Genomic DNA, 43,046 nt, shown 5'->3' with positions numbered 1-43,046 from the left:
AAGTCCGGGGCGTAATCGCCCGCATACCTGACAGGGACCCGGGACGCGGAAGCCATCAGGGCCAGCGGCCGAAATGCCGCGCGAACAGGCCGGACACACGACCGCTTCTGAATGGGTGAATTAGAGCCATTTCCCGCTTGCTATGCAGGAGCCATCCACACAGGACCTTGATGGCACCGTGCAGCATGGTCTGGAATACCAAGGTCGGCATTGCGGGACAGAGCGATCATTGGACGAAATGGAGGGATACGAGCATAGCCGTCGAAAGGACGAGTGCGATCAAGGCGCCGGCAAGCGCGGGGTCGGGGACAAAAAACGCAGTATAAAATATTGATGCGCAGTCCAAGCTGGCAAGCCACAGGGCAAAGCATGAGACGAACGCGCATAGGCTGAACACGACCAATTCGAAGCGAGCGATGCGACGTCGCGCTCTAAAGGCTCTAAATGTTAGGGGCACTATGAACAGGACGAATGCAATCAGCATCGCATCATCGCCCGAACCGGAACTCATAAGCTGCTTGCAAAAGAACGGCCCATTCGAGCTACGCCCAGCTAAGCCTGGCGAGAAGCTGTCGTATCCGAATCCGACAACAACCATCACGATGAGCGAGGCTACATAGGCATAGGAAATTGCACGACGTGTCATAAAGCAAATTGTTAGCCGATACTGCGATGGCGATACAGGGCTCGAAGCGGCGCCGCGGCGTGCTGGACGCCCAGGTGAGTGGGTCTGCCCGGCAGAGACGGCTCTCTCCGGACATTGGCCGAGTCGGCTATCGCTGCGTTGCAGCTTCCCCAAAGCGATCATCCGCAACATCGGGCAGCATGATGTGACACGCCGAGGTCCGTAGTGCGGACGAAGCGGACGTTCCAAAAGGTCGAAAGACATATCCCGACACTTCACTTTTCCTCGCACGTCACTGACAAAAGGGGGAATAGACGGTTCTCAAGGGCAGATTCAGTAATGGTCGTTTGTTTAATGCTCGATGTTGACGGTGTCCTCGTTGATGGCCGCCCGAGCGATGGGCTGCGTTGGGATCACGATCTGCGGCAGGACATGGCAATTCCGACCGATGCTCTTGCCGAAGAGTTCTTCAAGACTGAATGGAACGACATAGTAATTGGTAAGAAGGCGTTGCTGCCAACACTAGCCAATGCGTTGAAACGGATCGCTCCTGCAGTCCAAGTGGAGGACTTGATAACCTATTGGTTTGAAATGGATTCACGGATTGTTGAACCCGTTCTCGCCGACATTCGTGCGGCAAGGCGAGACGGCATCCCTGTCTATTTGGCAACGAACCAAGAGCATCTGAGAGCTGCCTACCTGATGACGTCCATGGGCCTATCTGATGAAGTGGACGGAATCATTTACTCAGCGAAAGCTGGAAGTAAGAAGCCGCAACCCGAGTTCTTCCGTTTCGCGGGGGAGTTCACCGGTCGCCAGCCGCACGAGCTGCTTTTGGTCGATGACACAATTCCGAATATCAGAGCTGCTCAGTCGGAAGGGTGGAACGCAGTTCACTGGGACGGAACAGAAGACCTACATACCATTTTGCGCCGCAGCATTGAGCACTAAGGGCTCCGAACCGGACCTTCGCCGCACGCTGTTCGAACGGCAGCTTCGCCTTGCCCTATGCGATCCGGGTCAGGGCCATAGCAGGAGGGTCGGGCCTGCCCGCCGCCTGATCTGGCCCGCTTCGGGTCAGTCGCCGTCGCTTCGAACGAACAGCCGGCGCCCCATGACCAGCCAGATCGCCGCGACGACGGCTGTCAGGCACAGGATCGCGACCGGCCCGAACTGGACAATCAGCGGCATCGAGATCGCGGTGAAGATCCCGCCCCCCATGATCGGTTCGAACACCAGCTGCTTGTAGCCGAAGCGTTCCAGCCCGCCGGACCGGTTCTTGGCATCCGCCATCTGGAACAGCAGCAGGCCGGTGACGGTCATGCCCATGCACTGACCCAAATCGGCGATGCCGCGTTCGAACCAGGGCCCCGGCAGCATCCGCGGCGCCAGCATCAGGAAGGCCCCCACGTTCCAGGCGATCCCCGCCCCCACCATCAGGGCGAAGGGGCCGAAATTGTCGGCAATCACGCTCAGCGACAGGGTCGCCAGGGCCGAGACGATGGTAAAGTCCAGCGCCACGCCGGCGATGCGGTTCACCAGTTCACGGTCGATCAGGTGGTCCTTGCCCATCCGCGTCATCGCGAACTGGACGACGGCGCCCCCGATCATCGCCAGCGGAAACAGTGGCACATAGGACAGAAGCTTCAGCCCCCCTGCCCCCCAGGTCGCCTGTTCGAAGGCCACCATAAGCTCCAGCAGGATCCGCCCGATCACGATCGAGGCCGCGACCAGCCCCAGGTGAAAGGACAAGGGATCGATGACGGCGTCGGGCCTTTCGTCCTCTTCCTCCGGCTCGGCGGCGGTCAGCCCGCCCGCCCGCGTGACGTCCATCATGTCCAGCGTTTCCGCCATGTCGCCGCCGCCCGGCGCCGGCGTCGCCGCCACCGGCTGACGGACCCGCGCGCTGAGCAGGATGCCGCGCAGCCGTGCCCAGTGGATCAGGATCACGCCCGAAAGGATCGCGGCCACCAGACCGACGGATGCCAGGCCAAGGGCCAGGTCCAGTCCCTCTTCGAACCCGAGTTCGGTGAAAACCGGGGCCAGACCGGCCGCGGTGCCATGCCCGCCTTCGAACCCGATCTCGATCAGCGCGCCCGCCAGGGGCGACATCCCGAAGAGCGGCCCGAGGACCAGCAGCGCCAGCGTCAGACCCACCACGTACTGCCCCCAGGCCACGGTCTGGCCATAGCAGATCAGCGGACCGGCCTGGTGCCAGATCTTTCGGGGCCCGGGGATCGACTTGCCCAGGAACAGGCAGGCGAAGACGATGTTGATCAGAAGCGACGGCAGCGACCGCCAGACCTCTCGCACGCCCGCGCCCCAGACGCCGTCGGCCAGCGCCGATTGCGGGTCCCAGGCGGACACGGCCGCGCCCAGCACGTCCGGTCCCAGCACCAGCGCCACGACCCCGGCCACGACGGATCCCGGCAGCAGCAGCCGTCCCAGCACACGCCAGCGGTGCCGAAGCGTCAGCCCGCCCACCAGCAGCAGCGCGATCAGCGAGGCCGCCAGGAAGATCGTGTCGATCTGGGACAGGTCGGGAACGGTCAGGGCAGGCAGGGTCATGGCAGGCGCCTCGGCGGTCAACTCGGTCCGGGTCTAGCACAGCGGCAACCGGGCTGCAGGCGATACCTTGCCGGGATTCCCACGGCCGTTGTGGCCATGGCGCCCCCCCGCAACGCGCCCTTGCGCCGGCCCCGCCCCCTGTCTTGACCCCGGATCGGTTCCGGTGCGATGTCGCCCGCGGATGGACACAGACTATCGGGGACCTTCATGTCGCGTATCGTTCTTTCGGCCGCCGTTCTGGCCTGCCTTTCACTGTCCGGCTGCATCAGCTTCGGCGGGTCGGACGACACTACCGTGCAGGATGTCGCCGTCGGCCAGCAGCTGACCGACCTGGATGCCGCCTACAAGCAGGGCCTGCTGACCCAGCGAGAATACGACAGAAAGCGCAAGCAGATCCTGAAACAGTAGGCCGAAACGCAAGCAGCGGCGCCCGATGGGCACCGCTGCATCACGTTCGCGAAGAAGCGCGGGATTACTTCAGGATAGACCGGCCGGCATATTCGGCGATGTCGCCCAGGGCTTCCTCGATCCGGATCAGCTGGTTGTACTTGGCCAGCCGGTCCGACCGCGCCAGCGACCCGGTCTTGATCTGACCGCAGTTCGTGGCGACCGCCAGGTCGGCAATCGTCGAATCCTCGGTCTCGCCCGAACGGTGCGACATGACGTTGGTATAACGTGCGCGGTGGGCCATATCGACGGCCTTCAGCGTTTCGGTCAGCGACCCGATCTGGTTCACCTTCACCAGCATCGAATTCGCGACGCCCTTCTTGATGCCTTCCGCCAGGCGTTCCGGGTTGGTCACGAACAGGTCGTCGCCCACCAACTGCACCCTGCCGCCCAATGCGTCGGTCAGCAGTTTCCAGCCGTCCCAGTCATCCTCGGCACAGCCATCCTCGATCGAGATGATCGGATAGGCATCGCACAGCTTCGACAGGTATTCGACGTTTTCGGCCGAAGTCAGCGAAAGGCCTTCGCCCTTCATCTCGTACTTGCCATCCTTGAAGTATTCGGTCGAGGCGCAGTCGAGTGCCAGATAGATGTCCTCGCCCGGCTTGTAGCCCGCCTTCTCGATCGACTTCAGGATGAAATCCAGTGCGTCCTTGGTCGATGCCAGTTCCGGGGCAAAGCCGCCTTCGTCGCCCAGGCCCGTGGACATGCCGGCCGACGACAGTTCCTTTTTCAGGGTGTGAAAGACTTCGGAGCCCATGCGCACGGCGTCGGCGATGTTTTCCGCCGCCACCGGCATGATCATGAATTCCTGAATGTCGATCGGGTTGTCTGCGTGCTCACCGCCGTTGATGATGTTCATCATCGGCACCGGCAGAACCCGGGCCGAGGTGCCGCCGACATAGCGATAGAGCGGCTGCGAGGTGTAGTCGGCCGCGGCGCGGGCGGCGGCCAGCGACACGCCCAGGATCGCGTTCGCGCCCAGCCGCCCCTTGTTCGGGGTGCCGTCCAGTTCGATCATGGTGGTGTCGATTGCAACCTGCTCGGTCACGTCGAAGCCAACCAGTTCCTCGGCAATCTCGCCGTTGACGGCGGCGACGGCGTCCAGCACGCCCTTGCCCATGTAGCGGGACTTGTCACCGTCACGCTTTTCGACCGCCTCGTAGGCCCCGGTCGATGCGCCCGAAGGAACGGCCGCGCGGCCCATCGTGCCGTCTTCCAGCGTGATGTCCACCTCGACCGTGGGGTTACCGCGGCTGTCGAGGATCTCGCGCGCGTGAATGTCGATAATCGTGCTCATGTAAATGGCCCCATGCAAGTGTCGCACGCGTCTTAGCGTTCCGAAATGGGTCGGGAAAGAGACACTTACGCCACTGGGACATGTTTGCGCTCGCAGGCGCGCCGGGCACGGCGACGGACCACCCGTTCGCGCCAGACCGTGTAGATTCCGGAGGCAACGATCAGCGCCGCGCCGAAAAGCGTGGCCTCGTCGGGACGTTCGGCGAAGACCGCGACGCCGATGATCAGCGCGAAGAGCATCCGGGAATAGCGGAAGCCCGTGACGAAGGACACCTCTCCCAGGCGCATCGCCATGACGATCATGTAGTAGGCCAGGTAGGCCGAGGCGAGCATGCCGATGGCCGGCAGCACGTGGATGCCCTGCGGCGCGACGTAAGGTTCCCCGCCCACCAGCGCCACCGCGATGGCGGCCGGGATCAGCGACGGAAAGGCCAGCATCGACAGTTGATAGGAGGACGTCCTGGCCGTGATGACCCGGGTCACCAGGTCGCGCCCGGCCATGAAGACCACGCCCACGACGGCAAAGAGCGCGTTGGCATCAAAGCCTTCCAACCCCGGGCGCAGCACGATCAGGACGCCCAGAAGTCCCGCGATAATCGCGCTCCACCGCCGCCAGCCGACCTGTTCCTTCAGGAAGATCGCGGCCCCCATGGTGACCAGCAGCGGCGTCGCCTGGATGATCGCCGAGACCAGCACCAGCGAAGCACGGGTGATGGCGATGATCATGCACATCGTGGCCAGCATCTCGCAGGCACAGCGCAGCAGCACCTTGGGATCCAGGAAATCCCGGCTGAACAGCGGCTGGCGGTTCAGGACGACGAAGATCGCGAAGACCGGACCGCCCACGACGCCCAGCGTGCCGATGATCATCCAGGCAGGAAGGTCGACTGCCAGAAGCTTGATGAACATGTCCTCGATTGCGAAGCCAAGCATCGACAGCGTCATCAGTACCGCGCCGCGCAGGTTGTCCATCTTGGCAGTCCTTCCGGGAGCCGGGGCAAGCCCGGAACAGATCAAGAGAGTTTACGTAAGTGCCATCGTACGATTTGCGTGCGTCTGCAAGCTTTACAGCGCGGGGTTGTACCGGGGCTTACTGGGCAAGCCCTTGCAAATGCGGACATATACCGGCCCGTCATGCCGCTGGGGAATAGCTGCATTTCCCGGGCGTCATTGCCCGGCGGGCGGTGCGATGCTAATCAGACCCGGATGGACCGCTCTCCCTCCGCACCTGCCGAAACCGCCCCCCGGGGTCCTGCCTCCGTCGCGCTGCAAACGGCGATGACGCTGGCGCTTGGCGGTGTCGGCGCCCTGGGCGCGATCTGGCTGGGACTGCCGGCGGCGACGCTGATCGGGCCTTCCCTTCTGGTTACCGCGGTGGCGCTGGCCGGCGTGCGGGTCGGGATCGCCGATATCGTGCGCGACATCTGTTTCCTGTTCATCGGCCTGTCGGTCGGCGCGGGTTTCGTCCCCGAGGCCGGTGCCGCCATTCTGCGCTGGCCGCTGGCCTTTCTGGCGCTGGGGGTGACGCTGGGCCTGACCATCGCCGTGGGCGGCTGGGTGCTGCGCCGCTTCTTCGGCTTCGACCGCACCAGCGGCGTTCTGGCGGCCGCGCCCGGGCACCTGTCCTTTGTCCTGTCGATAAGCATGGAATCCGGCGGCGATGTCGGCCGCGTAGTGATCGTCCAGTCGATGCGGCTGCTGACACTGACGCTGGTCGTGCCCTTCCTGGCGGTGGCCATGGGCTATGAGGTGCCACCCGTCGCGGTGATCGCCACTGCGCCGATGGCACTGTGGGTCCTGGGCCTTCTGGCCATGGCCGGGCTGGCCCTGGGCTGGGTCTTCGGAAAGCTGAAATTTCCCGCGCCGCTGGTCCTTGGCGCGATGGGTGCCTCGGCCGTCAGCCATGTCGTCGACCTGACACCGGGCGGCGTGCCGCAATGGATCCTGATGCCCGCCTATGTCGTCATGGGCACCCTGATCGGCACCCGCTTCGCGATGATGAGCTGGCGGCTCTTCCGCCAAAGCGCGGTGGCCGGGCTGGTCACGACCCTGGTCGGCGCCGTCTTCGCAGGGCTGGGCGCGATCCCCGTCGCCTGGGCGCTGGAAATGGAACTGCCCCATGTCCTCGTCTCCTTTTCGCCCGGGGGGCTGGAAACGATGATCGCACTGGGCGCCATCATGGGTGTGAACGCGGCCTTCCTGACCGCCTGTCACGTGGTGCGGCTGGTGATCCTGTCGGCGATGATCCCGTTCGCCGTCAGCCGCGCCGGCCGGCACCGGCCTGCTGAAACGCCAGACCCCGCGCACGTCTGACCGCCGCTGATCACGGCAAAGTCGGGACCTGCCTGCAAAAGGCTGCGGTGGCGGGACAGGCAGGATCAACCGTGATCCCACCCGGCCGCGAACGACGCCCGGAACCCGGGTCTTTTTTCAGGACTTCTTGCGGGTCGGAACGCCGTAAAGTTCCAGCCGGTGACCGCGCAGTTCATATCCCAGCTTGGCCGCGATCTTTTCCTGCAACTCCTCGATCTCGGGATCGACAAACTCGATCACCTCGCCCGAGTTCATGTCGATCAGGTGGTCGTGATGATCGCGGTCGGCGTCTTCGTACCGCGCCCGACCGTCGCCGAATTCCAGCCGGTCGAGAATCCCCGCCTCCTCGAACAGCTTCACCGTCCGGTAGACGGTCGCGATCGAGATACCGGCATCCAGCGCGCTGGCCCGGCCATAAAGTTCTTCGACATCCGGGTGGTCGTCGCTGTCCTGGAGGACCTGGGCGATGGTCCGGCGCTGGCCGGTCATCCTCAGGCCCTTGGCCTCGCATCGGGAAATGATCGTCTCGGGCATGGTCCAACAATGCGGTTGAAGGTGCAGGGTTGTGTAGCCCATCGCGCCGGCCCCGAAAACCCTGCATCGGACCTTCCGCCATCGTCTGCCGAAAGCCCCTGCCCGCCCGGCTGTCCCGCGTAACATGCGCATCGTCCGGCCGCTGCCATGTCGTGTCCCCGGGCCCGTGGGATCGCCAGCGCGACCTCTTTGCCTGCCGGCCTCGCCCAACCCGTCACCGGCGCGTCAGTGCCGGGACGTTCCGGGACCCGGCGCTCCGCTTCCGCTTGACAGTTCAGCAACCTGCTCATCCTTTGGGCGGATGGAAGAAAGACGGCCCATAGACCTGACCGGTGCCACGGCCCTGATCGGGTTCGCAGTCCTGATGGGACTGAACCAGATCCTGATCAAGGTCACCAATGGCGGCTTCGGCCCCGTCTTCCAGGCGGGGCTTCGGTCGGCCATTGCCTTCGTCGTCGTCCTGTCGTGGATGCGCCTGCGCGGCCTGCCGGTCATGCTGGCCCCCGCTGCCAGGCCCTGGGGCGTCCTGATCGGCGTCTTCTTCGCGGTGGAATTCATCACGCTCTTCATCGCCCTGGACCTGACCACCGTCTCGCGCGCGTCGATCCTGTTCTATTCGATGCCGGTCTGGACCTCGCTTGGCGCGCATTTCTTCCTGAAGGGGGAACGGCTGACGCCCCTGCGCCTGCTGGGCCTGGCGCTGGCCATGAGCGGCGTGGCGCTGGCGCTGTCGGACCAGTCCAGCCCCGGCGGCAGCCTGTCCGGCGACCTGCTCGCCATGGTCGCGGCGCTGTGCTGGGCCGGAATCACGCTGACCGTGCGGATGACGCCGCTGGCCAAGGAACGCCCCGAAAACCAGCTGATCGTCCAGGTCGCCGTTGCCGGCACGCTTCAGCTGCTGGCCGCGCCCTTCTTCGGCCCGTTGCTGCGCGATCCGCAACTGCTCCACGTCGGCACCCTGCTGATCCAGGGCGTCTTTGTGATCGGCATCGCCTTCCTGGTCTGGTTCCGGCTTCTGGCCACCTACACCGCGTCGGGTGTCGCGTCGTTCAGCTTCCTGTCACCGGTCGTGGCCGCGATCCTGGGCTGGGCCATCCTGGGCGAAGAAGTCAGCCTCTTCGTCTGGATCGCGCTGGCCCTGGTGGCCCTGGGCATCGTCCTGATCAACCGCAAATGAAGGCTCAGGTCCCGCAGAAGGTGGCTTGGACCCGTTCGTCCACCGCGGGCGGGCGCCGCAGGTCTTCATAGGCCGGATCGTCATCGAAAGGCCGCGCCAGTGCCGCGTTCAGCCGCTCGAACGGACCATAGTCGCCCGCGACCGCCGCCTGGATCATCTGCTCCACGCGGTGATTGCGCGGGATCACCACCGGGTTCGCCGCCCGCATCACAGCCCTGGGATCCGCCTCGCGCGACAGTCGCGCCCGCCACAGCTCTGCCCAGGCATCGAAGGCATGGGGGTCCAGAAACTGGTCCCGCGCCGCGCCGTCGGAGAGCGCCCGGAACGTGTTGGTGAAATCCGCCTGCCCTTCCTCCATCAGCCCCATCAGGTCGACGGCCAGCCGGACGTCGCCCTCCTCCGGCTCGGCGATGCCGATCTTGGCGCAATAGGCCCGCGCCCATTCCTTGCGGAACAGATCGCCCATGCCATTGACGATCTCCGTCGCCTCTTCCACCGCGGCTTCCGGGTCCGGAAGCTGCGCGATCAGCGCCGTGGCCAGTTGCGCCATGTTCCAGACCGCGATGTCGGGTTGCCGGTTGAACCGATACCGCCCGCCCCGGTCGATCGAGGACAGGACCGTGTCGGCCCGGTAGGTATCCATGAAGGCGCAAGGCCCGTAATCGATGGTCTCACCCGCGATGGAGCTGTTGTCGGTGTTCATCACGCCGTGAATGAAGCCCACGGACAGCCACTGCACGATCAGCCGCGTCTGCGCATCGCAGACCGCCTTCAGCAGGCCCATCGGCCCTTGGGCACCCGGATAGTGCCGGTCGATGGCGTATTGCGTCAGCTGCTTCAGGCTGGCCGTATCATCGCGCGCGGCAAAGATCTGGAAGGTCCCCACCCGCAGGTGGCTGGTGGCCACGCGCGCCAGGACTGCCCCCGGCAGCACGGTTTCCCGCACGACCTTGTCCCCGGTCTCGACCGCCGCCAGTGCCCGCGTGGTGGGGATCCCCAGCGCATGCATGGCCTCGGACACGACATATTCCCGCAGGACCGGCCCCAGCCAGGCGCGCCCGTCGCCCATCCGCGAATAGGGTGTGGGACCAGATCCCTTCAACTGCAGGTCGCGTCGGATCCCGTCGGTGCCGACGGTCTCGCCCAGCAGGACGGCACGGCCGTCCCCCAGCTGCGGGTTGAACGTTCCGAACTGATGCCCGGCATAGGCTTGCGCCAAGGGCGCCGCGCCATCCGGCACCCGGTTCCCGGCAAAGACCTGGGCCATTTCCCCGACCTCGCCCGGGGCGATGCTCATGATCCGGGCCAGCGGTTCGTTGAAGGCCACCAGCCGCGGCGCGCTGACCGGCGTGGGCGCTTGCGCGGTAAAGAAGGCACCCGACAGGCGGGCATAGGAATTGTCGAAGGGGATATGCAGGCTCATGTCCGGAACATGGGGTCTCTGGCCCCGATTCGCCATGGTCTTGAACTGCGCTCCGGTCTAGGCTTGCAACCATGACGGCAGACGAGATCATCGAGCGGCTGAAGCTGCAGCCCCATCCCGAAGGCGGCCATTTCCGCGAGACATGGCGCGCCACGAACGAGGGCCGGGCCACCGGCACCTGCATCTATTTCCTGCTCAAGGCAGGCGAGACCAGCCACTGGCACAAGGTCGATTCGACCGAGGTCTGGCTCTGGCATGCGGGATCGCCCCTGGTCCTGTCGATCGCGGAAACCGAGGCCGGCCCGGCGCGCGACCATCTCCTGACGCCCGACCTGGACGCAGGCGCGCCGCAGATCGTCATCCCAGAAAACCACTGGCAGTCGGCGCGGCCCACGGGCGATTTCACGCTGGTCAGCTGTGCTGTGTCCCCCGGTTTCGATTTCGCGGGCTTCGTTCTGGCCGAACCGGGCTTCGACATCCCCCGCGCCTGACACAAAGCTGGAACGGCGACGGGGGCCCTGCCCCCGGCCCGTGCCTGTGGCCCGGCCTCCCCCGAGGATATTTGAAGACCAAAGAAGTCAGGGGCGACGGAGGGAGCCTGCCTGGCCGGCGCCGGCCCCCACCCACCCAGCTCCTGCTTCGGAGATGCGGTCATTGCGGGATTTGCGCCCTGATCGAAGGTTGGCGCAGGCTGACCCGGTTTCTGACCGGGAGGAATGACCGAGGAAGTACCCTGCAGGACTGGATGTCTCGTTGTCGACGACGGCAGTCGTGCATTGTCGGTCCGACGGGCAGATCGTGTCCGAAGCGACGGTGGAGAACCATTCGGGCATGATCGCCGATGCTCTGGCGCCCTTTCGGGATGGCCTGGAGATCGTGGGCCTGGATGCAGGCCGATGTCGGAACCGCTGGCCCGCGGCCTGCTGGCCGCAGGGTTTTCCCTGACACGGACGGAGACGCGCCGGGTCGCCCCCGCCCGTGCGGCCCAGATGGACAAGACCCGCCGCAACGATGCGGGCGGGATCGTCAGGCTCCTGCGGCTGTGCCGGTTCCGTCCGGTCCACCTCGAGAGCCATGAAGCGCGCCAGAGGCGCCTGGTCGATGTCGGCTCGCAAGTCCCAGCAGGGGCACCTGGTCGATGTCGGAAACAGCTTGCGCGGGGCCCGGCTCGCGCGGCTTTGGTCTGCGACCCGGGCGGGTCCTGCGCAGGCGCGCGGGACGCAGAGATCCGGGACCTGATCTAGGGGCATCATCTACGGGCATCCTGGCCTTGAGATTGCCCTGTCCCCGCGGATCGCAGGGCGCGAGAGTCTGCGCCCCGCCGTCGAGGAACCGACCGCCCGGGTTCGGGAAGAAGTGTCGAACGATCCGGTGTGCCAAAGGCCATGGACGGCGCCGGGGGCCATTCCTGCTTGGCCCCGTCGTGGCGCCGACCTCTGTGGCAACGATCGACGATCCGGCGCGGTTCCGGTCCCCGAAGCAGGTGGGCGCCTGCGCAGGCCTCACGCCGCGCCGCTGCCGGTCCGGCGAAAGGGACCGGGCGGGGACGCTCACCAGATGCGGCGCCCCTGCCCTGCGGGTGGCACTGTTCGAGGCGGCGAATGCGATGCGGGTCCAGGTCGAGACGCCGGTTCCCGCCGCAGTGCTGAGCGTGTCAGGTGCGGGTTGGACGGCTGAAGGGCATAGAGGCAGTCAACAAGCGGCAGCAGCGTGTGGCACCGAAACGCGACGATGGCCGCCTCCTCAGCCTCCGTGAGGACCGTCGAACGTCGCTCCTTTGCGCCGGTCTTGAGATCATCGACCGTCTGCCGTTTACGCCACTTCGCAACCGTCTTGGGATTGATCCCGAGCTCCCGGCTCAACGCCGCGAGCGAAACTTGCGATCGCTGTATTGCTGCTCTGAAGGCGTACGCGGTCGTGGCGCTTCCGTGACGAACTTGTCCCATAGGGCATCCTCCCATTCCGAAGAAAAGAACACACCATCAAACCGTGGGATCAAACACCTGGAGCCAGGGCGGAGGCCGCAACAAGCAGCCTGGCGCTTTCTGGTTGCTCGGAGAAGCCCGCTTCGGAGACAGGCCCCGCCCGCCCCGATCATACCGCAACGCATCCCGGGACGGCGACGCCCTGTCCCGAACGGAAGCGGGGCCCCCGTCCGGACGTCGAGCGCCTCGGAGACGGGCTTTGAGCCATCTCTGTGGCGAACCAGAGGAAGCTTCCGGCTGTCAATAATAACCTTCCGAAAAAAAACGCTTCAATCTCGCCGCAAACAATCCCCCAATGACAGAAGAAGCCGCCTGCGCGTACGAACCGACGGACGGGCGACGGGCCGCGGTCAAGGTCAATTCCCGAGGGGCCCCGCAACGCGGAGAGACGGCTGTTGTCCTTGCCCGAACGGGGACGGACTGGCAGGCAGGGCGCCCGCGAGGACGGGATCGAAGCTGCTGCTTTGGTGAGCTCCGAAGCGTCTTTGACCTCCGGACGCCTTCACTGGCCCTTGCCAGCGACAGCGCCCGGATCCAGTGTCGCGCCATGAATCACACCCAATTCCTCAGGCAGTTGCCGCCGGAAGACAAGGCCGCGCTGACCGAACGGTCGGACCGGGCCGGCCTGCGTCACCTGGGGCCCTATCTGCTGTGCCTAGCCGGCAGTTCCGCCGGCATCGCACTGGCCGTGCCGCTGTGGCCGGTTCTGGTTCCGGTCCAAGGGGTGCTGCTGGTTTTCCTCTTCACGCTCTCGCACGAATGCACCCACCAAACGCCGTTCCGGACGGCCTGGCTGAACGACCTGTTCGGACACGCCATCGCGCCGATCCTGCTGCTGCCCTTCATCTGGTTCCGCTATTTCCACCTGGCGCATCACCGGTTCACGAATGACCCGGAGCGCGATCCGGAACTGGCCGGGGGCGGGAAGCCGGACACGGTCGTCGAATGGCTGCTCTATGTCTCCGGCTGGCGGCTCTGGGTCAGTTCGGCCTCGACGATCTGGAGCAATGCGTGGGGCAAGCTCGACGCCCCCTACCTGCCGCCTCGACGCCATGCCGCGATCCGGCGCGAGGCACGGATCCTGCTGGCGGTCTATGCCGCGGCCCTGGTCAGCCTGTTCTTCACGCCGGTGCTGTTCTGGCTCTGGATCCTGCCGGTACTGGTGGGGCAGCCGGTTTTGCGGCTCTACCTGTTGGCCGAGCACGGGCTTTGCCCCGCAGTCGCCAACATGTTCGAGAACACGCGAACCACCTTCACCGGACGCGTCGTCCGGGCTCTGGCATGGAACATGCCCTATCATTGCGAACATCACGCCTTTCCGAACGTACCCTTCCACAAGCTGCCGGACCTGCACCGGCTGACACGGCCGCACCTGGTGTCGACCGCGCCCGGCTATCGCAGCTTCACCCTGCGGTACGTGCGCTCGCTTCGCCGGGGCGGCTGAGGGTTCCGCCCGCAACCGGCGCGCGCACCCCCGTCGTAGACGGGCAGGACGTCGGCAGGCCGCGAGCCACACGGACGGCAAGATGGGCGAAGGCCTGGGCTTCCAGCATGTCGCCATCCAGTCCCGCATCCTCGACCGGCACGACCGGACATCCCAGCGCCTGCTGCAGCATGTCCATCAGCAGCGGATTTTTGCGGCCGCCGCCGGTGGCCAGCACCCGGGCCACGGGGCGCGGAAAATGGGCGATGCCGGCTGCCACGCCGGCCGCGCAGAGCGCAGTCAAGGTGGCGGCGGCATCGGCGTCCGACAGGTCGTCCACCAGCGCCGCCACACCGTTGAAGTCGTTGCGGTCAAGCGATTTGGGCGGCCGGCGGTCGAAATAGGGGCTGGCGAGGAAGGCATCGACGACGCCCTGCGCGACGCGGCCCTGCCCGGCCAGCGCGCCGCCTTCGTCCATCTCCAGCCCCAGCCGCGACTGCATCAGGTCGTTGACCGGCGCATTCGCCGGGCCGGTGTCGAAGGCCAGAAGGGCGCCCCTGTCCTCTGGACGGTCGTGGGACGGATCGACAAAGGTCAGGTTGCCGACGCCGCCGAGGTTCAAAAAGGCCACCGGGTCCACGGCCCCGATCCACTTGGCGCAGGCGAAGTGAAAGAACGGGGCGAGCGGCGCGCCTTCGCCGCCCTGCGTCACGTCTGCCGTGCGGAAATCCCAGACCACCGGTACACCCAAGGCATCGGCCAGCGCCTGCCCGTTGCCCACCTGCAGCGTGCCTTGGGCCCGCGGCGCATGGGCCAGGGTCTGGCCGTGAAAGCCCACGATATCGACATCCGGAACGGTGCGGAGCACCCCGGCATGAACCATGTCGACGACATGGGCCGCCGCCCCGACCTCGGGACCGGACCACAGGCCAAGACCTGCGCGCAGCACGGCGCGCTCGCCCGGGGTATAGGGCCGATAGGCCACCGGTCCGAAGCCGTGGATCCGATGTCCGTCCGTCTCGACCACAGCCGCATCGACCCCGTCCAGCGACGTCCCCGACATCGCCCCCAGCGCCCGCACGACGCCCGTTCCAGTGATCCCAGTCATTCCTGCCTCCTTCCGGGCCCGCCTGCTCTTTTATTCGGGCCTCGCGCGTCCTATAGACTGCGCTTCGTATCAATGCCGAGGCAAGCCATGACCTACCACCCGAAATCGGACTTCATCGCCGTGATGATGGAACGCGGTTTTCTGGCGGACTGCACCGACTATCAGGGGCTTGACGATGCCCTGATCGCCGGCGTGGTGCCGGGCTATATCGGCTATGATGCGACTGCCAAGTCGCTGCATGTCGGGCACCTGATGAACATCATGATGCTGCGCTGGTTGCAGAAGACCGGCCACAAGCCGATCACGCTGATGGGCGGCGGCACGACCAAGGTGGGCGATCCGTCCTTTCGGGCGGACGAACGCCCGCTGCTGACGGCCGAAGCGATCGACGCCAATATCGACGGCATGAACAAGGTCTTCGCGCGTTACCTGTCCTATGGCGACGGCGCGTCCGACGCGATCATGCTGAACAATGCCGAATGGCTGGACGGGCTGAACTACCTCGAATTCCTGAGGGACATCGGGCGGCATTTCAGCGTCAACCGGATGCTGTCGTTTGAGTCTGTGAAGTCCCGGCTGGACCGCGAACAGTCGCTGTCCTTCCTGGAATTCAACTACATGATCCTGCAGGCTTATGATTTCCTGGAGCTGAACCGCCGGTACGGCTGCCTTCTGCAGATGGGCGGATCTGACCAGTGGGGCAACATCGTCAACGGGATCGACCTGACCCGCCGCGTGCTCGACAACGAGATCTATGGCCTGACCACGCCGCTGTTGACCACATCCGACGGCCGCAAGATGGGCAAGTCGGCCAGCGGTGCTGTGTGGCTGAACTCGGAAATGCTGTCGCCCTATGAGTTCTGGCAGTTCTGGCGGAACACGACGGACGCGGATGTCGGCCGGTTCCTGAAGATCTTCACGGATCTGCCGGTCGAGGAATGCGACCGGCTGGCGGCGCTGGCCGGGTCCGAGATCAACGAGGGCAAGATCATCCTGGCCAACGAGGCAACGGCGCTGCTGCACGGGTCCGAAGCCGCGGCAACCGCCGAATCCACGGCGCGCGAGGTCTTCGAAAAAGGCGGCGTGGGCGACGACCTTCCGACGCTTGTCCTGACGGCCGATGAGGTGGCGGGCGACGGCATGTCCATCGTCCAGATCCTGGTCCGATCGGGGCTGGCCAAGTCCGGCAAGGAAGCCAAGCGCCTGATCGCCGAAAACGGCGCCCGCCTGGACGATGCGCCGCTGACCGATGCCGGACTGATGATCGACGCCGGCGCGCTGGCCTCGCCCATCAAGCTGTCGGCCGGCAAGAAACGTCACGCGCTGGTGCAGCTGACCCCGTGACACGTGGCGGTGCGTGCAAAGCACGCACCCTACCACGATGATCGGCCGGGACGCTCGATGCGGGCCCTGCGCCCACATTTGTCCACCGTCACTACCTCCATCCGAATGGACCACAGAGCCGCATCCGTAGGGTGCGTGCTCCGCACGCACCCTCGGCAGCCCCCAGGGCTCGACCGGCGACTACCCGGCCTCTGCCCGCGGGCCGAAGCCCGCCCGCTATTCCGGCCAGCGGCGATCGGCGGGGACGTTCGGTGCAGGCCATGCGCCCACATTCGTCACCGTCACCACCTCCATCCGACCGAACCACAGAGCCGCATCCATAGGGTTCGTGCTCCGCACGCACCATCGGCAGCCCCCAAGGCTCGACCGGCGACTCCCCGGCCTCTGCCCGCGGGCCGAAGCCGGTCGGCAGCTTCGGTCAGCGGTGCGTGCAAAGCACCCACCCTACGGTCCCGCGACGCCCGGGCTTCGCCCCACGATGCAGATGACGGCCTGCACCCAATCGTCCCGACTGGCTTTTCGATCGGACGGGACCGCGTTCGGGGATGCTCGCTGCCTCATTCCGCCGTTCCGGCAGCCGGCAACCATGGAATGGCCGGGATCCGGAAAAAGCTGTCCGGGTCCGGGCTGGCGCGATGGCGGGCCGGGATCCATCTTTCCCTCATGCAAGAGCGACAGCGGACCCCAGAACCCAGGTCCCCGCCCCCTGCAGGAACGGTACGGAACGGAAAGGATCCGGGACATGAAGAAAGCCTATGTCAGACTGCTGCTCTGGGCACTGTCCTCGCCGGTGGATGAATCTGCCGAAGACGACGCCGCGGCGAAGCCCGCGCTGCGCGGCCATACCCGATCCCCGGGCTGACCGCTCCAACTGCCCCGTCCCGGCCCGAAGTTGCCGCTCGCGTGTCCACGGACGGGACGGATCCTGAACGGATCCACAAGACTGCCTCAACGACCCCTCACCTTCCCGTCGGACAAAGTCCGGCGGGATTTTTTCTTGGAAAGGCCAGGAACCGGCGGCGGCCGACACGGCCGAACGCCTGTCGGGAAAGCCGGGACGTTCCGCAGGTCGGCGCCTCCTCCGCGAAGCGGCCAGTGGACGTTATCTGTGAGATATCCCGCCCCTGAACCCGCCCCACGGCCCTGACGGACCGCCGCGCGCCGCAGGCCGGGACGGCGCACCGGACGGCATTTGCGGGAACCGCAGATCCATCGGCCACTCGCTCCCGATCCGCAGACGCGGCCTCAGCCGTCCAGCAGCGCCCTTGCCGCGGCGCGGGCCTCGTCCGAAATGCGGTCGCCCGAAAGCATCCGGGCAATCTCGTCCACGCGGGCGGGCGCATCGAGCGATACCACCGACGACAGGGTCTGTTCGTCGACGACCCGTTTTTCCACCCGCCAATGATGGCCGCCCAGGGCCGCCACCTGCGGCGAATGGGTCACGACCAGAACCTGACCGCCTTCGGCCAGCGTCTTCAGGCGGCGCCCCACGGCATCGGCCGTGGCCCCGCCGACCCCGCGGTCGATCTCGTCGAAGATCAGGGTGCGCTGGCTGTCCTCGCCCGTCAGGCAGACCTTCAGCGCCAGAAGAAACCGGCTGAGTTCCCCGCCCGAGGCGATCTTGTCCAGCGGCCCCGCCGGGGCGCCCGGATTCGTGGCCACCGTGAAGGCCACCGCGTCCCGGCCGGACGGACCGGGTTCGGCCGGTTCCATCCGCGTCTCGAACACCGCGCGGTCCATCTTCAACGGCGCCAGCTCCGCCATGACGGCCGCGTCCAGACCGCCCGCGGCCTGGGCCCTCAGGGCGCTGAGCGCACTGGCCGCCGCATCATAGGCCTGGTCGGCGGCCTTCGCCTCGGCCTCCAGCCGCGACAGGTCGGCATCGCCCGCGTCAAGGGCCGCAATCCGGGACCGCAGCGTGTCGGCAAAGCTGCCCAACGCGTCGGGCGCCACGCCATGTTTCCGGGCCATGGCACGGATGGCGAAAAGGCGCTCCTCGGTTTCTTCCAGCTCGCTCGGATCGAAGTTCAGCGCTTCCAGGCAGCGTTCGACGCCGTCCTGCGCCTCGCCCAGTTCGATCATCGTCCGGCCAAGGGCCGCGATCGGCATTTCCAGCGCCTCGCCCGCGGCCTCGGACGCGCCCTCCAGCCAGCGCATCGCGTCGCCCAGCATCCCCTCGACCCCGTCGCCGGACAGCAGCGCATGGGCGCGGGCGACATCATCCCGGATGCGCTCGGCCGCCTGCATGGTGCGGCGGCGGGCGTCCAGCGCCGCATCCTCGCCTTCCTGCGGGTCCAGCTTGTCCAGTTCGGCCACGGCGTGGCGCAGGAAGTCCTCTTCCTGCCGCGCGGCTTCCAGGCCCGCCTTGGCGTCCTCGACCGCAGTCACGGCCGCCTGACGCACCCGCCAGGCGGTGCGGACTGCATCGCGCGCGGGCCCTGCCCCGGCAAACGTGTCCAGCAGATCGCGATGGCCGCGGGGGTTCAGCAGGCCGCGGTCGTCGTGCTGACCATGAAGTTCGACCAGCGTATCCGACAGGTCGCGCAAGACCTGGCCGGAACAGCGGCGGTCGTTCACCCAGGCGGTCTTTCGGCCGTCGGGGGCGTTGATGCGGCGCAGGATCAACTCGTCGCCTGCAGGGATGCCCGCCTCGGCCAGGACGGCCAGTGCGGGGTGATCTTCGGACAGATCGAAGACCGCGGTCACCTCGCCCTGTTCGGCGCCCTGGCGGACCAGTTCGGCCCGGCCGCGCCAGCCCAAGACGAATCCCAGGGCGTCCAGCAGGATCGACTTGCCCGCCCCCGTCTCGCCCGTCAGCACGTTCAGACCCGGCCGGAACTGCAGTTCCAGCCGGTCGATGATCAGCATGTCCCGGATGTCGAGCGCGCGCAGCATGAACGTTTCTCTCAAGGAACCGGAGCGTCCCGGGATTCCCTACACGCTCCGGCGGATCAGAGCCACTTGCCTTGGATGGACTGGCGATAAATCTGGGACAGCCAGTTGTCGCCGCTGCTTTTCATCTTCAGCCCACGGGACGTCAGCAGCTTGTAGCTGTCTTCGTACCACTGCGTGGACTGGTAGTTGTAACCCAGGATCGCACCGGCCGTCTGCGCTTCGTCCACCAGGCCCAGCGACAGGTAGGCCTCGACCAGGCGGTGTAGCGCCTCAGGCGTCTGCGACGTGGTCTGGAAGTCCTCGACCACCACGCGGAAGCGGTTGATGGCAGACGTATAGTGATGGCGACGCAGGTAGTAGCGCCCGATCTCCATCTCCTTGCCCGCAAGGTGATCGAAAGCCAGGTCGAATTTCAGAATGGCCGAGGTTGCGTATTCGCTGTCGGGATAGACCTCGATCACGCGGCGCAGAGACTGCAGCGCCTGGAAGGTCAGCCCCTGGTCGCGCCCGACCTCGTCGATCTGATCGTAATAGGACAGCGCCAACAAGTACTGGGCATAGGCCGCGTCCTCGTCCGTCGGGTAGAAGTCGATGTAACGCTGCGCGGCAGCGCGGCTGTCGTCATAGTCCTTGCCCTGGTGGTAGGCATAGGCCTGCATGATCAACGCTCGCTTGGCGAGGTTGGAATAGGGATAAAGGCGTTCGACTTCCGAGAAGTACCAGGCGGCATCGTCGTTCCGCTTGCGCTCCATCTCGTACTCGCCGCGCTCAAAGATCTGCTCGGCCGTATAGCCTTCCAGATTCTGGTCGCGGTTGGCCGCCGGATCCAGCCCGTTGCAGGCGCCGAGAATCGCCAGAAGAGAGATGCACGCCAGACCGCGCATCAAACCGCTCAGCAACCCGCGCGATCCTGTGCCTGTCATGCCTGCATTTCCCCGATCTTCGCTGCCAGCGGGCCCAGTGCCGCAGCACCGGTCACTTTCCGGACCTTTAACGCCCGCCCACGTCGTCTAGCACAGTCCTAAAGGGAGCAAAACGCTTTATCCACCCGACCTTGCGCCGTCGGCAATCGCGCGACGGCATCGTCCCAGGAAACAGGCAGGAACGTGTCGCGGGGTGCCAAAGACCGCAGCCGGGCGACCTCAGGCCGCCTGGCGCGTGTCGTGGGGCAGTTCGGCGCGGGTCAGGCCCGCGCCGGGCTGCGCCGCCGCGGTCATCGGGTCGCAGTCCACGATCCGATAGGCGCCCGGTGTTGCGAAAAGCTGACGCAGCAGCGTGTTGGTGACCGCATGGCCCGCACGCCAGCCGACGTAACGGCCCAGGATCGGACCGCCGGCCAGCGACAGGTCGCCCAGGGCATCCAGCATCTTGTGGCGCACCGGCTCGTCCCGGTGGCGCAGGCCGCCCGGGGTCAGGACCTTCGGGCCGTCGACGACGACCGAGTTTTCCATCGTGCCGCCCAGGGCCAGGCCCTGCGCGTGCATCGTATCGATGTCCGAGGCGCGACAGAACGTCCGGGAATCCGACAGCTCGCGGCTGAAGGCACCGTTGCGCAGATCCAGGACCCGGCTTTGCTGGCCGATGGCCTCGTCCGGGAAGTCGATGTGGAATTCCATCACCAGCCGTTTGCCAAACCCGTCGGTCGGCGTCTTCTCGGGCAGAAGGGCGGCACGGGCAGACCCGACTTCGACCTGAACCGGGCGCAGGATCTCGATCGCGCGCACCGGCGCGTCCAGACGACGCAGACCGGCGGCGACGATGCCCCGCAGGAAAGGCGCGGCCGAACCGTCCATGATCGGCATCTCGGGGCCGTCGATCTCGATCAGTGCATTGTGGACCCCTGCCCCGGCCAGCGCGGCCATGACATGTTCCACAGTGCCGACGAAGACACCGGCCTCGTTCACCAGCTTCGTGTTCAGCGGGCCGCGTTCGACGGCATCCCAGCTGGCCGGGATCATCGCCGCCGCGCCGGACACGTCCGTCCGCCGCAGCCAGATGCCATGGCCTGCCGGTGCCGGGCGCAGCACCAACCGAACGGGCGCGCCGCTGTGAAGGCCAACACCCGAGAAGCTCACCGATTTTCCAAGCGTCTGTTGCAAGGCAACCCCGTCAATCTGCGTCCGGACATTAGCGGACTTGTTGAAAGCAGAGGTAATAAGACTGCCGCGAACCCTCAATTCAAAGTTTGCAACGGTGTGAAACACGCGAAACAAGTTCATGGGCGGGAACCCGCGCAGTGGATAAATATTGTTTAAAATCAAAGGAAAAGCCGCCCTTTTGGGGCGGCTTTGACATGACGTCACTTTGGACCGATCACATCTTTTCTGAACTGTTTCAGTTCGCCTGGCGGCGCAGGAAGGCTGGGATCTCGATCCGGTCCTGTTCTTCCTCGGCCTCGGCTGACACGCCGCGCGTCGGTTCGACACGATGCATCGGTGCGGCGGCACGGGCCACCTGCTGGGCCGGCTGTTCCTGGCCGTCGCCGCCATGTCCGGTCATCCGGTTGATCAGCGAATTCAGCCCGAACCGGCGCTGTTCGGCGGCCGGCTGCGGGGCGGCACGCTGTTCACGGGCCGGCGTCGGAGTGGCATATTGCTGCGGCCGCTGCGCGGGCGCCACGTTGTGGACCGGCTGCGGCGCGGGGCGCGGCGCGGGTTTGGGTGCCACGGTCGGCGCGACATAGGCGTCGACTTCCTCTTCCATCATGTCGTGCTGCGAACGGAAGGCCGGCATTTCGGTGCGATGGGCGGCAGCCTCGCGATAGTCGTCCAGTTCCGCAGCCGGGCGCTCGTAGGCGTCGTGCTGGTGATAGCCTTCGGACCCGTCCTCGGCCGCGGTCTCATAGCTTTCGTACTCGGCCTGGGTCTCGGCGACCTCGGCATAGACCGGCTCGGGCTCCGGGGTCGGGGCCGGCGCGGGGCGCGAGGATTCCGGGGTCAGCGGCGCGGCCATGGACCGACGCGGATGCGACTGTTCGGACGCACCGTCCGAGGCGTCGATGCCGGTGGCCACGACGCTGACGCGCATCGCACCCTTCATGTCGCTGTCGAGCGTCGAGCCCACGATGATGTTCGCCTCGGGGTCCACTTCCTCGCGGATGCGGTTCGCGGCTTCGTCCAATTCGAACAGGGTCAGGTCCGGACCGCCGGTGATGTTGATCAGGACACCCTTCGCCCCACGCAGCGAGATTTCGTCCAGCAGCGGGTTGGCGATGGCCTTCTCGGCCGCCTGGATGGCGCGGTCTTCGCCTTCGGCTTCGCCGGTGCCCATCATCGCCTTGCCCATCTCGTCCATGACGGCGCGGACATCGGCAAAGTCGAGGTTGATCAGGCCCGGGCGGACCATCAGGTCGGTCACGCCCTTGACGCCCTGGTACAGCACGTCATCGGCCATGGAAAACGCTTCGGTGAAGGTCGTCTTCTCGTTGGCCAGGCGGAACAGGTTCTGGTTCGGAATGATGATCAGCGTGTCGACGACCTGCTGCAGCGCGTCAACGCCGTCTTCGGCCTGACGCATGCGCTTGGCGCCTTCGAACTGGAAGGGCTTGGTCACGACACCGACGGTCAGAACGCCCAGTTCACGCGCGGCCTGCGCAATGATCGGCGCGGCGCCGGTTCCGGTGCCGCCGCCCATGCCCGCAGTGATGAAACACATATGCGCGCCGGCCAGGTGGTCGACGATCTGTTCGATGCTTTCCTCGGCCGCCGCGGCGCCGACGGTCGCGCGGGCCCCTGCCCCCAGACCTTCGGTGACCTTCACGCCCAGCTGGATACGGGCGGGAGCCTTGGTTTGCTGCAGAGCCTGCGCGTCGGTGTTCGCAACCACGAAGTCGACACCGTCCAACTGCTTTTCGATCATGTTGTTTACGGCATTGCCGCCCGCACCGCCGACACCGAAAACGGTGATCCGCGGCTTCAGTTCAGTCTGCTCGGGCATCGAAAGGTTCAGTGTCATCGGTGCTTCCGCCTGTTCTGCCGCCCCGTTTTCGAACGGGTTTTTTGTGTCCAACCTGAATGTAACCCTACCGCCACACAAGCCTGACGTCACTAGAAAAAACGTGATTCCGCGCAAAATATGGACCGATTCCAGCGAGTTTTCGCCGGATTTGGAACGGGAAACCAGATATTGGGTTTACCAGTTCTCTCGGAACCATCGCACCGCGCGCTTCAGGGATTTTCCGCCCGTCCGGTCCAGAGGCATCTCGAAATCCCACCATTCGTCCTGGGGGTGCGCCGCAAACAGGCTGAGGCCCACCGCGCCGGAAAAACCGGGACCCGTGGCGGCCTGCGGCAAGCCATGGACGCGCAAGGGGCGGCCCAGGCGGACCTGCTGGCCCAGGATGCGGCTGGCCAGCCCGTCAAGACCCGGGATCTGGCTGCCGCCCCCCGTCAGGACAATCTGCTGGCTGGGCAGGTGGTCAAAGCCCGCGGCATCCAGCCGGGCGCGGACCTCTTCCAGGATCTCCTCGACCCGGGGACGCATGATGCCGATCAGTTCGGCGCGGCTGACGGTGCGGCGGTCGTGTTCCCAGTCGCCCGTCTCGCCCCCGATCTCGATCATGTCGCGGTCGTCCATGCCGGTGGCATGCACCCCGCCATAAAAGGTCTTGATCCGTTCAGCGTTGTTCATGGGCACGCCCAGGCCCATCGAGATGTCGCTGGTCACATGATCGCCGCCCATCCGTAGGGTGTCGGCATAGATCATGTGCTTCTTCATGAAGATCGAGATGGACGACGACCCGCCCCCCAGGTCGATGCAGGCGGCGCCCAGTTCCTGTTCGTCTTCCACCAGCGTCGAAATGCCCGAGGCATAGGCGGACGAGGCGATGCCCGCCAATTCCAGGTCGCAGCGGCGGATGCAGTGGACCAGGTTCTGGACGGCCGCGGAATCAACTGTCAGCATGTGCATGTCGACCGCAAGCACCTGCCCCATCTGGCCACGCGGGTCGTTCAACCCCGACCGGTTGTCCAAGGCAAAGTTCACCGGCTGGGCGTGCAGAACCTCGCGCATGTCGCCGTAATCCGGCACCTCGCAGGCGGCCAGCACGCGGGCGATTTCCGGTTCGGTCACGATCTGATCCTGCAGGTCGATCTGCGCATCCAGCCCATAGGACCGCGGCCGCGCGCCGGAAAAACAGGCGATCACGTGATCGACGCGGATATCGGCCATCTTCTGGGCGGCCTGCACGGCGGTGCGGATCGCACGTTCCGTTTCCTGCATGGCCGTAATTTCGCCGAACTGGACACCGCGGGACCTTGTGGTCGCCACGCCCACGACGCGAAAGCCCGACTGACCCGCCATGGCGCCGATCTCGGATTCCGAAGACGTTCGCGCCGTCCCGTCGAAGCGCAGCACAAGGCAGGCGATCTTCGAGGTTCCGACATCGAGGATCGCGATCACGCCGCGCTGAAGCGCCTGACGCCGCATCTGTCGCATGGCCCGCTGGGATTGGTAGAGATCGGTCATCATGGCGTTACGGCTTCGTTCCGTTGAGGGTTCTGATCCTTTGAAGTTCTCCGACCGCGGCTTCGGCCATCCGGATGGTCGGACGTTCGCCAAGCCGCATGTCGACGACGGTGACATCCCGGGCCAGAAGGTCCCGGGCACTGTCGAGCGCCAGCACGCGTTCCAGCGCCGGCACGAAATCGCGTTCGGGCAGCATGATCCGCTGACCGCGGTCCAGCACCATGTCCCAGCGCCGCTCGCCCACCCGGACCAGACCGCGCAGGCGGTCGTCCAGCGGATGGGCCGCGGCGATCAGGGCCATCGCCTCGGGCACAACGCGGTCGGCACCTGCCCCGGCGATCAGCGGCAGTTCGGGATGTTCGCTGCGCAGGGCCACCGTCAGCGTCGCGGCGCCGGTCTTGTCGATCAGTTTCAGCCCGTCTTCGGACCGCCAAACGGCAACTGGCACGCGTTCCTTGACCTCGACCTGCAGGACGCCGCCGGCACGGATCCGGACGCCCGCGAATTCGACCGAGGGCATCGCCTCGATCTGCTGGCGCAGCGTGTCGATATTCAGGTCGAAGGAACTGACCGGCAGGTTCAGCGCCAGCTCGTCGCGGATCGCACGGTCGAGGCCGGGGCTGGCCCCGTCCACCGCCAGAAGACCCACGCGGAATTCGGGGCGCTCCGACACGACGGCCCGCGCGTCCATCACCGCGTCATAGACGCGGTTGCGCCGCACCTCGTCGGACAGGATCGTGAAGGCCGTACCGCCGACGATGGCCAGCGGCAGGCCGACCCGCAGGGTCAGCCGGATCGACGGCGTCAGCCACCAGCGCTGCAGGCGGTACTTCATCCGCGACGGCGCGGGATCCGCCTTCAGCTTGGGTTCCGGACGCCCTAGCGGTCGCATGAGGCATCCTCCACCAGCCAGCGGCAGAGCTTGCCGAAGCTGATCCCCATCGCCGCCGCCTGTTCCGGTGCCAGCGAGGTGGGCGTCATGCCCGGCTGGGTATTGGTTTCCAGAAGGACCAGCCCGTCGACGCCCTTCGCCTCGTCCCAGCGGAAATCGGTCCGGCTGATGCCGCGGCAGCCCAGTGCGCGGTGTGCCTTCAACGCGTAGTCCAGACACAGCGCCTCGATCTCGGCCGGGATGTTCGCCGGAATCTCGTGGCGCGATCCGCCGGGCGCATATTTGGCGTGATAGTCGTACCAGCCCGTCGTGATGATGTCCGTCACCGCCAGCGCCCGGTCGCCCATCACCGTTGTCGTCAGTTCACGGCCCGGCACGAAGGCCTCGACCATCACGGTTCCTGGCATCTCGGGCCCCATCTCGGGCGGACGGTTGGCGGCCTCCTGCACGATATAGACACCGACCGACGATCCTTCGTTGTAGGGCTTCACGACATAGGGCGGCGCCATCAGGTGGGCCTTTGCCACCTCAGCCTTGGGTGCAAGGATCGAATCCACGGCCGGCAGGCCGTGATCCTGATAGACCGTCTTGGTCCGCTGCTTGTCCATCGCCAGGGCCGAGGACAGGACACCCGAATGCGTGTAGGGGATCTTCAGCCACTCCAGGACGCCCTGGACACACCCGTCTTCGCCCCAGCGACCGTGCAGCGCATTGAAGACGACACAAGGCATTTCGGACTGAAGGCATGCGGCAAGGTCGGGGCCGGCATCAAGCTCGACCACCTCAAACCCTTCATCCCTCAGCGCGGCGACGCATTCGCGTCCGGAGGACAGGGACACTTCGCGTTCCGCGGAAGGCCCACCCAACAGTACCACAACCTTGGGATCTGTCCTGCCCGACCGATCCACGTGCTGCCTCGTTCTTGTGCCGGACCTTTGATGCGGTCCGTGTTCTTTGCCGTCCGTCCGCACGCGCCCGTTGCCTTCGGGAAATGCGCGCGAAACTGGTCCTTCTCAGGCCTGCAAGTTCTTCAGATCTTTGCCGGATCCGGTTCGAATGTGGGAACGTGCTGCCTGCCAGGGGCCGGTTCGCCGACCCTCATGATTTCCCACTCTAGCGTGAGGCCCGTTGCTTCGTAAACCTTTTTCCGCACGTGTTCGCCCAGCGTTTCAAGATCTTCCGCCGATGCCCCGCCGGTGTTGATCATGAAGTTGGAATGCTTCTCGCTCATCTGCGCGCCGCCGATGGCAAAACCGCGCAGGCCCGCATCGTCGATCACCTTCCAGGCCTTCAGGTCGTGCGTGTCGTCGGCGCGGCCGGTGGACGAAAATCCTGCCGGATTGCGAAAGGTCGACCCGGCCGTGCGGTCCTTCACCGGCTGCGAGCGGTCGCGCGCCGCCAGTTGGTCGTCCATGCGTTTTTGCAGTTCGGCCGGATCGCCCTCGGGGCCTTCGAACACGGCCTCGACCAGCACCGCGCCTTCGGGCAGGTCGCTTTGCCGGTAGCCGAAGGTCAGGTCATCAGGCGTCAGGGTCACGATCTCCCCGCTCCGCAGCACGACCCGGGCTTCGACCAGGACGTCGGCCGTGTAGGTCCCGTAGCAGCCGGCATTCATCTTTACCGCGCCGCCGATGGATCCCGGAATGGTCCGCAGGAAGGTCAGGTCCACCCCGGCCTCTGCCGCCTTCCGCGCCACATGCGCGTCCAGCGCCGCGGCGCCGGCGGTAACGCGCTGGCCGTCGACCGAGATCCCGTTGAACCCGCGCCCCAGCCGAATGACAACGGCCCGAAGACCGCCATCCCGCACGATCAGGTTCGATCCCACGCCCATCGGGAAGACCGGCACACCGGCCGGCAGGGCCTTCAGGAATTCGGAGAGGTCTTCAACATCCGCCGGCTGGAACAGCACGTCGGCCGGTCCGCCGACGCGCAGCCAGGTCAGCCCCGCCATCTCGCGCCCCAGCGTCAGGGTGCCGCGCACCTCCGGCAGATCGGTGATATCGCTCATGTGCCCCTCGCCCGTCGGTTCATGGGATCGGGTAGCGGGGAGCGAACGGTGAGGCAAGTCCCCGGACAAAGGTTACGGTGCGTGGGAACCACGCACCCTACGGATGCCGGGCAGGCGGGCTTTACCCCGCCGCCTTCCCCCACCGTACCCACCGAGCCCAAGGATCGCGCCTGACCCCGAGGGTGGGCGCAGCAGCGCCTGGACCGGCCCTTGTTCAGGGCCTGAAGCGTTGAACGTGTCATCAAATCGCGCCCGCCCTGGGGGGGGGGGGCGGGCGGGGTCGGTTAGTCTTCCGTTGGCGGAAGGCGCTTCATCGCACGTACGGTATTGATGACCTGCTTCGCCTTGCTGCCAGCGACAACCACCCCTGCCGCCGATGCGCCAGCCGCAAACGACTGTCCAGCCAGCGAAAACAGATACCCGGTCGTAAAGACCAGACCAACCTGAAGAACTCCGACGCCAGCGCTCCAGGCCCCTTCGGCCACGCTATCGACCTTCTCTCTTGGAAGCTGCTTGAAACGGTCGGCGTAAAGACGAAGTAGACCAACGGCCTGTTCAGCCTGCGCCTCGGTGGCGGCACCTTCGACCGGAACCGCCTGGCGTAGCCTGTCCAGCGCATCGTACATGGTCAGATAAACCATCATCTGACGCCTGACTTCCTGCGCTTCGATCTCGTCTGCCACGTTCTTCGAACGCAACCTCTCCAGTTCCAGCACGACCAGTTCCTGAAGCGCATCTATGGTTGGAGGAAGCTCCCGCCGATTAACCTCCAGTGCGCGTTTGACGGTTTCCCGGAGTCCAGCATCAGCACGCGGCAGCCGTGCCAGCGCTTCGTCGATGTCTTCAGGTTCGTCCTGCTGACGTGAGTGCTCTTCAACGACCTTGGCAATCGCCTCCGCCAGCCTTTCCCCTTCCGCGTCCCAGATCTCCGGATCGATCAGCGCGATGTCGTGGAGAAGCGGCCAGTTGCAGCGGCCGGCGACGAGGCTGTCGTACCAGTCCAGGCAGAAATTCAGGACCGGATCGGCTGCCGCAGAAGCCGATTGACGGTCGCGAACAGCCTTCCATGCATCAGAGTTCTCCTGCGGAGTTCCGTCGGCCTGCGGCCACAGCAGTTCGCCGCGAAGCTCCCGTCCGGATTGGAGGACACCGGCATCGCTCCGAACAAAATGCCAAGCGGAAGCGGCGTTGACGCGGGCGGCGGCGTTGGCGCGGGCGGCAGCGTTGGCGGCGCGGGCGGCGTTGGCGGCGGCGGCGCGGGCGGCGGCCGCGCGGGCGGCGGCGTTGGCGGCGTTGGCGGCGGCGGCGTAGGCGGCGCGGGCGGCGCGGGCGGCGGCGGCGCGGGCGGCGTTGGCGGCGGCGTTGGCGGCGGCGCGGGCGGCGTTGCTGATCTCGGGGGTCGGATACACCGCCGCGACCCCCGAGATCAGACTTGCACGCACAAACGGCACAATTGTTAAATCACGGTTTCGCGCAATGTCAGACGTTTGCACCCAATTCCAGAGGATCGGAAGAACCCGCGCGGAGGCACGCGATGCGATCCAGGCCCCGGCCTGTTGACGGGACATGCCACCCGGCCCGTCGGTTTCGGGCCAGGCGTTCAACCACGCCTCAAGCGTGCCTTGATCAAATGCGTCAGGTACTTCGGGAAGTTCCACCATGGCGGGCAGATTTGCCGAAGAAATCGCCTTCGGCAAGCGGTCCCGTCACAACAGGCTCAACTCAGGCACCGTCCACGCCACCGCGTAGGGTGGGGTTTACCCCGCCGCCCCGCTCAGGCGCACTTCTTCATCAGCAGTTCGGGCAGAGCATGCGCCCAGTTGGTGATGCTGCCGGCGCCAAGGCAGACGACCAGGTCCCCCGGGCGGGCCTGTTCGCGGACCAGGCGGACCAGGTCTTCCTCGTCCATGATCGCGCGGGCGTGGCGATGGCCGTGACGGATCAGGCCGTGGACCAGCGCGTCGCGGTCGGCGCCTTCGATGGGCGCTTCACCAGCCGCGTAGACATCGGTGATGCCCACGACGTCGGCCTCGTTGAAGCAGGAACAGAAATCGTCGAAGAGGTTCGACAGCCGCGAATAGCGGTGCGGCTGGTGGACGGCGATCACGCGGCCTTCGGTCGACTGGCGCGCGGCCTTCAGCACCGCCGCGATTTCCACCGGGTGGTGGCCGTAATCGTCGATGATCGTCACGCCGTCGATGGTGCCGACCTTGGTGAAGCGGCGGTTCACGCCCTTGAAGTTCGCCAGCGCGTCCCGGATTTCGGAAATCTTCATACCCAGGTGACGGGCCACGGCCACGGCGGACAGGGCGTTCGACACATTGTGTTCGCCTGGCATCGGCAGGGTGCAGCCCTCGATCACCATGTCCTCGTTCTGAAGCAGCACGTCGAAATGGGCGACCCCGGCTTCATAGCGCAGGTTCACCGCGCGGACGTCGGCCTGGGCGTTGTAGCCATAGGTCGTGACCTTGCGGTCGGTCACCTTGCCCACCAGTGCCTGTACCTCCGGGTGATCGGTGCAGCAGACCGCCACGCCGTAGAAGGGAATGTTCGACACGAAGTCCAGAAAGCCCTGGCGCAGCGCCTCGATCGATCCCCAATGCTCCATGTGCTCGGGGTCGATGTTGGTGACGATGGCGACCGTCGCGGGAAGACGGTTGAAGGAGCCGTCGCTTTCGTCGGCCTCGACCACCATCCATTCGCCTTGCCCCATCCGGGCGTTGGAGCCGTAGGCGTGGATGATCCCGCCGTTGACGACCGTAGGGTCATAGCCGCCGGCGTCCAGCAGGGTGGCAACCATGGTCGTGGTCGTGGTCTTGCCATGGGTGCCGGCGATGGCGACGTTCGATTTCAGCCGCATCAGTTCGGCCAGCATGTCGGCCCGGCGGACGACCGGCAGGCCGCGCAGGCGCGCCTCGTCCAGTTCGGGATTGCCCGGCTTGATCGCGGAAGAGATCACGACGACCGAGGCTCCTTCCAGGTTCCCCGCCTTCTGACCGATGAAGATGTCCGCCCCGAAACTTTCCAGCCGTTCCGTGATCTTGGACGGGCGCAGGTCGGACCCCTGCACGCGATAACCCAGGTTCAGGAGCACTTCGGCGATGCCCGACATGCCGATCCCGCCGATCCCGACGAAGTGGATGGCACCGACATCGGTGGGAAGTTTGGTTGCGGGGTTCATCTGCTATTCCTCCACGGCGTCTTGCGGGCCGCTTGCCTGAGTGTTGAAGGCCAGGTCTTCTACCAAGTTTGCCAGCGTCTCGGCCGCGTCGGGGCGGCCGACGGCGACGGCCGCGCGGGCCATGTATTCCGCCTGTTCGGGCTGCGACAGGATCGTGGCGATGTGCGTTGCCAGCGTTTCCTCGTCAAGCATGTTTTCGGGGATCAGGATCGCCGCATCGGCCTGAACCAGCCCACGGGCATTGGCAGTCTGGTGATCGCCGGCCGCGGCTGCGAAGGGCACCAGGATCGACGGACGGCCGATCACGGTCAGGTCGGCCACCGTCGACGCACCCGCACGCGCGATGACCAGCTGCGCCTCGGCCATGCGTTCGGGAATGTCGTTGAAAAAAGTCGATACGGTGGCCTTCACGCCCATCTCGTCATAGGCGTCGGTGACTCGGTCCACGTCCTCGGGCCGGGCCTGGTGGGATACGCGCAAACGATGGCGCAGGCGGTCCGGCAGGTCGCCGATGGCCGCGGGGACCACGTCGGACAGGATCCGCGCGCCCTGGCTGCCGCCGATCATCAGGATCGACATCGGGTAATCGCCGGGCGGGATGTAAGGGGCCCGCGCGCGGGACAGAACCGCGCCGCGCACCGGGTTGCCGACATGGACGCCATTGGCACCCTTGGGCAGGTCGGTCGGCCAGACGCCGCAGGCCACCCTGGCCACGCGGGGGGCCAGCACCGTGTTGGTCTTGCCCAGAATGCCGTTCTGTTCGTGGATCATCCGCGGGCGCCGCATCAGGATCGCAGCCCCCAACGCCGGGATCGACGGGTAGCCGCCAAAGCCCACCACCACGTCGGGCTTGTCCGCCAGCATCTGGAACATCGCGCCCAGGACGCCCCCCACCACCTGGAAGGGCACCAGCGCCTTGGCCAGGATCCCGCCCCGGGCGAAGGTGCCGCTGGACACCTCGCGGATGCGGACCTGAGCCGGGAAGCCCTGAGTGTAGCGGGCGCCACGGGCATCAGTCGACAGCGTCACGCGCCAGCCGCGGGCCAGCATGACCTCTGCCAGGGCCTGCGCCGGGAACATGTGGCCACCGGTTCCGCCGGCCGCGATCAGCAGGTGACCGCTCATCGGCGGTGACCCCGCAGAATATCGCCGATCTGGCCCTGCGCGCGCGACCGGGTAAAGGCCAGCAGCATCCCCATGGCGATGCCCCCCGCGATCAGGGACGACCCGCCATAGCTGACGAAGGGCAGCGTCATGCCCTTGGCGGGCAGCAGGCGAGCGGCCACGCCCATGTTGATCATCGCCTGCACGCCGAAGGTGCAGGCCAGGCCCGCCCCGGCCAGCCGGATGAACGGATCGCGTTCCCGCATCAGCCGCCCCAGCGAGCGCAGGACGATCATCATGTAAAGCGCGATTACGACAAGGACCAGGACCAGCCCGTATTCCTCGGCCGCAACGGCGATGATGAAGTCGGTATGGGCATCGGGCAGCGACCATTTCACCTGCCCCTCGCCCACGCCCACGCCGAAAAGCCCACCGGAACGGATCGCGTTGGCGGCAAAGCCCAGCTGGGTGGTGGGGTCAAGTTCCGTCGCCAGGAAGCCGTCGATGCGGCGGGCAACGTGGGCCGACTGGGTATAGGCGAAGGCGCCGCCCAGAACGGTGATGCCGGCCATGGCGACCAGCAACAGCATCGGCGCGCCCGCGATGAAGTACATCACGGCCCAGCCGAACAGGATCAGCGAGGCCTGGCCGAAGTCGGGCTGGGCCACCAGCATGCCCACGATGGCCGCGCACAGGATGAAGGACCAGGTCTTGCCCGGGGGGCCACCGACCTGCTGCGCGGCGGCCAGCAGCCAGGCGGCAACGACCACGAAGCCGGGTTTCAGGAATTCCGACGGCTGGACCGACCCGAAGCCTATCGAATACCAGCGGATCGCGCCCTTGCCGAAGTCGGTGCCCAGGAAGGGCAACGCCACCAGCGCAAGGAAGGAAATCAGGAAGCCCAGCGCGCCCACACGGCGGACCATGTCGGGCGACAGCATCGACACTGCCAGCATCACCACCATGGCCGCGCTGCCGAACATCGCCTGCCGCTGGACATAGTAGAACGGGTCAAGCCCGTTGCGTTCGGCCAGCGGGACCGATGCGGCAAGGCCCAGCAGAAGCCCGACGCCGAAAAGAAGGAAGATGCAGACCAAAGTCCACTTGTCGAGCGTTCGCCACCACTTCGGCAGGACGGCTTCGCCCGTCTCGCGTGGGACCGCGCCATAGACCATGTCCGTCATGGATGTTCACCGCTCGTTCCGCCGGACGCGTCAGTCGGGGTGCCTATGTCCCGCCCGCTGTTCCAGCTGCTGCCTCTGTTCTGCCCCTTTTGCGGGGTCTCGAAGCGGAGTGTACGGAAAATCGGCCAATCAGGCCAGTCAATTTGCAGCCATTGGCCGGGCCTTGCCGTCACGATGGGCCGGGGCCGAGGGGCCCGCGGGCCCCTAGCCGATGAAGCGGGCGACCTCGGCCATGAAATCGGCGCCGCGTTGTTCGAAATTGTCGTACTGGTCGAAGCTGGCGGCGGCCGGGGCCAGCAGGACGGTATCGCCCGGTTCGGCCTCGGCCACAGCGGCCGCGACGGCTTCGGCCATGGTCGTGCAGATCTGTGCCTCGACATCCAGCTGCAGGGCGAAGCCGGCCGCATCGCGCCCGATGACATAGGCCTTGGCCACCGCACCCGTGGCCCCTTTCAGCGCGCCCAGCCCGCCCTCCTTCTCCAGCCCGCCGCAGATCCAGCGGATCCGCGGGAAGGCGGCCAGGGCCTTCAGCGCGCTGTCGACATTGGTGGCCTTGCTGTCGTTGACGAAGCGGATACCGCCCCGTTCGCCCACGAACTGGCTGCGGTGCGGCAGGCCGGGATAGGTCCGCAGGCCCTGTTCGATCATCCTGGGCGCCAGCCCCAGCGCGCGCGCCGCGGCATAGGCGGCACAGGCGTTCTGGTGATTATGCGCGCCCGGCAGGCCCGCGATGTCGCGCAGGTCGATGCTGGCCTGCTGCTTGCCCTTGCGGGTTTCCGACAGGAAGCCCTTGCGCGCCATGACGTTCCAGCCCGGCCCCGCCAGCTTCTGTCCGGACGAGACACGGATCACCCGGTCATCGGCCGGCCCCTCGCCCATCTGATCGGCAAGATAGCGCCCTTCCATCTCGTCCACGCCGATCACGGCGCGGTCCGGGCCGCCTTCGGCGAACAGCCGTCGCTTGGCCGCGAAGTATCCGCCGATGCCGGCGTGCCGGTCCAGGTGGTCGGGAGACAGGTTGGTGAAGACGGCGATGTCGGGCGTCAGCGCGCGCGCCAGGTCGGTCTGGTAGGACGACAGCTCCAGCACCACGGCCGCGCCTTCGCCCGGCGGGTCGATCGACAGGACGCCCCGGCCGATATTGCCGGCCAGCTGCACCGGGCGGCCCGCGACCTCCAGGATATGATGGATCAGCGCCGCGGTCGTCGACTTGCCGTTGGATCCGGTCACCGCGATCACCCGAGGCGGGACGTCCAGCCGGTTCCACGCATCCGTCGCCAGCGACCGGAAGAACAGGCCGATATCGTTGTCGACCGGCACGCCGATGGCATAGGCCGCGGCAATCGCCGGATGCGGCTGGGGATAGAGATGCGGAATGCCGGGCGACACGACCAGCATCGACAGCGTTTCCATGACGTCGTCGCGGGTCAGGTCGGCGACCTCGTGCCCGGCCTCCTCCGCCTTCTGGCGAGAGGCCTGGTTGTCATCCCACAGGACCGGCGTGGCGCCGCCTGCGGCCAGCGCCTCGGCCGCTGCCAGACCCGACCGTCCCAGACCCAGCACGCCCACGCGGGCGCCCGTGACCCCCTGAACCGGGATCATGCGCCGATCTCCGCCCGGGCCATCAGAAGCAGCAGCGCCTCTTCTGCCAGTGCCTCGGGCACGAAGACATGATCGTGATGATAGGCCGCCACGACATTACAGGGAATGCCCGCATCGGCCAGTGTTTCGGCCACGGCCGCCGTCAGCCCCACCCCGTCCAGCGCCGAGAACACCCGCAACGTGATCCGCCGCAAGGGCAGCGGGCCAACAAGGTCCAGCCGTTCGGCATCGGCCTGCGACAGGACACCGGTCAGGCCCTCGTCCTCGACGAAGATGCCCAGGGCGGCGGCGCGGACCTGCTGGGCCAGCTCCGGCGCCTCGGCCTCGATCAGAGAGCAGAAGTGCCAGGTCTCCGGGTCAAGCTCGGGCTGCATGCCCGAGATCATCTGGGCCGTGTCTTTCACGATCATGGGTCAGCGTACCTTCAGCGTGGCCAGCCCGATCATGGCGAGGATCAGGGAGATGATCCAGAAGCGGATCACGATGGTGGGTTCTGCCCAGCCCTTTTTTTCGTAATGGTGATGGATAGGTGCCATCAGGAACACCCGCTTGCCCGTGCGCTTGAAATAGGCGACCTGGATGATCACGCTCAGCGCCTCGACCACGAAGAGACCGCCGACGATGCCCAGCACCAGTTCGTGCTTGGTCACCACCGCGATGGCCCCCAGTGCCCCCCCCAGCGCAAGCGACCCGGTGTCGCCCATGAAGACGGCGGCGGGCGGCGCGTTGTACCACAGAAAGCCCAGCCCCGCACCGAAGAGTGCAAGGGCAAAGACCAGCATCTCGCCCGCGCCGGGGACATAGTGGACCTCGAGATATTCGGTAAAGTCGACGCGGCCCACGGCATAGGCGATGGCACCCAGCGTCATGGTCGCGATCATCACCGGCATGATCGCCAGGCCGTCCAGCCCGTCGGTCAGGTTCACGGCATTGGCCGCGCCCACGATCACGAACATGGCGACGGGGATGTAGAAATAGCCCAGATGCAGCAGCAGATTCTTGAAGACCGGGACCGCCAGGTCGAACCGCAGCCCTTCGGGATGAAAGGAAATCGCCCAGACCGAGGCGATCAGCGCGATCCCGAAGCCCAGGGCCAGCCGCAACTTGCCGGGAACGCCCTTGGTGTTCTGCTTCGACACCTTGGCATAGTCGTCCCAGAAGCCGATGGCGCCATAGGACAGCATCACGAACAGCACCAGCCACACGAACGGATTGTCGAGCCGCGCCCATAGCAGCGTCGATGTCGTCAGCGCCCCCACGATCAGCAGGCCGCCCATGGTGGGCGTGCCGGCCTTGCTGAAGTGCCCTTCGGGGCCGTCGTCCCGGATCGGCTGTCCCTTGCCCTGCTTGCGGCGCAGCACGTTGATCAGCGGCCGGCCGAAGATGAAGGCGAACAGCATCGACGTCAGGAAGGCGCCGCCCGCCCGGAAGGTGATGTACCGGAACAGGTTGAAGACGTCGCCGCCATCCGAAAGATAAGTCAGCCAGTAAAGCATGCGTGCGTCCTTATTCCTGCACGTGTTGCCCGACCGGCCATCATTCCGCCGGTCCGAGCTTACGGATACCGTTTACAACTACGGCAAGCCGGGTCCCCAGCGAGCCTTTTACCAAAACCGTATCGCCGGCCCGCAGGTCGGCTTTCAGAAGCGGCACCATGTCCGCGCTGGTCGCGGCCCACAGGCCGCGGCGCGCATCTGGCAGCGCCTTGTGAAGATGGGCCATTTCGGGCCCCACGCAGTGGATTCGATGGATCGCGTCCATGGCCGGAAGATCCGCCAGCCCGGCATGAAGCGCGGTGGTGGTGGGGCCCAGTTCCAGCATGTCGCCCAGGATGGCCACGCGGCGCCCCTTCCCGCCCGCGGTGGCGGCCAGTACATCAAGCGCCGCCGCCATCGAGACCGGGTTGGCGTTGTAGCTGTCGTCGATCAGATGCAGGATCCCGTCCTTCAGCCGGATATCCTCGCGCGCGCCGCGGCCCGTGACGGCGGACCATTGCGCCAGAGCGGCCGCCGCCTGCGCCCGATTGGCGCCCAAGGCCTCGGCCGCGGCCAGCGCACCCAGACCGTTCAGGGCGAAATGGCGGCCGGGCACCGACAGGTCGAAGACGAAGTCCTCTCCCCTGGCACGGGCTGCGACCCGGGTTCCGTCTGGCGCGACGGTGATCCCGGTCGCCTGATAGGCATCCGTCGCCCCGTCGACCGAAGCGCCGAAGGGCACGACGCGGGCCGCATGGTCCGGCGCGGTGGCGGCCAGCACGGCCGCCGTGTCGATATCGGCATTGATGATCGCGGTGCCGCCCGGTTCCAGCCCCTCGAAGATCGCGGCCTTCTCGCGCGCGATGTCTTCCAGACTGTCGAAGGCTTCCAGATGGGCGGGGGCGACGGTCGTGACCATGGCGACATGCGGGCGGGTCATCCTGGCCAGCGGCGCGATCTCGCCCGGATGGTTCATGCCGATCTCGATCACGGCATACCGGGTATCGACCGGCATCCGCGCCAGAGTCAGCGGCACGCCCCAATGGTTGTTGTAACTGGCGACCGAGGCATGGGTGGCGCCCTGCGGCGCCAGCATCGTGGCCAGCATCTCCTTGGTCGAGGTCTTGCCGACACTTCCCGTGACGGCCACGACCCGCGCACCGGTCCGGGCGCGGCCGGCCTGGCCCAAAGCCTCTAGCGCGCCCTGCACGTCGTCGACCAGCAGAAGCGGCGCATCGTCTGCCACGCCGTCCGGAATGCGGCTGACCATCGCGGCCCCTGCCCCGGCCCCCAGCGCGGCAGCCACGAAATCATGGCCATCGCGGGCGGCGGTCAGGGCGATGAACAGGTCACCCGGCCGGATGGTCCGCGTGTCGATGGACAGGCCCGAAACGGTCCAGTCACCCCTAGCCTCGCCCCCCGTGGCCGTTGCGGCTTCGGCCGCGGTCCACAGAACACTCATACCGGTCGTCCTTCCAGCGCGGCGACGGCAATGCTCGCCTGCTCCACATCGTCGAAGGGCAGCACGTCGGACCCGACGATCTGGCCCGTTTCATGGCCCTTGCCCGCGATCAGCAGGGCGTCGCCGGGGCCGAGCGACGCGACGCCGCGCAGGATCGCTTCGGCCCGGTCGCCGATTTCCTCGGCCCCCGGCGCCGCGGCCAGTACGGCGGCACGGATCGCGGCGGGGTCTTCGGTCCGCGGATTGTCGTCGGTGACGATCACGTGGTTGGCATGCTGCACGGCCGCGGCGCCCATCATCGGGCGCTTCGCGGTATCCCGGTCGCCGCCGGCCCCCACGATGCAGACGATCCGGCCCAGCACATGCGGGCGCAGCGCCAGCAGCGCCGTGGCGACGGCATCGGGCGTATGGGCGAAGTCGACGAAGACCGTGGCGCCATTCGACCGCCGCGCGGCCAACTGCATCCGGCCGCGGACCGACGACAGTTCCGGCAGCGCCTTGAACACCGCCTCCGGCTCGGACCCGGAGGCAATGGCCAGGCCCGCCGCGACCAACGCGTTCTGGGCCTGGAAGCCGCCCAGCAGGTCCAGCCGGACCTGCCGCGGCATGCCACCATAGGCAAAGCGCACGTCCTGGCCCGTGGCGTCGTAGCGCTGTGCCAGAAGGTTCAGATCGCCCAGGCCCCGGCCCACGGTGATCACGCTTTGCCCACGCCCGGCGGCGATGGCGCGCATTTCCGGTCCGCGCGGATCATCGAGGTTGATCACCGCCGCCCCGTCTTCGGGCACCACCCGGCGGAACAGACCCGCCTTAGCCGCGAAATAGGCATCGAACCCATGGTGATAGTCCATGTGGTCCTGGGTCAGGTTTGTGAAGGCCCCGGCCGCAAGGTGCACGCCGTCCAGCCGCCGCTGTTCCAGACCGTGGCTGGACGCCTCCATCGCCGCATGGGTCACGCCGGCCCCGGCCGCCGCAGCCAGCATCCGGTGCAGCGTGATGGGCTCCGGCGTCGTGTGCTTCAGCGGCGCGGTCCAGGCGCCTTCGATCCCCGTGGTGCCGACGTTGATCGCGGCATGGCCCAGATGGGTCCAGATCTGGCGGACGAAGGTCGCGACGGACGTCTTGCCGTTGGTGCCGGTCACCGCGACCATGGTCGCGGGCTGCGCCCCGAACCACAGCGCCGCGGTCATCGCCAGCACCTGGCGCGGATCTTCGGCCACGACGACGGCGGCGTCGGACCCGGCAAGCGCCCCGGCCACCATCTCGGCGCCGGCCATGTCGGTCAGGATCGCGGCCGCGCCCTCTTCCAACGCCATCGGCACGAAGCGGGCGCCGTGGACCTGGGTTCCCGGCACGGCGGCGAACAGGTGTCCCGGCTTGACCTCGCGGCTGTCCACGGACAGGCCGGTGATCTGCGGATCGCGGCCGTCGCGGGCAGTCAGCCCCAACTGGCCCAGAGTTCTGGCCGACGTCATGCAGGCGCCCCGCTGTACAAGTGGTTAGTTCGCGGTCAGGCTTATACCAGCCATCTGTCCCGGTTCAACGTCCGGTCTTAGCCCAAGCAGCGGAGCAACGCGCACGATCACCTCGGCCGCCACCGGCACTGCGGTCCAGCCGGCCTCGCGCCGCTGTTCCAGGCCCACCGTCTCGGTCGGTTCATCCAGCGACACGACCAGAACGTATTTCGGATCGTTTACCGGGAACATAGACGCGAAGGTCGCCACGACCTTGTCCTCATAGTAACCGCCGGTGGGCTTGGGCTTGTCGGCGGTGCCGGTCTTGCCCGCAACCGCATAGCCCGGAACGTCGCCGAAGCGCCGCGCGGTGCCGTCCGTCACGACGTGGCGCAGCATCATCCGCGCGTCAGCCGCGGCCCTGTCGGAAATCACCCGCGGCCCGTGTTGCGGACCGGTCTTGCGCAGCAGCGTCGGGCTGACGGCATAGCCGCCATTGGCGATGGTCGCATAGGCTGTGGCCAGGTGCAGGGGGCTGGTCGAAATGCCGTGCCCGTAGGAAATGGTCATGGTCGACAGTTCCGACCAGTTCTGGGGATAAAGCGGCCGCACACCGCTGGCCTCGGCAATCTCGAACGGGGTCGGCTCCAGCAGGCCCAGCCCTTCCAGGAATTCCTTCTGACGGGCTCCGCCGATCATCTGGGCCACACGCGCCGTGCCGACGTTCGACGATTTGGTGATGATCTTGTCCACCGTCATGGTCGCGCCATAGCGGTGCGAGTCGTTGATGGCGAAGCGGCCGAACCGGATCGGGCCGCGGGTGTCGACCTCGGTCTCGGGCGTGACCAGACCCATGTCGATGGCCTGCGACATGGTGAAGATCTTGAAGGTCGACCCCAGTTCATAGACTCCCTGCACCACACGATTGAACAGTGGGCTGTCCTCGGCCGGACGGGTCGGGTCCAGCTGCGGACGGTCGTTCGGATCGAAATCCGGCAGCGAGGCCGCGGCCACCACCTCGCCCGTGTGGACATCCATCAGGACGGCGGCGGCGCCCTTGGCGTGCATCAGGCGCTGACCGGCGTCCAGCACGCGTTCCAGAACGGCCTGGATCGTCAGGTCGACCGACAGGACCAGCGGCGCATCGGCATTGCCCGGATCGCGCAGATAGTCGTCGAAGTTCTTTTCCACCCCAGCCACGCCCACGACTTCGGCCGCGTTCACGCCCTGCTTGCCGAAGGACGCGCCGCCCAACAGGTGCGCAGCAATGGGGCCGTTGGGATAAAGGCGCATCTCGCGCCGGCCGAACAACAGACCTGGATCGCCGATGTCATGCACGGCCTGGCGCTGCTCGGGGCTGATCCGGGGTTTGATCCAGACGAATTTCCGCTTGCCGGTCAGAACCTTGGTCAACTTTTCCCGGTCGAGATCCGGGAAGATCTTCAGCAGCTCCTCGATCGCTTCGCTGGCGTTCACCAGTTGCTGGGGATGAGCATAGAGCGAATAGGTTTCCAGGTTGGTCGCCAGCACCCGCCCCTTGCGGTCCAGGATGTCCGCCCGCTGCATCGCGATCCGCGCGCTTGCGGCAGAGGCGACGGGCTCCTCGGCCTCGGTCATGGCCAGGACGCCCATCCGGGCGCCGACGGTGACGAAGGCGCAGAAGAAGAAGACGCCCAGAACGACCAGCCTACCTTCGGCGCGGACCCGCTGGCGGTCGCGTTCATCGGCCTGCCGCTGACGCAGGTTCTCGCGCTGGATATCGTCGGGGTTCTCGCCCCGTTCGCGGGCCGGCAGGATCCGGGCAAGCGGGCGCAGCGGCGTGCGGGTCATTGGCTGACCTCCGTCATCGGCGCTGCCCCCATGGCCGTGCCATTGACCTTGATCACGCCGGTGCCATCGGTCGACATCTCCATCTCGCCCGGGATCAGCAGACCCGGTTCGGGGGGATAGGTGATCTCGTCGATGCGGCCGAACTGGGTGGGCGACAGCGGCAGAAGGCCCAGCCGCGGAAAGTTCGTCTCGGCCAGGTCGGCCAGCCGGTCGGGGCGGTTCAGATACGCCCATTCGGCACGCAGCACGTTCAGCCGGGCCCGGGCCGCGGCGATGTCGTTCTGCAGGTTCCGGGTTTCCGACAGCACTTCCTGAGTGGCGTAATTTTCACGGTAGGCCCAGAAGGCCAGACCAAAGACCGCCAGCGCGGTCAGGACGTAGAAGACACCCTTCATCTGCGACGTTCCTTCAGTTGCGGCATGCCGATCAGGTCGGCCGGAATGGTTTCCGCCGGCGCATCCGTGCGCATGGCCACCCGCAGCCGGGCCGAGCGCGCCCGCGGATTGATGGCCAGCTCCTCCTGGTCCGGCGGGATGGCCTTGCCCTGCAGGGTGAAGGCCGGCGCCTGCTCTTCCGTTTCCGGCGCATAGCGGTTGGCCCGCCCCGTCTGCCCGGCACGGTGCTGCAGGAAGCGCTTCACCATCCGGTCCTCGATGGAATGAAAACTGACCACGGCCAGCTTGCCACCCGGCGCCAGCGCCCGTTCGGCCGCCATCAGACCGTTATACAGCTCGTCATATTCGCCGTTCACCGCGATCCGCAGCGCCTGGAAGCTGCGCGTCGCCGGGTGCGACTGGCCCGGCCGCGCGCGCGGCAGGCAGCTTTCGACCAGCGCCGACAGTTCGGCCGTCGTCTCGACCGGCTTTTCGGCCCGGGCCTTCACAAGGGTCTTGGCGATCCTGCGGCTCGCCCGTTCCTCACCGTATATATAGAGTATGTCCGCCAGCTCGGTTTCGGACGCGGTGTTGACCAGATCCGCGGCACTGGGCCCGTCCTGCGACATCCGCATGTCCAGCGGCCCGTCGCGCATGAAGGAAAAGCCGCGTTCGGCCAGGTCCAGCTGCATTGAAGACACGCCCAGGTCCAGCACGATGCCGTCCAGATCCTGCCCGTATTCGTCCATCTTCGAAAAGACGCCCTGCTGTTGTACCAGCCGGTCGCCGTATTCCCCGGCCCACCCGGCCGCCATTTCAAAGGCCAGCGGGTCGCGGTCCACTGCGATCACCCGGTCGGCACCGGCACGCAGCAATCCGCGGGTATAGCCCCCTGCCCCGAAAGTCCCGTCCAGCCACGTCCCCGACACCGGCGCCACGGCAGCCAGAAGGGGGCGCAGAAGCACCGGAACATGTGGGGCAGCGGCAGCGGCCATGGCTTACACCTCGACCGAGTTGAGCAGCTCCAGCGGATCGAAATCGTCGGGCTGTTCGTCCATCCAGTCCTCGATGCTGACGGCCTCGGCGCCTTCGAAGACGTCCGGGCTCCAGATCTTGAAGTGGTCGCCGCCCGAGATGAAGTAGGCCATATCGGTCAGCTTCGCCTTTTCGCGCAGCTTGGCCGACAGCACCAGGCGGCCGGAATCGTCGACCGCGATGACCGCGCTCTTGCCGTGGAAGATGTATTCCATGACGCGCTTGGCCTGGCCGGCCGGCATCTTTGCGATCTTTTCCTCGATCTCGCGCATCGCCTCGACCGTATAACAGTCAAGGCAATCCTTCTTGGAATTGCCGTAGACGATGACGACATTCGGGCTGGCCCCGCTGACGCCGGCGGCCTTGGCGTCGCGGTATTCCGGATCGCCTTCCTCAAGCACACGGCGAAAATGGGCCGGGATCGACACCCGCCCCTTGCTGTCAACCTTGTGACTGCTTTCGCCTCTGAACCTGAGCTTGCCGCTCACTGCCTGACCCCTTGCCCGTGAAGGTTGTGCCTGCCTCGCGCCCCAGGGATTTTCAGTGCCCTGAAACGCGAAAACGGCGGGTTGATCCGCTGCCAACGATCAACCCACCGCCCTCGTCCCGCTTTGCGGGCTTATTCCGACAGCGCGCGCTGTTATTGGGGGGATGTCTGCTCGCCCGCGCGCCGGATAGTTTTTTGTCTTAAGAGCGTTCGCCTGTATGAAACCTGTGTTTTCTTTTGTTTTGGGTCTTTTGGGACTTGGGCTGTCCCTCTGGACCCGCGCTCCTTCGATGCACAATTAATGCCATGGGAATTTATGCCTAACAACCCCTCTGTATGGGAAATCATAGC

35 protein-coding genes and 2 pseudogenes are annotated in these 43,046 nt (G+C 66.3%); 9 read left to right on the top strand and 28 right to left on the bottom strand.

The annotated features are described in order from the left end of the window. The first annotated feature begins 979 nt into the window (after positions 1–979). Positions 980–1,576, top strand: coding sequence for an HAD family hydrolase (locus tag FQK05_RS13595; protein ID WP_199252661.1), 597 nt, complete (start codon positions 980–982; stop codon positions 1,574–1,576). A gap of 126 nt (positions 1,577–1,702) precedes the next feature. Here the strand turns inward: FQK05_RS13595 and FQK05_RS13590 are convergent, their stop codons facing one another. Then, the gene (locus FQK05_RS13590) at positions 1,703–3,193 is read right to left on the bottom strand and encodes a sodium/glutamate symporter (protein WP_158967563.1); all 1,491 of its coding nucleotides are present in this window, start codon (positions 3,191–3,193) and stop codon (positions 1,703–1,705) included. Between the two features lie 207 nt (positions 3,194–3,400). Here FQK05_RS13590 and FQK05_RS13585 point away from each other — a divergent pair, with 207 nt between their 5' ends. Continuing rightward, positions 3,401–3,601 carry an SHOCT domain-containing protein gene (locus tag FQK05_RS13585; protein ID WP_158967561.1) on the top strand — a complete coding sequence of 67 codons (201 nt, stop codon included), beginning with the start codon at positions 3,401–3,403 and terminating at the stop codon, positions 3,599–3,601. Positions 3,602–3,665: 64 nt separating this feature from the next. Here FQK05_RS13585 and eno read toward each other — a convergent pair whose 3' ends face one another. Together eno and FQK05_RS13575 are read right to left on the bottom strand one after the other, a co-directional pair. Next, on the bottom strand, positions 3,666–4,940 hold the full coding sequence (eno, locus tag FQK05_RS13580) for a phosphopyruvate hydratase (RefSeq protein WP_158967559.1): 1,275 nt from the start codon (positions 4,938–4,940) through the stop codon (positions 3,666–3,668). Positions 4,941–5,005: 65 nt separating this feature from the next. Further along, the gene (locus FQK05_RS13575) at positions 5,006–5,911 is read right to left on the bottom strand and encodes a DMT family transporter (RefSeq protein WP_158967557.1); all 906 of its coding nucleotides are present in this window, start codon (positions 5,909–5,911) and stop codon (positions 5,006–5,008) included. A 162-nt stretch (positions 5,912–6,073) separates the two neighbouring features. Here FQK05_RS13575 and FQK05_RS13570 point away from each other — a divergent pair, with 162 nt between their 5' ends. Continuing rightward, complete coding sequence (locus FQK05_RS13570) at positions 6,074–7,252, top strand: AbrB family transcriptional regulator (RefSeq protein WP_325063880.1); 1,179 nt, start codon at positions 6,074–6,076, stop codon at positions 7,250–7,252. A 117-nt stretch (positions 7,253–7,369) separates the two neighbouring features. Here the strand turns inward: FQK05_RS13570 and FQK05_RS13565 are convergent, their stop codons facing one another. Next, complete coding sequence (locus tag FQK05_RS13565; protein WP_158967703.1) at positions 7,370–7,786, bottom strand: Fur family transcriptional regulator; 417 nt, start codon at positions 7,784–7,786, stop codon at positions 7,370–7,372. A gap of 301 nt (positions 7,787–8,087) precedes the next feature. Here FQK05_RS13565 and FQK05_RS13560 point away from each other — a divergent pair, with 301 nt between their 5' ends. Next, complete coding sequence (locus FQK05_RS13560; RefSeq protein WP_158967554.1) at positions 8,088–8,963, top strand: DMT family transporter; 876 nt, start codon at positions 8,088–8,090, stop codon at positions 8,961–8,963. 4 nt (positions 8,964–8,967) lie between these two features. Here FQK05_RS13560 and FQK05_RS13555 read toward each other — a convergent pair whose 3' ends face one another. Then, the gene (locus FQK05_RS13555; RefSeq protein WP_158967552.1) at positions 8,968–10,386 is read right to left on the bottom strand and encodes a protein adenylyltransferase SelO; all 1,419 of its coding nucleotides are present in this window, start codon (positions 10,384–10,386) and stop codon (positions 8,968–8,970) included. 71 nt (positions 10,387–10,457) lie between these two features. On the opposite strand from FQK05_RS13555, the gene FQK05_RS13550 reads away from it, so the two are divergent. The 3 genes and pseudogenes from FQK05_RS13550 to FQK05_RS26545 form a co-directional block, all read left to right on the top strand. After that, complete coding sequence (locus FQK05_RS13550; RefSeq protein ID WP_158967550.1) at positions 10,458–10,877, top strand: cupin domain-containing protein; 420 nt, start codon at positions 10,458–10,460, stop codon at positions 10,875–10,877. 262 nt (positions 10,878–11,139) lie between these two features. Beyond that, positions 11,140–11,331, top strand: a complete 192-nt coding sequence (locus FQK05_RS13545; protein ID WP_158967549.1) for a hypothetical protein — start codon at positions 11,140–11,142, stop codon at positions 11,329–11,331. Positions 11,332–11,524: 193 nt separating this feature from the next. Next, a pseudogene (locus FQK05_RS26545) lies at positions 11,525–11,995 on the top strand (transposase); the annotation flags it as partial. A gap of 25 nt (positions 11,996–12,020) precedes the next feature. On the opposite strand, the pseudogene FQK05_RS26105 reads toward FQK05_RS26545, so the two are convergent. Continuing rightward, positions 12,021–12,332: pseudogene (locus FQK05_RS26105) on the bottom strand (IS481 family transposase); the annotation flags it as partial. Positions 12,333–12,918: 586 nt separating this feature from the next. Between FQK05_RS26105 and FQK05_RS13530 the strand changes: the two are divergent. Continuing rightward, positions 12,919–13,815 carry a fatty acid desaturase gene (locus FQK05_RS13530; protein WP_158967547.1) on the top strand — a complete coding sequence of 299 codons (897 nt, stop codon included), beginning with the start codon at positions 12,919–12,921 and terminating at the stop codon, positions 13,813–13,815. Here the strand turns inward: FQK05_RS13530 and FQK05_RS13525 are convergent. Beyond that, entirely contained in the window at positions 13,775–14,902 is a 1,128-nt protein-coding gene (locus FQK05_RS13525; protein WP_158967545.1) for an anhydro-N-acetylmuramic acid kinase, read from the bottom strand. The genes FQK05_RS13530 and FQK05_RS13525 overlap by 41 nt on opposite strands. Before the next feature lie 87 nt (positions 14,903–14,989). Between FQK05_RS13525 and tyrS the strand changes: the two genes are divergently transcribed. After that, entirely contained in the window at positions 14,990–16,246 is a 1,257-nt protein-coding gene (gene tyrS, locus FQK05_RS13520; RefSeq protein ID WP_158967543.1) for a tyrosine--tRNA ligase, read from the top strand. Positions 16,247–17,491: 1,245 nt separating this feature from the next. Here the strand turns inward: tyrS and recN are convergent. The 21 genes from recN to mraZ form a co-directional block, all read right to left on the bottom strand. Next, entirely contained in the window at positions 17,492–19,141 is a 1,650-nt protein-coding gene (recN, locus tag FQK05_RS13515; RefSeq protein WP_158967541.1) for a DNA repair protein RecN, read from the bottom strand. Between the two features lie 56 nt (positions 19,142–19,197). Then, on the bottom strand, positions 19,198–20,025 hold the full coding sequence (locus FQK05_RS13510) for an outer membrane protein assembly factor BamD (protein WP_407644508.1): 828 nt from the start codon (positions 20,023–20,025) through the stop codon (positions 19,198–19,200). A gap of 258 nt (positions 20,026–20,283) precedes the next feature. Then, positions 20,284–21,240 (bottom strand): UDP-3-O-acyl-N-acetylglucosamine deacetylase, encoded by a 957-nt coding sequence (gene lpxC / locus FQK05_RS13505; RefSeq protein WP_158967537.1) that lies wholly within the window; start codon positions 21,238–21,240, stop codon positions 20,284–20,286. Positions 21,241–21,475: 235 nt separating this feature from the next. Beyond that, positions 21,476–23,095 (bottom strand): cell division protein FtsZ, encoded by a 1,620-nt coding sequence (gene ftsZ / locus FQK05_RS13500; RefSeq protein WP_158967535.1) that lies wholly within the window; start codon positions 23,093–23,095, stop codon positions 21,476–21,478. A 177-nt stretch (positions 23,096–23,272) separates the two neighbouring features. Continuing rightward, the gene (gene ftsA, locus FQK05_RS13495) at positions 23,273–24,607 is read right to left on the bottom strand and encodes a cell division protein FtsA (RefSeq protein WP_158967701.1); all 1,335 of its coding nucleotides are present in this window, start codon (positions 24,605–24,607) and stop codon (positions 23,273–23,275) included. A 7-nt stretch (positions 24,608–24,614) separates the two neighbouring features. After that, complete coding sequence (locus FQK05_RS13490) at positions 24,615–25,499, bottom strand: cell division protein FtsQ/DivIB (RefSeq protein ID WP_158967533.1); 885 nt, start codon at positions 25,497–25,499, stop codon at positions 24,615–24,617. Further along, positions 25,487–26,407: a D-alanine--D-alanine ligase gene (locus FQK05_RS13485; protein WP_158967530.1), complete on the bottom strand. Its 921-nt coding sequence runs from the start codon at positions 26,405–26,407 to the stop codon at positions 25,487–25,489. Before FQK05_RS13485 ends, FQK05_RS13490 begins: the two co-directional genes overlap by 13 nt. Positions 26,408–26,529: 122 nt before the next feature. Next, positions 26,530–27,498: a UDP-N-acetylmuramate dehydrogenase gene (gene murB, locus FQK05_RS13480; protein WP_158967699.1), complete on the bottom strand. Its 969-nt coding sequence runs from the start codon at positions 27,496–27,498 to the stop codon at positions 26,530–26,532. 293 nt (positions 27,499–27,791) lie between these two features. Further along, the gene (locus tag FQK05_RS25865; protein WP_199252659.1) at positions 27,792–29,204 is read right to left on the bottom strand and encodes a hypothetical protein; all 1,413 of its coding nucleotides are present in this window, start codon (positions 29,202–29,204) and stop codon (positions 27,792–27,794) included. A gap of 77 nt (positions 29,205–29,281) precedes the next feature. Further along, entirely contained in the window at positions 29,282–30,688 is a 1,407-nt protein-coding gene (murC, locus tag FQK05_RS13465; protein WP_158967526.1) for a UDP-N-acetylmuramate--L-alanine ligase, read from the bottom strand. A gap of 3 nt (positions 30,689–30,691) precedes the next feature. Next, on the bottom strand, positions 30,692–31,813 hold the full coding sequence (murG, locus tag FQK05_RS13460) for an undecaprenyldiphospho-muramoylpentapeptide beta-N-acetylglucosaminyltransferase (RefSeq protein WP_158967524.1): 1,122 nt from the start codon (positions 31,811–31,813) through the stop codon (positions 30,692–30,694). Further along, a complete protein-coding gene (locus FQK05_RS13455; RefSeq protein WP_158967522.1) occupies positions 31,810–32,976 on the bottom strand; it encodes a peptidoglycan glycosyltransferase FtsW in 1,167 nt (388 codons plus the stop codon). Before FQK05_RS13455 ends, murG begins: the two co-directional genes overlap by 4 nt. Positions 32,977–33,180: 204 nt before the next feature. Then, on the bottom strand, positions 33,181–34,578 hold the full coding sequence (murD, locus tag FQK05_RS13450; protein ID WP_158967520.1) for a UDP-N-acetylmuramoyl-L-alanine--D-glutamate ligase: 1,398 nt from the start codon (positions 34,576–34,578) through the stop codon (positions 33,181–33,183). After that, positions 34,575–34,988: an ACT domain-containing protein gene (locus FQK05_RS13445; protein WP_158967518.1), complete on the bottom strand. Its 414-nt coding sequence runs from the start codon at positions 34,986–34,988 to the stop codon at positions 34,575–34,577. Before FQK05_RS13445 ends, murD begins: the two co-directional genes overlap by 4 nt. Before the next feature lie 3 nt (positions 34,989–34,991). Then, positions 34,992–36,074: a phospho-N-acetylmuramoyl-pentapeptide-transferase gene (gene mraY / locus FQK05_RS13440; protein WP_158967516.1), complete on the bottom strand. Its 1,083-nt coding sequence runs from the start codon at positions 36,072–36,074 to the stop codon at positions 34,992–34,994. A gap of 40 nt (positions 36,075–36,114) precedes the next feature. Then, positions 36,115–37,515, bottom strand: a complete 1,401-nt coding sequence (locus FQK05_RS13435) for a UDP-N-acetylmuramoyl-tripeptide--D-alanyl-D-alanine ligase (RefSeq protein ID WP_158967514.1) — start codon at positions 37,513–37,515, stop codon at positions 36,115–36,117. Beyond that, on the bottom strand, positions 37,512–38,990 hold the full coding sequence (locus tag FQK05_RS13430) for a UDP-N-acetylmuramoyl-L-alanyl-D-glutamate--2,6-diaminopimelate ligase (RefSeq protein ID WP_158967512.1): 1,479 nt from the start codon (positions 38,988–38,990) through the stop codon (positions 37,512–37,514). Before FQK05_RS13430 ends, FQK05_RS13435 begins: the two co-directional genes overlap by 4 nt. Before the next feature lie 24 nt (positions 38,991–39,014). Continuing rightward, a complete protein-coding gene (locus FQK05_RS13425) occupies positions 39,015–40,799 on the bottom strand; it encodes a peptidoglycan D,D-transpeptidase FtsI family protein (RefSeq protein WP_158967510.1) in 1,785 nt (594 codons plus the stop codon). Further along, the gene (gene ftsL / locus FQK05_RS13420) at positions 40,796–41,194 is read right to left on the bottom strand and encodes a cell division protein FtsL (protein ID WP_233270498.1); all 399 of its coding nucleotides are present in this window, start codon (positions 41,192–41,194) and stop codon (positions 40,796–40,798) included. Before ftsL ends, FQK05_RS13425 begins: the two co-directional genes overlap by 4 nt. Further along, entirely contained in the window at positions 41,191–42,168 is a 978-nt protein-coding gene (gene rsmH, locus FQK05_RS13415) for a 16S rRNA (cytosine(1402)-N(4))-methyltransferase RsmH (protein ID WP_158967508.1), read from the bottom strand. The genes ftsL and rsmH overlap by 4 nt, the downstream gene beginning before the upstream one ends. A 3-nt stretch (positions 42,169–42,171) precedes the next feature. Next, positions 42,172–42,696: a division/cell wall cluster transcriptional repressor MraZ gene (gene mraZ / locus FQK05_RS13410; RefSeq protein ID WP_233270497.1), complete on the bottom strand. Its 525-nt coding sequence runs from the start codon at positions 42,694–42,696 to the stop codon at positions 42,172–42,174. Between the last annotated feature and the right edge of the window lie 350 nt (positions 42,697–43,046).

This window comes from Chachezhania sediminis, assembly GCF_009765275.1.
Taxonomy (GTDB): Bacteria; Pseudomonadota; Alphaproteobacteria; order Rhodobacterales; family Rhodobacteraceae; genus Chachezhania; species Chachezhania sediminis.
Note: the sequence above shows the minus strand (reverse complement) of the source record. Positions and strands in the feature narration are given on the sequence as shown.

Coding starts and splice junctions, on each gene's coding strand:
- FQK05_RS13595 (WP_199252661.1), top strand. CDS start 980: ATGCTCGATGTTGACGGTGTCCTCGTTGATGGCCGCCCGAGCGATGGG.
- FQK05_RS13590 (WP_158967563.1), bottom strand. CDS start 3,193: ATGACCCTGCCTGCCCTGACCGTTCCCGACCTGTCCCAGATCGACACG.
- FQK05_RS13585 (WP_158967561.1), top strand. CDS start 3,401: ATGTCGCGTATCGTTCTTTCGGCCGCCGTTCTGGCCTGCCTTTCACTG.
- eno (WP_158967559.1), bottom strand. CDS start 4,940: ATGAGCACGATTATCGACATTCACGCGCGCGAGATCCTCGACAGCCGC.
- FQK05_RS13575 (WP_158967557.1), bottom strand. CDS start 5,911: ATGGACAACCTGCGCGGCGCGGTACTGATGACGCTGTCGATGCTTGGC.
- FQK05_RS13570 (WP_325063880.1), top strand. CDS start 6,074: ATGCCGCTGGGGAATAGCTGCATTTCCCGGGCGTCATTGCCCGGCGGG.
- FQK05_RS13565 (WP_158967703.1), bottom strand. CDS start 7,786: ATGCCCGAGACGATCATTTCCCGATGCGAGGCCAAGGGCCTGAGGATG.
- FQK05_RS13560 (WP_158967554.1), top strand. CDS start 8,088: ATGGAAGAAAGACGGCCCATAGACCTGACCGGTGCCACGGCCCTGATC.
- FQK05_RS13555 (WP_158967552.1), bottom strand. CDS start 10,386: ATGAGCCTGCATATCCCCTTCGACAATTCCTATGCCCGCCTGTCGGGT.
- FQK05_RS13550 (WP_158967550.1), top strand. CDS start 10,458: ATGACGGCAGACGAGATCATCGAGCGGCTGAAGCTGCAGCCCCATCCC.
- FQK05_RS13530 (WP_158967547.1), top strand. CDS start 12,919: ATGAATCACACCCAATTCCTCAGGCAGTTGCCGCCGGAAGACAAGGCC.
- FQK05_RS13525 (WP_158967545.1), bottom strand. CDS start 14,902: ATGACTGGGATCACTGGAACGGGCGTCGTGCGGGCGCTGGGGGCGATG.
- tyrS (WP_158967543.1), top strand. CDS start 14,990: ATGACCTACCACCCGAAATCGGACTTCATCGCCGTGATGATGGAACGC.
- recN (WP_158967541.1), bottom strand. CDS start 19,141: ATGCTGCGCGCGCTCGACATCCGGGACATGCTGATCATCGACCGGCTG.
- FQK05_RS13510 (WP_407644508.1), bottom strand. CDS start 20,025: ATGCGCGGTCTGGCGTGCATCTCTCTTCTGGCGATTCTCGGCGCCTGC.
- ftsZ (WP_158967535.1), bottom strand. CDS start 23,095: ATGACACTGAACCTTTCGATGCCCGAGCAGACTGAACTGAAGCCGCGG.
- ftsA (WP_158967701.1), bottom strand. CDS start 24,607: ATGACCGATCTCTACCAATCCCAGCGGGCCATGCGACAGATGCGGCGT.
- FQK05_RS13490 (WP_158967533.1), bottom strand. CDS start 25,499: ATGCGACCGCTAGGGCGTCCGGAACCCAAGCTGAAGGCGGATCCCGCG.
- murC (WP_158967526.1), bottom strand. CDS start 30,688: ATGAACCCCGCAACCAAACTTCCCACCGATGTCGGTGCCATCCACTTC.
- murG (WP_158967524.1), bottom strand. CDS start 31,813: ATGAGCGGTCACCTGCTGATCGCGGCCGGCGGAACCGGTGGCCACATG.
- FQK05_RS13455 (WP_158967522.1), bottom strand. CDS start 32,976: ATGACGGACATGGTCTATGGCGCGGTCCCACGCGAGACGGGCGAAGCC.
- murD (WP_158967520.1), bottom strand. CDS start 34,578: ATGATCCCGGTTCAGGGGGTCACGGGCGCCCGCGTGGGCGTGCTGGGT.
- FQK05_RS13445 (WP_158967518.1), bottom strand. CDS start 34,988: ATGATCGTGAAAGACACGGCCCAGATGATCTCGGGCATGCAGCCCGAG.
- mraY (WP_158967516.1), bottom strand. CDS start 36,074: ATGCTTTACTGGCTGACTTATCTTTCGGATGGCGGCGACGTCTTCAAC.
- FQK05_RS13435 (WP_158967514.1), bottom strand. CDS start 37,515: ATGAGTGTTCTGTGGACCGCGGCCGAAGCCGCAACGGCCACGGGGGGC.
- FQK05_RS13430 (WP_158967512.1), bottom strand. CDS start 38,990: ATGACGTCGGCCAGAACTCTGGGCCAGTTGGGGCTGACTGCCCGCGAC.
- FQK05_RS13425 (WP_158967510.1), bottom strand. CDS start 40,799: ATGACCCGCACGCCGCTGCGCCCGCTTGCCCGGATCCTGCCGGCCCGC.
- ftsL (WP_233270498.1), bottom strand. CDS start 41,194: ATGAAGGGTGTCTTCTACGTCCTGACCGCGCTGGCGGTCTTTGGTCTG.
- rsmH (WP_158967508.1), bottom strand. CDS start 42,168: ATGGCCGCTGCCGCTGCCCCACATGTTCCGGTGCTTCTGCGCCCCCTT.